A 57671-nucleotide genomic window follows, 5' to 3' on the forward strand; every position below is an offset into this window, starting at 1 on the left:
TCAACAATATAACGCTCTATGTTGCGACGGATAGTTGCTCCTTTTGGTAACCATAATGGTAATCCTTGACCAACCTTTTGTGATACCGTAAATAAGTCGAGTTCTTTTCCTAATTTACGATGATCACGTTCTTTTCGCTCTTCTAAAATACGTAAGTGTTCTTCAAGCTCTTTTGGCTTTTCAAATGCAGTTCCATAGATACGTTGCAATTGTTTGTTGTTACTATCTCCACGCCAATAAGCTCCAGAGATGCTTAGTAATTTAAATGCCTTGATTTTACTCGTAGATGGGACATGAATTCCGCGACATAGGTCAAAAAATTCACCCTGCTCGTAAATGGTTACTTGCTCACCTTCAGGAATCGCATCAATTAATTCTAGCTTTAGGTCATCACCGATAGCTTGGAATCGAACTTGGGCTTCATTACGTGATACCTCTACGCGCTTAATTTCTAAATTTTCATCGATGATACGCTTCATTTCTTTTTCAATCTTCGGAAGATCTTCTGGAGTTAAGGTATGTTCCATATCAATATCATAGTAGAATCCTTCTTCGATGACAGGACCTACACCTAACTTCACATCTTTATAAAGTCGTTTCACAGCTTGTGCCAGCAAATGCGCAGCTGAATGACGCATCACTTCGATGCCTTCTTCATCTTTGTACGTAATGATTTCAAGCTTCCCGCCAGATTCTAGTCCACGGCGTAAGTCTACAAGCTCACCATCCAGTTTAATTGCTAATGCTTGTTTCTTTAACCCTGATGAAATGGATGCTGCGATTTTTTCCCCTGTTGTGCCTTGCGGAAAGCTCTTTTCAGCTCCATCGGGAAATGTAATGATAATTTCTGCCAATTGAAACACTCCTTTTCCTCGTTTAAACCTATAAATTTGAATGATACGAATAATTTAGCTGCCAAAACAGCCACGTCCACTCTAGCACCCAGCAACTAAAGGAACTTCCGCTTTTTGGATACAAATTAAAAAACACCCATCCCTCTGCACTTAATGCAAAGGGACGAGTGTTGGATACATCGTGGTTCCACCCTAATTCCCGTAATTTAATTACGGCTTCATTCATTCTTTAACGCAGAAGCTACGCTGTCAATTACTTTTAGGTTCACTGACAGAGTTCAAAGGTGGTAATTATTTGTTTGTATAGAGGAAGCTTCCAGCCTTTGACTTCCTTCTCTTCATAGCTATACGAATGCAAATAATCATGTCCTTCTCAATACTTTTCATTCATTCCAATTGTATAATGTGTATTATAGCTTTACATTCGAGGAAAATCAAGTACTAGATAAATCATTTATTCAAATAATAAGGAAAAGGAAAATTGCTAATTGGTTCGAAATCCACTTTTTCTTGGAAAACATTAATTACCGTTAATGTTTTCGGTTCTGCAGGATCATCGCCATAAATTTTTAGCTTTTCAGGTGCCATTGCAATTAGTGGCGCAAGATTAAATTCATTGTCATGCAAGCCAACAATATAGAGTGGCTCCTGTTTCATTAAAACCCGTAGCTCTATGTTTGTCATCTGCTTCCCATTTTGTTTAAAAAAGGCAAAGTCACTTCCTTGTAATATATGAATAACTGGTAAACCTGGTTCTTTCTTCTCCACATATGCCCGAAGCATGTCCACAAACGCTTGATGGTCTTCTTCTCGCCTGAATTCATCAATTGCTAAGCCAACAAAATAAATAAGTTTATCCTTAAATGGTTTCAAACGGAAATTCACGATGGAATCAAAGTGAATAACAAAACTCTCTTTTAAACTTTCAGTAAATAAAGACTTTAAAAATGCATGATGATTTTTGTTCTCTCGAAGCCGCTTACTTTCTTCATCCTCACCAGTTATAATCCAATAGGTCAGATCATGAATTCGCTCAATCTCTTCATTGTTCGTATAATAGTAGTGCTCCTGAATAATTCGATTTACCATTGTACGTAACCGGTGAGTCATAAACACATTTGCCATTGTATCTGTAATGGCATCCATCAATTCCTTTGTAGCTACATGCTCCTTAAACTGCAGATGATTCCCCCACTTATCATCTGTTTTCCAATTCAACTCAATTTGTTTATGACTGCGAAATAAATGTTCACAAAAGCTAATTACTTCTTTGTCTGATTCAAAATATACCTCCAGCAATCAATATCACCCTCATCCACGACCAAACTGTTACATTATATGGACAAACAATTGAAAAAATGAATAAAGTGCGAAATTTAAAACAGGAATATTTTAAATCATACAGATTACTGGCTTGATAACAGGTCTTATTTTAACTTGGAGTGTTAGTTGCTAGAGATATTCTCTTGAAAAACAAAAAGCCCGAGGGTTTATTTCCTCAGACTTTATAAGCGCCGATTTGGCCCATCCATTTTCACAGGTTTACTCACCTGTCTAATACGTTCTATAATTCTGCCTGCTTTTACCGATTCTACTCCACTTTTGGTTGTGGCTAACTGTAATTCCAATTGTTCGAGGTCATAATTCGACGTAAAGAATACAGGTAGTCGCTCCATCATACGGTATTGAAGAACCGAACCGAGAATTTCATCACGGAACCAAGCCGATTGCAGCTCTGCACCTATATCATCGAGCATCAGCACATCTGCTTTCTTAAAATAATCAATTTTCTCGTTTGTCGAGTCATCTTTAAAAGAAGCTTTTATTTCTCGAACAAATTCTGGCATATAGATAAGTGTTGACGATAAACCAAGCTTTTTCAATTCATTGGCGAGTGCACCTAATAAATATGTTTTTCCTACACCAAACTGACCGTGAAAATATAGACCTTTGCTTGGAAGCTTTGTTTTTGCTTGATCTAGAAAGTCAAGCAACTCTGCAATAGCCTCAATTCTACTCTCATCATTGATAATATCTACCATTGAAGCTTGAAGTATTTCTTTAGGAACATGCAAACTTTGAATCAATTTTTGCTGTTCCCGTTCCTTCTCATACATAACCCTGCTATGACACTTTTCATAAGATAGTCTAATTTCATCTTTTTCCACATGTAAAATTGGCGAATAGCCAGGAACCATATTTTTACATGATCCATATGAAGCACATTGGTCACACTGTTTTGATTGTGTTGTATATTCATAAAGTTTAATAAGGCTTTTATTAATCTCTTCTTGTGACAGATTGGGATGAAGGGAGAGAAACTCCTTGATTTCAGGGTCATTCAGTACTTCATTTCTTATTTTGACATAATTATCTTTAAAGCTTTCATTCTTTTGCATCCATGCCTTTAATGTGGATTGTATTGGTTTCAATGCCATCATCCTAACACTACATAAATTTAATTTCCATTGGAGTATTGTCTAAGTCGGGCAGCAATTCGCTTCTGTTCTTCTGTCATCACGACGTTTTGATTTGCTGCTGGTTGTGTTTCTTGCTTATGCTTTCTATCTTTAAACCAATCTGGTATTACTTCCTTCGAAACCGGCTTTTTGTTATAAGCAGTTTTACGTTTTACAGCATTTTGGAAGCTTGCTTGCTCCTTCTTCGCAAAAACCATTGCCTCTTTAGCAGTTTGAATATTCGCTCGCGACCAGTGGCTAGCAATCTTTTCAAGGTATGCTTTTGATAATTTCATGTTCGTCTGTAGCAGTACATAATGAATGAGTACATTCATTACAGGACCAGGCAGACCCTGAGTTGTCATAACATCACGAATAGCTTTCATATCCTGTTCAGAGGCATGATTTCCATTCGATAAATCTTCTAAAAGCTGTTTTGGTGACATCGTCTCTAATCTTTCAACGAGGATTTCCTCTTTGGTTTTCGGTTTATACGAAATCTGCTTTGTTTCTGAGACGTCAACTTTTTTGGCAAGTCGGATTGGTTTTTGGTGATTTTTTGCCTTAAACAAATCATGACAAGCTGTTTTAAATTCTTCTGTATCCAATCGATTTTCATCGTTTAGCGCCCAAAGTAAAGACTTGTCTATTTCATGCGTATCTAATTCGTATAAAACCATCATTTGCGAAATCAAACGACGATTTTCCGTGGTTAATACTTTTGCATGAGGAACCATTCGTTGTTTCAGCATTTGTTCAATCCAAGTAAAATCAGTTGTTTCCGTATCTTCCTTAGGTTCTGCTCCCCTATTATCATCCACTTCTAATATTTCTGCAGATGGCGTAAAGGTTTGAAATACTTCACTAAAGGCAGCTGTAATATTTACACCATATCCTGGTGTTGTTTGCCTTCCATAATAGTTTTTCAACAGCTCGAATTTTTGATCACCTAAATGATGATACAGTAGCTGAGAAAGCATCGCATCTTTAAAAAAATTACTTGGCGCAAATGGGCTCTGTAATTCATATGTATATAAATCACTTGACTCCCAATTTTGCTTATAGGTTTTCAGCAAACCTATCCCCTCTAGTTTCAATCGAGCTTGAAAGATTTCATCTAAAGGAAGGTCCAAGTAATTCATTAACGTATGATGTGTCTGTGGAGCTTGTTCCTGATTTAAATCGATGTCATGCAAAAGGGTTTGGTACAGTGCTATCGCCTTTATACCAAGCAATGGCTGATACAGATGGGTCAATGATTTGGCATAGTCTACCGGCAACGTTTCTTTTTGTGATACGATATAGCCGTCCACCGGCAAGATTTGTCCAATAAAATTCATGTTTCACACACCTCTATACTTACAAATAAGTAACTTACAAATAACTGTTCAAAAAGGAGGATGAAAAGGACCGAGAAGTTCGAGGCGGCGACGCTTTGAGTACCGGGCTTCCACAGGATGTCGTGACTTCGACGTTCGACACAGGACCTGTCGTACTTAGTCGAAGATCTACTGATCTCGATGTGTCATTTTCACCGGACTTTTTGAGCAACCTTCCAAGGACTATTTGTTTTTATCCGTATTAATAATATCCTTTAATTCATCTAAAAAGACGGTAATGTCCTTAAATTGCCTATATACCGAAGCAAACCGAACATAGGAAACTTCATCAACCTTAGCTAATCTCTCCATTACTAGTTCACCAATTTCATGACTGGATACTTCGGACATGCCTGAATTACGCATCTCTCTTTCTACATCTAAAGCCAAGGCCTCCATTGTTTCTAATGGCACTGGTCGTTTCTCACATGCTCTAATAAGACCTCGTGTTAGCTTTTCACGGGAAAATTCCTGTCTTGCTCCATCTTTTTTGACGACAATTAGTGGAAGTTCTTCGACCCGTTCAAATGTAGTAAAGCGAAAACCACATTTCTCACATTCTCTGCGTCTTCTAATGGATCTTCCCTCTTCGATTGGTCGGGAATCTAAAACCTTTGTATTCTTATTTTGGCAATTCGAACATCGCATTTTCGTTCAACCCCATTCGTCCGTTCATTCACGCTCTTCGATACTTATCGTCGATTAAGGGCAATTCCGTATTCACCTTTTCATATAGCTGTGCAATTACTTTCGTACTATATCCTAAATCAAATGGCATAATCGATTCAGTCGTAACTGAAAAATCAATTGCTGTATGAAATGGTCTTACCATAATCACAGTTGCCACAATAAATACCTTTTTTCCCTTCGTGCGGTTTACACTTATTTCCCCGTGTTCCTGAGAAATTGCATTTACTTCATATGTTCCATGATTACCGAAATAGTTCTCTAATATCGCAAGTGCTTTTTCCTTCGTTGTCTTATAATAATGCGTTCGTAAAGCTGGATCAAAATGAGCCTCAGCTGTTTCCGCATGATTACTAAAATACTTTTTCAACGTATTGCCAATCGACATTTTTCGCACCCCAACCTGTAAGTTTTCTATTTGAACGTGTTTGTAGTACATTCTATTTTAACATGTTTTATATAATTCCACTAGTTGAACTCAAAAAGCGTATGGAAAGAAAGTCATTAACGATATTTTTTTAAGCTATGAAAATAAAAGATTGTATATAAATCGATTTTCTCATAAATAACATCTAGTAAAATTTTATTTTACACGATGAAACTTTACAATCAAGTCCTAGCTTATGATTTCAGCCTAAAAAAAACCGCTTCAACTTGAGAAGCGGGTGTTAACATTTTTTATGAAATTTTAACTTCTCGTTGATATATATAGCTTCCAACATATTTTGTTAAGTCAAGTACCCTTTTCGAATATCCCCACTCATTATCATACCAAGCAATTATTTTTATTTTATTCTCACCCATAACGATTGTTGATAATCCATCAACAATTGCTGAGTAATCGGTAGTTGTATAGTCTATCGATACAAGCGGGTCCTCAGAATAGTGAACAATCCCTTTTAATTCGTTTTCTGCAGCTTCTTTAAAAGCTTGATTTACTTCCTCTGCCGTAACAGCAGTATGCACATCGACAACCAAATCAACAAGTGATACATTCGGTGTTGGTACACGTAAAGCCATACCATGTAATCTGCCCTTTAAATGTGGTAACACCTCGCCTAATGCTTTTGCTGCCCCTGTAGTTGTTGGAATTATCGATTGTGTGCATGCACGTGCACGGCGCAGATCCTTATGTGGGTTATCCAAGTTGTTCTGATCTCCTGTAAAAGCATGTACAGTCGTCATTAATCCATTATCGATTGAAAACTTGTCGTCTAACACTTTCACAATTGGTGCAAGACAGTTTGTTGTACAAGAGGCATTGGAAATAATGTCATCTTCGTCAGGCATATATGCTGCCTCATTTACACCAATTACAATCGTTTTATCCACCTGTTTTCCTGGCGCTGTTATGACAACCTTTCTTGCTCCTGCTTTCAAGTGCAATCCAGCACTTTCCTTTGTTTTGAACTTTCCTGTTGCTTCAATGACGACGTCAATATCCAAAGCTTTCCATGGAAGCTTTTCTGGTTCTCGAGAATTTACAAGCGTTACTTTTTTTCCGTTTACTTCAATCCCGTCATGAAGCGCTTCGACTTCCCCATCAAAAATTCCGTGAATACTGTCATACTTAGTAAGATGTGCGAGTGTCTCAGGAGGATAGCTTGCATTGATAGCGACTACATCCAATTGATTATCTGCAATTGCTTGACGAAATACCATACGCCCGATTCTACCAAATCCTGTTATGGCCACACGAGTTTTGTTCATAAGAAACTTATTCCTCCCATATATGTTATACTTTTAATCTATTTTATATTAAATAGTATATCACATTATAACGCAATTGTGTCGCACAATTTCCCTGTTTTTTAAATATATTTCTGCATTTATGCTATTGTCTTGAACACTAAAACCCGGAAAATGGCTGTCCATTTCCCGGGCTTCTCTGTTAACGTATGTTCCACAAACTTAAAAGGTTTTTCAACTGCTCACGAGATTGTGCTATCGTTCCATTGTTATCAATGACAGCATCGGCTAACTTAGCCTTCTCTTTTATTGAAAGCTGGGAATTAATTCGCTCTCTCGCCTCTTCCTCTGTGAGCTCGTTACGTTTCATTAATCTTTCCAATTGAACAGCTTCATCCACAGCTACAACAATCGTACGATCAACAACTTTCGAATAGTCCCCTTCAAATAATAAAGGTACATCAAGCACGACACATTGTTCTCCCGCTTTAATATGAGCATCTTTCCGCTCGAAGATTCTTTCACGGATTGCTGGATGAATAATGCTATTAAGGAGCTTACGCTTTGCTTCATCTTTAAAAATAAGCGAGCCTAGTGCTTTTCGGTCGAGCGTCTGATTGGGAAGCAAAATTGATTCTCCAAAGACTTTTACAACCCGCTCATATGCTTCTTCACCGGGATTTACGACCTCTCTTGCAATTTTATCCGCATCGACTACTGGTATCTCGAAGTCTTTAAACATTTGTGAGACAGTGCTCTTTCCTGTTGCAATACTTCCTGTTAGACCAATAACCATTGCCACTTTTTTTCACCTCTTACAGCTTCTGACATGACGTACATATATGGGTTCCTCGCCCACCAATTTTCATTTTCGTAATCGTGTTACTGCAATTTTTACAAGCTTTATTTTCCTGTCCATAGACGTATAATTCTTGCTGGAACATTCCCATATCGCCCTGACCATTTACATAGGAACGTATAGTTGTGCCGCCTGCTCGAACAGCTTCTTCAAGTGTATTGATTGCTTGCTCGCGAATTGCTTTTACTTCTTTCTTCGATAGCTTGCTTGCCCTTTTTAATGGGTGGACACCGGCTCTGAATAAGGTTTCATCCACATATATATTACCAAGCCCGGTGACAATGGTCTGATCTAATAATGTTGATTTAATATAGCGATCTGTTTTTTTTAACTTTTGATAGAAATAATCCAATGAAAATGCTTCATCGAACGGTTCTGGTCCGAGCTGATTCAACGGTTTATTCAAAAACTCTTTTCCTCTAGGATAGACATGCATCGTACCAAATTTCCGTACGTCATTGTACCGGAGTTCTTCTCCATTCGTAAAACGGAAAGTAACATGGGTATGTTTTTTTATTGGTTCACTTGAATCGTATACACTATATTTCCCTTCCATACGTAGATGGGAAACAAGTACAACATCATCAAAGTAAAACATTAAGAACTTTCCTTTTCTTGAAAGCTCACGAATCGTTTGTCCTTGCAGCAAGGTTTTAAAATGCTCGGTATCATTTGGTTCTTTAATAATGTTTGGCCATTGTATATCTATCGTGTCAATCGTTTTATCTAATACAAATCGTTTTAGTGTATTTTTTATTGTTTCTACTTCTGGTAATTCTGGCATCTCGCTGTTTCTCCTTATTTTGCATCGAACCAGTTTGCTCCATATTCATAGTCCACTTTTAATGGAACATTTAATGAAACAGTCTGTTCCATCATTTCTGGTACGATTTCTTTCAATTTTTCTATTTCTTCCTTCGGTGCTTCTAAAATTAATTCATCATGCACCTGTAATAGTATTTTTGCTTGCAGCTTTTCTTCCTTTAATTTACCATCTAAATCGATCATTGCTTTTTTAATAATATCTGCTGCACTTCCTTGAATCGGTGTATTCATAGCTGTACGTTCTGCAAAACTTCTTAGATTAAAGTTGCGGCTCGTAATTTCAGGCAGATATCTTCTTCTTTTCATTAAGGTTGTCACATAGCCCTTATGCTTTGCTTCTTGGACGATTTCTTCCATATATTGCTTCACGCCCAGATAACTTTCAAAATAACGATCAATAAACTGCTTCGCTTCCTTTCTCGAGATTCCAAGGTTTTGCGATAGTCCATAATCGCTAATTCCATATACGATACCGAAGTTAACTGCTTTTGCTTGTCTTCGCATATTCGATGTCACTTCATCCATCTCTACATGAAACACATCCATTGCTGTCTGTGTATGAATATCGACATCCTCTTGGAAAGCTTTCACTAGCTTTTCATCATTTGCAATATGTGCAAGTACTCTTAGTTCTATTTGCGAATAATCAGCAGCAAACATAATCCAGCCTTCCTTTGAAGGAACAAAAGCCTGTCTTATTTTCCGCCCTTCCTCTAGTCGAATCGGGATATTTTGTAAATTCGGATCAACGGAGCTAAGTCTTCCTGTTTGTGTTAATGCTTGGTTATAACGTGTATGAATTTTATTCGTATCTTTTCTAACTACTTTTAATAGTCCTTCAATGTAGGTTGATTGAAGCTTTCCGAGCTGGCGATATAGAAGCAGTTTTGGAATAATTTCGTGCTCGTTTTGCAGCTGTTCTAATACATCGGCAGCAGTAGAATAGCCAGTTTTCGTTTTCTTAATCACTGGAAGCTGTAATTTTTCAAACAAAATAGGTCCAAGCTGCTTTGGAGAGTTCAAATTAAAATTCTCACCAGCAAGCTCATGTATTTCATTCTCTAATGTTTGCAGTCTTTCCTTTAAATCGACGCCCATTTCCTCTAAGCGACTAATATCCACCTGGACACCAACATGTTCCATTTCTGCAAGAATAATGGCAAGCGGCATTTCCAATTCTTTTAACAGCTCGTATTGCTCGTTTTCTTTCAATTCCTTAATCATTTCATCCTTTATCACATGCATCGTCATCGTTTTTCTGACAACATGTTCGGAAAGTACAGGCACTTCAGGTACTTTTAGCTTCGCGCCTTTTCCGTATACTTCCTCATCAAATAAAACATCTGTTTTTCCCATTCGATTACCGATTGCTGGAATATCATGATTATTTTCGGCTGGGTTGAGCAAATAAGAGGCAAGCAGCATGTCATATGTTATTCCCTGAATATGAATATTATTTCTCAGTAAAGCAACCATTGTTTTCTTTGCATCAAAAACAATTTTCTTTTTAGTACTGTCCTCTGCCCATTGCTTGAACAAATCGGATGCCAATGCAACCTCTGTCCGAATAAAATAAGCGCCATGTTCATTCACCATTCCAAATCCAATAATTTCTGCCTGATGGTAATTGTCATGAAGCATTTCCACTACAAATGACGTTTCATTGGCTAAGATAGACTCCGTTATTTCATCGGCAACAGTATACGTAATCTCATTCATTTCTGATTGCAGTTCCTCACCAGCTTCTACCTCATCATCAGAAACCCGATTTAACAATGACTGAAATCCAAGCTCTTTAAACACAGTACGAACAGCAGACTGGTCAAAGCCATCATAGGAAATATCATGAACTCCTATTTCAATCGGCGAATTGCGATTAATTGTGACAAGCTCTTTACTCATATATGCATCCTCTTGATGATTTGTAAGGTTTTCTTTTAATTTCTTACCACTTACATCATTCAAATGTTCATAAACTGCTTCTAATGTACCGTATTGCTTGATTAGCTTCGTTGCGGTCTTTTGCCCAACGCCCGGTACTCCTGGAATATTGTCAGAGCTGTCACCCATAAGCGACTTCAGATCAATAATCTGCTCTGGCGTAACCTCCATTTTTTCTAGCATATAGCTTGGAGTGTACTTCTCTATATCGCTAATCCCTTTTTTCGTTACATATACGGAAACATGATCCGAAACAAGCTGCAGCATATCCTTATCCCCAGAAATAACCGTTACTTCAAACCCTTCCTCATTTCCTTGATTTGATAACGTACCAATAATATCATCCGCTTCATATTGCTCGAGCTGATAATGCTTAATTTGAAATGCGTCGAGTAATTCCTTTAAGACTGGAAACTGCTCCGATAACTCTGGTGGCGTTTTCTGACGACCGCCTTTATATTCTTTGTACGTAGTATGGCGGAATGTCGTTTTCCCTGCGTCAAAGGCTACAAGTAAGTGTGTCGGCTTTTCTTCTTCTAAAATGCGCAACAGCATTGTTGTAAATCCATAAACTGCATTCGTATAAACACCCTTATCATTGTTTAAAAGAGGCAATGCGAAAAATGCCCGATAAATAATACTGTTGCCATCAATTAATACTAATTTTTTTGTCATGATAACCTCCAAATAAAGTGAATCTTCATTTAGTGGGGAGGTTCCTTCCTCTCCCGTCTTCACTTTTTTTAATTTCCACACGCTTATAAATGGGATTTTACATTGCGTTATTGTGTGATATATAACTCTCTGTTTTCATTTTATCATTGTAAATAAAGAAAGGAAAAAATTAAGTCGTTAGTCATAAATAAGTTAGTACTGATCATCTGTATTACTGTGATTCCTTGCTCTACGAAAAAACACCCTCAATGACATGAGGATGTTTATTTCGGTAAATACACATGAATTATTGTTCCTTGATTTACTTCACTTTCAACTTCTATCTTACCATCATGCACTTCAACAATATGTTTTACAATCGCTAACCCTAAGCCAGTTCCCCCTGTATTTCTGCTACGTGCCTTATCAATACGATAAAACCTTTCAAAAATCCGTGGGATTGATTTTTCGTCAATACCAATTCCAGTATCAGCGATTTTAATATGAATAAAATCAGCTGTTGAATCTAGACTAAGCTCAACCTTTCCATTTTCTGGTGTATAGTGAATAGCATTATCTAATAAATTAACAATAACTTGTTTAATTCGTTCCTTATCAGCCTTCATTTCAGTTTCTTCATCAACATTTATCAAAAGCTGCAATTTTTTTTCCATGGCTTTATGCTTTAATGCTGGAATTACTTCTTCAATTAGATCTTTTGCCTTAAAAGTATGAAGAACGAGTCGAAATCCATCTTTCTCTAACCTTGATAAGGATAATAAGTCTTCAATTAACAACTGAAGACGATGACTTTCATGGTAAATAATACCAAGAAATTCTTTCGTCGTTTCATCCTTATTTTCACCACTATCCAACAATGTTTCGGTAAAACCTTTGATGGAGGTAATTGGAGTACGCAGCTCATGTGATACATTCGCAACGAAATCTTTTCTAGTCTTCTCCATTTTCTTTAATTCCGTAATATCGTGCAGTACTAAAACAGCACCTTTTAATAGATTGCGTTCATTAAACATTGGTGCTCCAACAATTTCGAAATAGCTTTTATCTACTCCATGTGTTTGTGTGAAAGTTTCTTTGATATTTCGTTCATATAAAAACGTTTTTTGAACTGTTTCATGAATCGTTTCATTTTCAAGTACCTCATAATAAAGATGTCCCCGATATTCCTTTTCAGTTTTGCCAAACATCGTAATGAATTTTCGGTTTACCACATGGATAAATCCTTTTTCATCAATCAGTACAAGCCCACTTTGTATACTATCAATTAAAGTCGATAATTGTTCCGACTGCATCTGTTCTTGCATCGATATCGCGCTCATATTCCTTGCTAAAGTATTGATCTTGTAGCTCAGTTCTTCTATCGCTTCATTGGATGAATTATGAAATCTAGCATTAAAATTGCCTTTAATAAATTCGTCAATCGTGTATGTGGCTTTTTGCACTGGCTTGACGTAATTCGTATATAAAAGGAACACAATAATCTGTATGATGATAAATCCAAAGAAAAGAACTGCGATTATAATAATCGGCTCATCTGCTGCTTGAAATAGGATAACACCCATCGTAATATAAGTTAACAGAACTGCAAACATATAAGGCCGGATAGGTACCGAAAATAATACTTTCATCAAGTAGGATCCTCCAATTTATATCCAAGCCCTCTTACGGTTTTTATATATACAGGTTTTTTTGTATTAGGTTCTATTTTATCCCTTAGGTGGCTAATATGTACATCGACTATTCTTGTATCACCAACGAAATCATAGTCCCAAACACTGCTTAACAGCTGGTCTCTGGAGATAACTTTTCCTTTGTTTTTAGCAAGATGGAACAATAACTCAAACTCTTTTCTTGTAAAGGTAATAACATTTGAGTTCATTTCTGCTTCATAGCGTTCCGGATAAATTGTCAACTCACCAATTTTCAGTGAACTAAAATTTGGTTTATCATTTCTCGTACTTCTTCTTAAAATAGCTTTAATCCGTGCGACAACTTCTTTTGGGCTAAATGGCTTTGTTAAGTAATCGTCGGCTCCTAATTCCAGGCCTAGAACTTTATCAAATTCTTCATCCTTTGCTGTTAGCATTAAAATTGGTGTTTCGATTTTATTCATTCTTAGATGCTTACATACTGCCATTCCATCCATTTCCGGAAGCATTAAATCCAATACGATTAGGTCGTATTCATTTGTTTCACATTTAATAACTGCTTCCTTTCCATCATAGGCAACATCCGTCTGAAAACCAGCATTTTTTATATTATAATCCAGTAGCGTTACTATTGGTTTTTCGTCATCTACAATTAATACCTTCTGACTCATTTGAACATCCCCCATTTTGTTAGTAAACTTAGTATCGCCTGACTTTTGGACGATAGCTTAGTTGCATTTATGCGAGAAAAGAGAGTTGTATATTTTCTTTTCTGCCAACCATAATATTTACATTCTTATTTATCTTATCATTATTAATAGAAAACACATAACGAATAAAGGTTTGTAAACAAAATTTTACAATAGTTTCCGTATAATTAGCTTATTTTATGTGTTTTATTTTTAGCAGGGGGATTTAGCCGGAATATTGCGTGTTGTATTGGACAATAAACACGGTAACTAGTTCGCAGATCAAAACGCAAAAAAAGCTCTGGCTACTTGATGGTAACCAAAGCTTTTTTCTAAGTATCGTTTTAATTTAGTACACCTAGTACGTTTTTAACGGAATCTGCTGATTTATCTAGTGCTGCTTTTTCTTCTGCAGTTAGATCCAACTCGATAATTTCTTCAATACCTTTCCCACCTAGAATTGTTGGTACGCCAAGGTAAATATCGTCATAGCCGTATTCTCCTTCTAGATAAGCAATTGCCGGAAGAACTCTACGTTGATCCTTTAAGATTGCTTCAGCCATAACTGTTAGAGAAGCAGCCGGTGCGTAGTATGCACTACCATTTCCTAATAGATTAACAATTTCACCGCCGCCAGTACGTGTACGTTGCACGATTTCATCCAAGCGTTCCTTTGAAATTAAATTTTCTAATGGGATTCCACCAGCATAGGAATAACGTATTAGTGGAACCATATCATCACCATGTCCACCAAGTACAAAACCAGTTACATCTTTAACAGATAGATTTAATTCTTCTGCAACAAATGTACGGAAACGTGCTGTATCAAGTACACCTGATTGCCCAATGACACGCTCTTTCGGTAAACCAGACTCTTTAAATACAGTGTACGTCATCGCATCAACTGGATTTGTTAATACAACAATGGTCGTATCTGGAGAATATTTCACAATATCCTTTGCAACGGCTTTCATGATTTTCGCATTTGTATTCACGAGATCATCACGACTCATCCCTGGTTTACGCGCAATACCTGCAGTAATAATAACAAGATCCGAGTCTTTTGTATCCTCGTAGTTTGAAGTACCAATGATTTTTGCATCAAAGCCTTGAACAGGCGCTGCCTCTGCCATATCAAGCGCTTTACCTTTTGTAGGATCTTCCATGTTTGGGATGTCTACTAGGACAACATCACCAAGCTCTTTTTGTGCAATCATTAATGCTGTTGTTGCACCTGTAAAACCAGACCCAATAACTGAAATCTTTTTTCTTTGTAACCCCATCGTACATATCCCCTTTATTGTAGATTAACAGATTAGAATCACTTTTCACCCGTTCATAGCGGATTGGCGAACAGGGAATTCATCTCCCTATTCGCCACCAAAATCACGTTCAGCTCCAGCTCCCATCGACTAGCGAGACTTCCTTCACCTCCGTACGATAAAGAAGACTTGCCGACTGGCTGTGCCAGAGGCTTAGTCGCACTTATACCCTTATGGTGAAAGTCAACATCGGCTTCCTACGGTCGCCGTGTTTCCTTTATCTCCTCCGGCAAAGTCCAGTCCGTACGTCGCTAACCGGGCGCTTCCGCTTTTGTGCATTACTTAGCCATATTCTTGATTAATTCTTTACCAAATTCGGAGCATTTAACTTCTGTTGCGCCATCCATCAGACGCGCGAAGTCATATGTTACTACTTTAGAAGCAATTGTTTTATCCATAGAATTTGTAATTAAATCAGCTGCTTCTCTCCATCCAAGATGTTCAAGCATCAAGACTGCTGAAAGGATAACAGATGAAGGATTCACTTTATCTAGTCCTGCATATTTCGGAGCAGTACCGTGTGTAGCTTCGAAAATCGCATGTCCCGTATCATAGTTAATGTTCGCTCCTGGCGCAATACCGATTCCGCCAACCTGTGCTGCAAGTGCATCAGAAATGTAATCGCCATTTAAGTTCATTGTTGCAACAACATCAAACTCTTTCGGACGAGTTAGAATCTGTTGAAGGAAAATATCTGCAATTGCATCTTTAACAAGGATCTTGCCTTCAGCGATTGCATCATCTTGTGCTTTATTTGCAGCATCTTTGCCTTCTGCTTCAACTAAGCGATCGTATTCAGCCCACGTAAATACTTTATCACCGAACTCTTCTTCAGCTACTTCATAGCCCCAGTTTTTAAATGCACCTTCTGTAAATTTCATGATGTTACCTTTATGTACTAAAGTAACACTTTTACGTCCTTCTGTTAACGCATATTCAATTGCTGAACGAACAAGACGCTTCGTGCCTTCTTCAGAAACTGGCTTAATACCAATTCCAGATGTTTCAGGAAAACGAACTTTATTGACGCCCATTTCGGACTTTAAAAATTCAATTACTTTTTTAACTTCGTCAGTTCCTTTTTGCCACTCGATTCCAGCATAAATGTCTTCCGTATTCTCACGGAAAATAACCATATCTACATCTTCTGGACGTTTAACTGGTGATGGAACACCTTCAAAGTAACGTACCGGACGAAGACAAGTAAATAAATCCAGCTCTTGACGAAGTGCAACATTCAATGAACGAATTCCTCCACCAATTGGAGTTGTTAATGGCCCTTTAATCGCAATTTTATATTCATTAATTTTATCTAGTGTATCCTGCGGCAGCCATTCGCCAGTTTTATCGAAGGCTTTCTGGCCAGCGTACACTTCTAGCCATTCAATTGTTTTCTCACCATCATATGCTTTTTCAACTGCAGCTTCAATAACTTCGCTTGCTGCTGCCCAGATATCTGGACCAGTTCCATCTCCTTCGATGAAAGGAATGATTGGAGTGTTTGGTACATTCATTTTCCCATTTTCTACGATAATTTTTTCTCCTTGTGCCATAAAAAAACCTCCTAAATATATTCAATAAGAATAGCCGGAATACCCAGCTATATTCTTAATCTAATTATTAGCCACGCTTGTTTAATTCGACATAATCCTGTAAGTCAGGACCAATATATTCCGCGCGTGGGCGAATCAGACGATTATTATCGTACTGTTCTAAAATGTGTGCCAACCAGCCTGATGTACGGCTTACAGCAAAAATCGGCGTGAATAAGTCATGGTCAATTCCTAAGCTATGATAAACTGATGCACTATAGAAATCTACGTTCGCTGGGAGACCTTTATTTTCTTTTATATAATCTTCAATTTTAACAGACATATTGTACCATTTCTCTTGCTTGGTCAATGTCGTTAATTGCTTAGACATTTCTTTTAAATGTTTTGCACGCGGATCACCGTTACGATATACACGATGCCCCATACCCATAATTTTTTCTTTGTTTGCTAATTTTTTCTCAACATATGGAATGGCATTTTCTTCTTCGCCAATTTCACTCAGCATTTTCATTACATTTTCATTTGCTCCGCCGTGCAATGGACCTTTTAAAGCGCCAATTGCAGCAGTAATACCTGAATAGATATCGGATAAAGTTGCTACACATACTCTCGCTGTAAAAGTAGAAGCATTCAGCTCATGATCTGCATGCAGGACGAGTGCCTTGTTAATAGCTTCTATTTCAATCGCATCTGCTTCTTTTCCATTAAGCATATACAGGAAATTCTCTGCATAGCCAAGGTCAGCTTTCGGCTTTACCGGTTCTTGACCATTACGGATTCTCGAAAACGCAGCTACAATTGTAGCAATTTTGGCTTGAATGCGAATAGCTTTACGTTTATTGGCTTCTGGTTCCATAATATCTGATTCATCATCATACAATCCAAGTAGAGAAACAGCAGTACGCAATGCTGCCATCGGATGAACAGTTGATAAATCATAGGAGCGTAAATGATCAATAACCTCTTCTGGAATCTCCATATTTTTAGCTAGTTCCTGTTTTACGTTTTCCAACTCTGCTTTTGTCGGCAGCTTCAGATTCCATAGTAAATAAATGACCTCTTCAAAACTTGCATGCTCAGCTAAATCATCAATACGATAGCCTACATAAGATAGCTGATCATCTATAATGGAACTAATGGACGATTGAGTTGCGACAATACCTTCTAACCCCTTTGTAGATGTTGTCATAGTAAACCCTCTCCTTTTTTTAAAGTAATTGTAGCATTTGGTTGAAATGTACAATGTTAACGACAATAATAACCATCCTTATAATCTAGTTATTGTGATACTAAATGGTAATAGCAGATTATATTCACCCCAGTACATATATCTACTATTTGAATAAAGTAATTCTATTATTGTCCAGCCCAAAATCTATTATAAAGTATTATGACTAGAAAGTGAATTGAAACCGTTTAACATTTAAATTTTTTGACTTCAATCATCCGATATTTATCGGGATTTAGTCGGTAATTAAATATTTTACTTGAATTTCGAAAATGCATGTCTATTTCAACAGCATTTTTCATATGTAAATATAGTACAGGCTTTCAACTATTTGCAATTTCTAGTCGTTAAATTGGGGGAGCTTTCCAATGCAAAAATTTATTCTACTGCAACTAATCCGATTTTTGATTGTACTTGGCGCTCTATTTACAGTCTACCTTATTTTCATGCATACTTTCAAATTTATCTATCCAATACTTATTACATGTATCCTGTCCTTGTTAATATACCCATTAGTCGTTTTTATTGAAACAAAGCTAAAGTTTCCAAGGCCACTCGCTATAACCGTCGTTATGCTCGGTTTATTGTTGTTTTTTGTTGGGATTGTGTTATTAGTTATAACAGAGGTATATCAAGGTACTGCCTATTTAGCCGTAAAGATTCCGAGCTATATACAGACATTCGTTTCATTTTTTGAAGCCTTTTTCAATACCAACATTCTTCCACTCTATGAAAAAATAATTTCTTTCTTTCATTCCCTTGATAATGAACAGCAAACGACAATACAAGACTATATAAGCTCCATCACAGGCTTTATAACATCAACCGGTTCAGACATGCTCCAAAATAGTTTAGCTAAAATTCCTGAAATTCTTGCGGTTGTTCCTGGTTCATTAACAACACTGACATTTATTCTATTAGCAACTTTTATGATGACCAATGACTTAGAAAACATTAAACGGATTGCTTCGCGTATACTTCCTGGTACAGTCAGACGGTCTACTTACGATTTTTTTCATCATGTTAAACTTGCCATTACCGGCTATTTACGTGCACAGCTATTGCTTATCTTTATTTCAGCTTGTATTATCCTTACTGGGCTCATGATTTTACGTGTAGAACATGCATTAACGATTGCGCTTATAGCTGCCGCTGTTGACTTAATTCCTTATCTTGGGACAGGCATCATCTTCATTCCTTGGATCATCTATTTATATGCTGTATCTGACTATTCCCTCACAATTGGGATAACCGTACTCTATATGGTCGTTATTATTTCAAGGCAAATTCTTGAACCTAAAATTCTTTCATCGAGTATTGGTGTTCACCCACTTATTGTACTGACAACGATGTTTTTTGGAATGCAGCTGTGGGGGATTGCAGGACTCTTTGTGGCACCAATAGTGACGGTTTTAGGAAATGCGATCTACCAAGCTGGGATTTTTCAAGCTCTATGGAATTTTATTAGAGGATAATTCATCTACCATTTTCGGTAGATGATTGTTCCACCTTTTGCCAATTTTAACAATAATGCACGAATCGAATTTTTAAATAGCTTTCTTGAGAAGGGAAGCACTAAAATGAGTCCGACTGTGTCCGTAATGAATCCTGGGGCAAATAAAAATACCGACCCAATCAATATACAAATGCCATCCATTAGTTCTTCAGTTGGTGCCTGGCCCTTGCTCATTCTTACTTGGGCTCGCTTCCACGTCTCCATTCCATGGTGTTTAGCAAGTAGGATTCCTAAAGCTCCAGTCAGAATAATGATACTTATAACCCACCATGGACCGACCATGCCACCTACCCAGATAAAAACACCGATTTCCATCGCTGGAATGAATAGAAGTAATAGGAATAGCCAACGCATAAAGAACACTCCCTTCTAAGCTTATTTTATCATGAATTTATAAAATCTTCTTTTCTAAACGATTTGCAGATGAACAGCTTTTAGAAAAATAGAAGCCGGCATTATGCCAGCTTCTATTTCAAGAATGGAGTTATCCGAAAACATCTAACTGTTTACAGTACGGATGCATGTCCTTTATAAATATCGCCCTTTGCACCATCTACTGTAATGTCAGAACCTTCTTCAAGTGCTGTAAAGACGTCTTTTACGCCAACGATTACTGGAATGCCTAAGCTCAAGCCAACAACTGCAGCGTGTGACGTTAAGCCGCCTTCTTCCGTAATAATTGCAGCAGCTTTTTCAATTGCCGGCATCATTTCACGTTCTGTGCCATACGTAACTAGAATATCTCCTTCTTCTACTTTTGTTAGAGCTTCTTCATTTGACTTAGCAAATACAACTCTACCATACGCTGTACGTTTCCCGATACCTTGTCCTCTGGCAATTACATCGCCAATAACATGAACTTTTAACAAGTTCGTTGTACCACTCTCACCTACCGGAACGCCAGCCGTTATAATCACTCTTCCACCACGTTTACACATGTTCGTGCTTAACGCTTTATCAATTGCAACATCTAGCATTTCATCTGTTGTGTTTGTTTGTTTACCAATCACCGGGTGTACACCCCAAACTAGAGAAAGCTGACGCGTAACGTGTGCAGCAAATGTCACAGCTAGAATAGAAGCCTTTGGACGATATTTGGAAATCATTCTTGCTGTATGTCCACTTTCAGTTGGTGTAATGATCGTATCAACGTCCAAATTCATCGCTGTATGTGTCACCGATTGACTAATTGCTTCTGTGATGGTCATATCTACATTTTTCGAGCGTTCATTTAAAATAGATTTATGTTCCAATGCTGACTCTGCCTTCAATGCAATATTACTCATCGTCTGTACGGATTCAACCGGATATGCTCCAGCAGCCGTTTCTCCAGAAAGCATGATTGCATCTGTGCCGTCAAAAATCGCATTCGCAACGTCAGATGCTTCTGCCCTTGTTGGACGAGGATTACGTTGCATCGAATCAAGCATTTGTGTAGCAGTAATAACTGGCTTACCTGCATTGTTGCATTTTTTAATAAGCTCTTTTTGTACAAGTGGAACGTCTTCTGCTGGGATTTCTACACCAAGGTCTCCACGTGCAACCATTAGCCCTTCACTGACCTCTAGAATACTGTCGATATTGTCGACACCTTCTTGATTCTCAATTTTAGGTATGATTTGAATGTGTGACCCATTGTTTTTTTCTAAAACTTCTTTTATTTCAAGGACATCAGATGCACGACGTACAAATGAAGCAGCGATAAAGTCAACGTCTTGCTCAATTCCAAACAGAATATCAGCCGTATCCTTGTCCGTAATCCCAGGTAGGTTCACCGAAACATTTGGTACGTTTACACCTTTTTTATTTTTGATGACACCAGAGTTCAATGCTTTCGTTACAATTTCACCCGCACTCGCATTTACTTCGATAACTTCTAATTCAATTAGTCCGTCATCAAGTAAAATTTTCGAACCCGGATGTACATCATGCACTAAACCGTCGTAAGTAACGGAAAACCTCTCAGCAGTCCCTTCTACTTCGAGCATTGAAATAACGACCGTATTTCCTTGTACAAGATCAGCAAAGCCATCTTTAAAATTCCCTGTTCTTATCTCTGGCCCTTTTGTATCCAATAAAATTGCGACAGTTTTGTTTTTATTTTCGGCAGCTTCTCTTATGTTTTTAATTCGAGCGCCATGCTCTTGGAAATCACCATGAGAAAAATTAAGTCTAGCTACATTCATTCCTGCATCGATTAACCTTTCTAAAGTTTCTATTGACTCAGAAGCAGGTCCAATCGTACAAACGATTTTCGTATTTCTCATTAATTTTCTTCCTCCCTGAACGTTTTACATAGTTTAAATAACCAAACAATGCGATTAACTTTAGCCTTCCTAATTAGATCGATAACTCTTTCGAAAGGTTGTACATTTCTTCATTAATTGTATGGGATTGTGCAAAGATTTCATCAAACGGGTAACTTACCAAATTGTTATTTTGAATTCCTACCATCTTGCCACCCTCGTTGTCCATTAGCAATTCAACTGCTTTAGCACCTAATCTACTTGCTAGAACACGGTCTGTAGCCGTTGGGGACCCACCGCGCTGAATATAACCTAATACGGTAACACGGGTTTCAAGCTGTGTTGTTTCTTGAATTCGCTCTCCAAAATCAAACCCGCTTCCAACGCCTTCTGCCAGAAGAATAATACTGTGCTTCTTACCACGGTCATGACCGCGTTTAAGTCGGTCGACAATTTCTTCAAAGTCTTCTTTCTTCTCTGGAATCAGAATGCTTTCTGCTCCTCCAGCAAGACCGGCCCAAAGTGCTAGGTCACCAGCATCTCTACCCATTACTTCAATGATATACGTACGCTCATGTGATGTTGCGGTATCACGCACTTTATCAACTGCTTCAATTATCGTATTTAGTGATGTATCAAATCCAATTGTAAAGTCTGTACCGGAAATATCGTTATCAATCGTTCCAGGCACACCAATACATGGAAACCCTTTTTCCGTTAACTTTTGGGCACCGCGGAAGCTTCCATCGCCACCGATAACAATCAAACCTTCAATTCCAAACTTTTTTAATTGCTCAATTCCTCGCATTTGACCTTCTTCTGTTTTAAATTCTTCACTTCGAGCCGAGAATAAAATCGTACCGCCGCGTTGAATAATATCTCCCACTGAACCAAGATCCATCTGTTCTATATTACCTTCCATGAGACCTTGAAAACCATTTTTAATCCCATACACCTCTAAATTATGATAAATCGCTTTTCTGACAACCGCACGGATTGCAGCGTTCATCCCAGGGGCATCTCCGCCACTTGTCAACACACCTATTTTCTTCATGTTTAGTTCACCTCATGTCAAACGAAATTTGCTCTATAACTGTACTATACCCTTTAAAGATAAATAAAAACAGCGCAAATAGCAATTAATATCTTGTTTATTAAAGATATTTTATATTTTTACAACCACAATAAGAGACTGATACTATAAAATATCAGTCTCAACTAATACAGTTAAGAAATGGATGTTCAAAAGTCCGCAAAAAGGATGTATCGAATTACTTGCTCCTTTCCAGCTTCTTTTTGAGCAAAAGTTAAAGCACTTCAAATTCACCCATTTGTTTATATTTTTCCCATCTATTCTCGATTAATTCATCATCTGTCAATGTCTGGAGATTTGTAAGGGATTGCTTTAATACCTCATCGATATACGCTGCCTGCTGTTCTAGGTTTCGATGTGCGCCACCTTTTGGCTCTGGAATAACATGGTCAACAATGCCTAATTTTTTCAAGTCATAAGATGTTATTTTCATTGTTTCCGCAGCACGCTGAGCAAGGCCTGCATCCTTCCATAAAAGCGCAGCAGCTCCCTCAGGTGAAATAACGGAATATGTTGAGTTCTCAAGCATCAGTATACGATCACCAACACCAAGTCCCAGTGCACCACCACTTCCACCTTCACCGATAACGATACAAACGATTGGTACCGTTAAACCAGCCATTTCCATTAAGTTTTTTGCAATTGCTTCACTTTGTCCACGTTCCTCAGCAGCTTTACCTGGATAAGCACCTTTCGTATCAATAAAGCAAACGATTGGACGATTAAACTTTTCTGCTTGCTTCATATGGCGTAATGCTTTTCGATACCCTTCTGGGTGTGGCATTCCAAAGTTTCTGCGAATATTTTCTTTTGTATCTTTTCCGCGCTGATGACCAATTACGGTTACTGGGATTTCATTATAATATGCAATACCAGCTACAATCGCCTCGTCATCTCCAAAAAATCGATCGCCATGAAATTCTATAAAGTCGGTGAACAGCTTATCAATGTAGTCCATTGTTGTGGGACGCATCGGATGACGAGCCATTTGCACACGATCCCATGGCTTCAGGTTGCCATAAATATCATTCTCTAAAATAGCCAGCCGCTTTTCCAGCGTTTCAATTTCCGCTGTTAAATCAATTTCACTATTCGCTGTGAAATTTTTCAATTCGTTTATTTTTTCTCTTAAATTCACGATTGGCTTTTCAAACTCGAGTATTTGATTCACTTTTATTCCACTTCCCTTCTGTGCATTGCAACCAGCTTGGAAAGCAATTCTTTCATCTCATGACGGTGGATCACTTTATCCAATTGACCATGCTTTAATTGGAATTCTGCAGTTTGGAAATCATCCGGCAGCTTTTCGCGGATGGTCTGTTCAATGATTCTTCTTCCAGCAAAGCCAATTAACGCACCTGGCTCAGCAAAATTATAATCTCCAATGGAAGCAAAACTAGCAGAAACCCCACCAGTTGTCGGATGGGTCATAACAGAAATCATTAATCCGCCAGCATCGCTGAATCGTTTAATTGCAATCGACGTTTTCGCCATTTGCATTAAACTAAGCATGCCTTCTTGCATCCGAGCACCACCAGAAGCTGTGAAAATAATAAAGGGAATCGATTCTTCTTTCGCATTTTCAATAGCACGTGCGATTTTCTCACCCATCGCAGATCCCAAACTTCCCATGCGGAAGCTAGAATCCATCACAGCAAAGGCAACAGGATGATTTACTATCATTCCTTTACCAGTGACTACTCCTTCATTTAACGTCGTTTTCTCACGGTCCTTTGCAATCTTCTCTTTATAACCCGGAAAATCGAGTGGGTTTCCTGAAGTTAGACCCTTGTCCCATTCCCTGAAAGTTCCTTCATCAAATAAACTATCAATCCGCTCCCAAGCAGTCATTGGGTGATGATAGCCGCAATTTGGACAAACATTTAAAGACTTCTTCATTTCTTTTCGATAATATATTTTATTACAACCATGGCATTTTTGCATAAGTCCCTCTGGAACATCGATTTTTGATTGTTCACTTGGAATGGTTGCATATTTTCTTCTCTTGCCAAAAAAATCTTTAAGCAAGGTTATTCCCCCTTCACAACTTACATCAACATAATAGTAGAGTTTGTCCAAAAAGTCTGGTAAAAATGACACATCTGAGAACAGCAGATCTTCGACTTACTTTCGGCTAACATAATCACCATATCCTGTAGAAGCTCGTTGACGATAGAGCCACCTCTACTAAGAACGTACAAGTCCTGTGGACAACGCAGAAGTCAGCACATCCTGTGCAAGCCAGGTACGGGGAGCTTCGCCGCCTTGAAATTCGACGTACAGGACGTGCTAGTGTCGGCGTTGCAATAAAGCACTTTGATGGGAAGAGCAATCGCAGCCACTGGACGTTGCGAATTTAGCTGACCTCGATCCATTTCATCATTTTTTTGAACACGCATATACATACCTATTTAAATCATTTTATTCATCATAACGGCTAGTAGTTAAAAAGAGTGTCAAAAACAGTCGAGGGAAAAAATTCCTCTCAACTGTTCACCTTCACTTGGCCCCGAAAATAATGGATCAATGGATTCATAATCTCTTTCACTGTAGTGTTTAAGTAAAGTATTATAGAAAGATTCCTCAAAATGGTATACACAAACAGCATGTGAAAACTCATCCATTAGCGACCATATTTTCATTAACAATAGATTTTCCGTTTTCTCAAATAAATATTTAAAAAAGGCACGATGTTTTGTAAGTGGATTACTACTATTTACATCAAGTATTGCTTTTAATTCCTGTATATCAGATACACTGATTCGGGCAAAAGCTAACTTTGCTGCTTCCTTTTCCAAAATTTTCTTCGTAAAAGTTAAATCATCTTTCATATTATCTTGCCTTAAAATAAAGGATGATAATAACTCTACAGTTTGAAAGGAGCGATATTCCCTTAAGTAGGTGCCTTCGCCATGTCTCGTTTCTACAAGACCAATAAGCTCTAACGCCCGTAATGCCTCCCTAACAGATGACCTGCCAGCATTAAGTCTTTCAGAAAGCTCTCGTTCAGATGGAAGCTTGTCCCCCGGATTTAGATTATTTCTCTCAATATATCGTTGTAATTCCTTGATTACTTCCTGATATACCTTTTGTTTAATTGAAAAGGACAAAAATAACACTCCACTCCTAGAAAACCGTCTATTTCTTAACTCCGGTTAAACTTCGCGTTTTTTCAGCTACTTCATTCGGATCTATCTTGATTCGAGCTACACCTGAGTCCATTGCAGCCTTTGCAACATCTGCTGCCACTAATGGGGCAACACGCGCATCAAATGGTGACGGAATCACGTAATCCTCTGTGATTTCATTTTCTTCAATTAGGGATGCTATTGCATTTGCAGCAGCAACCTTCATTCGTTCATTTATTCTTGTTGCCCGCACATCTAATGCACCTCGGAAAATACCAGGAAACGCAAGCACATTATTCACCTGGTTTGGAAAATCCGATCTTCCTGTACCAACCACGCGTGCACCGGCCGCTTTTGCATCCTCGGGCAGAATCTCTGGATCGGGATTAGCCATCGCAAAAATAATGGCATCTCTATTCATTGTAGAAACCATTTCCTTTGTAAGCGCACCGCCAACAGATACACCAATAAAGACATCAGCACCCACTAGAACTTCCTCCAATGATCCCTCTACTTTATTGATATTCGTAAATTTAGCAACTCTATCTTTCACACTATTCATACCATAGGTTCTACCTTCAAAAATAGCTCCTTTTGAGTCACACATAATCATATCCCTTACACCGAAGCTCTCTAATAAGCGAATTATTGCAATGCCAGCTGCACCTGCACCATTTGCCACTACTTTAATTTCAGAGAAATCCTTTTCAACAAGCTTCAATGCATTGATTAAACCTGCAACTGTAACAATAGCTGTTCCATGCTGGTCATCATGGAAAATCGGGATATTTGTTTCGTCTTTTAAGCGTTCTTCAATAATAAAGCAATTTGGTGCTGCAATATCTTCTAAGTTTACTCCACCAAATGTTGGTTCTAACAATTTAACAGTTTGGACAATTTGATCTACATCATGTGTTGCGAGACAAATCGGAAATGCATCTACACCTGCAAATCCTTTAAATAACACAGCTTTCCCTTCCATTACTGGCATTGCAGCTTCAGGTCCAATATTACCAAGGCCTAACACGGCTGAGCCATCACTTACTACGGCGACCATATTCCCTTTCATTGTGTAATCGTAGACTCGATCGTTACTTTCATAAATTTCTTTACAAGGCTCTGCTACACCAGGGGAATACGCTAGACTCAAATCTGCCGCATTATTAACAGGAACCTTTGATTGGATCTCCAATTTCCCTTGCTTTACCCTATGCATATGTAACGCTTCATCTCTCAAGCTTGCCATTTTAGATTACTCTCTCCTTTTTGATGTAGAAATTGTATTATATCCTCTGTATGTCTTGTTGTATAATATCCCAAACAAACATAACCAGCTAAAATAAAGTAGAATAATTGCCTTTAATAAGCTTGCTGGCTTTTGTTTGATTCAATAGTGGTCAGACCACCAATAACTCCTCTATTATAACAGATGCATCTCACCTGTAAAGTGATAATCATGCGTTACGGTGAGACCCTAAACAAGCTAAGCACTGAAACGATGCTTTAAGTGCTTCCTATAATTAGCATCCATTTCAATGCCATAAATACTTACAATCTCAAACTACTTCACACTTCTCGATTTTGCAAAACAACATTTTCATTCCCAAAATACCGTTTTAGCATATTTAAACAACTTTTGTCGGGATAGAGGCAATAAGATTCTGCTAGCTGATAAGATTGTTTTTTTTGTTCATCATAAAGAATAATCGATGCGCCACCAGGATAACATTCCGCTACCTTCTCGATAAGTTGCAGTGCTTGTTGATTCGTCATGTTCACCACTTTAATAAATAGACGCTGTTTATAATCTGACTGTAATGTTTCTTGATGAAATGGCTTGACGGAATTGATTACCATTTGTAGCTTATTATTTCTAGATTCTACTTTCCCTTCCAGACAAACGAGCATTTCTTCTTGCAGCCAGGAGCTTATCTCTCGGAATACATCAGGAAAAATAACGGCTTCCATTTCCGCCTGCTCATCATCAATCGTCAGAAATGCCATTTTATCCCCTCGTTTTGTTCGAATAACTCGTATCGCTTGAATAATTACCGTTACGTCTAAATTTCGCTTTCCAAGCATTTTAGCTGCTTGTCTAAGCGTGACATGACCATTAGCTCGCAGCTGCTTCCTGAATTCCTTTATCGGGTGACTCGAAACATACATGCCAAGCAGCTCTTTTTCATCTGCTAATTTCTTAACTTGACTAAAGTCATCGATCTCAACATATTTGGCATCTAGCTCGATTTGATCCTCAAAAAGACTAGACCCACCAAAAAATTCTTTAAAAAGCTCTCCCTGCTCCATCGCTTGTTCTATTGAAGCAAGTAAACTTGCACGATTGGAATACGTTTCATCAAATGCCCCAGCAATAATAAGATTTTCGAGTGTTTTTCGATTAACGAGCTTTGGTGAGGTACGAAGGCAGAAATCGAATATATTTTTAAATGGTCCTGCTTTTCGCGCGCGAATAATTTCGCCAATTGCTTGATTACCTACCGACTTAATCGAGGTAAGTCCCATCCGAACTTTTTTGTTCTCCACACTGTATTTCCCGAAGCTCCGATTAATATTAGGTGGTAATAGTTCAAGTCCAAGCGCTTTTAGTTCTTGCATATAGAGATGCAGTTTATCGTATTGACTTCGAGAAGCACTTAATAATTCCGCAAAGAAGCTTGCTGGATAATTTGCTTTCAAGAAGGCGAGCTGATAAGAAATCTTACTATAGGCAACCGCATGGCTTCTTGGGAATCCATAATTTGAAAATTTAACAATCCAGCTAAATATCTCTTCAGCAACACTTCGCTCGTAACCATTATTTAGACAACCTTGAATAAATGCTTCTTTTTGTGCATCCATAACATCTTGCTTCTTTTTACTTACTGCACGACGCAGCATATCGGCCTCACCAAATGTAAAACCTGCAATTCGATTAGCAATTTGCATGATTTGCTCTTGGTAAACAAGCACACCAAATGTATGGGCAAGAATTGGCTTTAAATCAGGATGTGGGTAGGTTACTTCTTCCTTCCCATGTTTTCGCGCTATATATACCGGAATAAAATCCATTGGACCTGGGCGATACAAGGCGTTGACTGCTACTATATCTTCAAAACTGCTAGGCAAAAGTTCAGTTAGTACCTGTTTCATTCCTTGGGATTCAAGCTGAAACACACCATTTGTTTGCCCATTTCGTAATAATTCATAGGTACGGGTATCGTTTTCAGGAATTTCATCAAGTGAAATCGGGTTAGCACCTGTATAAGCTATCGACTGAATAACCTTCTCCAATAAGGTTAAATTCCGAAGCCCAAGGAAATCCATTTTTAATAAGCCAATTGCTTCTAAATCATTCATTGGAAATTGGGTAAGATGTGTATCGGTTGCACCTATTGTTAGTGGAACATGTTCCTTTAACGGTTTCTCACTAATAACCACGCCTGCTGCATGGGTCGAGATATGACGTGGCAGTCCTTCAAGCTTCACAGCTACAGCAAATAACAGCTTTAATTTAGGAGATGTTTTGACATAACGATACAATTCTTCCGATTCCTTTACGAGCTCTGGGATTCTTTTTGTTGACTGCAGCGGAATTTCTCTTAGCATAAAGCTAGCATCCTGCCCATCCACATCCATTGTTTTTATTAATTCTCGAATTAATGAACGGGCAGCAAAGGTACCGAATGTAATGATTTGCGCAACATGTTCCCTGCCATATTTTTCTTGGACATACGTGATAACCTCATCACGCCTCGCATCTGAAAAATCGACATCAATATCTGGCATTGTTTGTCTTTCAGGGTTTAAAAATCGTTCAAACAATAGACCGTATTCCATTGGATCGACGTCTGTAATACCTAGTATATAGGCAACAATCGAACCAGCTGATGAGCCCCTACCAGGTCCCACAACAATCTGATTTGCTTTTGCATATCCAATAAAGTCCGCTACAATCAGAAAATAATCGCTAAATTCCATGGATTGAATCACATGGAGCTCATAGGAAAGTCGCTTTTTTATAGGATCGGTTAAAGTTTGGTACCTTTCTTTTACTTTTGCCCAGCATAATTTCTCTAGATAATCAGCTGCACTTATTTCTTCAGGTACAGGAAATGATGGCAGCAGACGCTGTTCAAAATCGATCGTAACATTACACTTTCCTGCGATTGCCGCTGTTTCAGCAAGCACCTCCGGCCAAAAGAAACCAAATAAACTTTCCATTTCCGTTTCGGAACGAAGATGTCTATTTTTAATGGTGGAATCCGCAATCTTCATTCCCCACTGTTTTCCCGTTTTCATCGCTTGGAGACAATCAAAAGCCATGGCATCCTTTTCATCAAGATAAATGACATCATTAATCGCCGTAACCGGAATACGGGATACTTTATGAAATTCTTTTACCAGTGTAAATATCGACTCGTCTCTCTCCTGCAAACCAAGGTAGAAGTCACCTTGGGCAAATAATGCTTGCCACTTTTTGAAATAACCGGCAATACCTGCATGTGTTTGGTGTTGAAAAAGCTGCGTTATTTTATCATGTTGAACTGGTACAATACAAATCAATTGACCAGCTGCCTGCTGTATTGCCCCTAAGTCGATGCCATTTATAGAATCCTGCTGAATAGTTGTACTAAGTTTGATTAACTGGTGATAACCAGCATTATTTTTCGCTAATAAGATACATGGAATAACTTCTTCCTCATTGTCCAGTAGTCGTACAGACATTCCAATAATTGGCTTAATTCCATAGCTCTTACATGCACGATAGAATGGAATAATTCCATACAGCACTTCTTCATCCGTTAATGCAAGCGCATTAAAATTTAATTTATGTGCCCGCTCGACCAATTTAGGAATCGTTATTGTACTATTCATCAAACTATAGCCGCTTTTAACCTGTAAATGTGTGTATGACATACTATCCCGCCTTTTCTTTCTAACTATTATTATAACAACCATTTTCGAACATGCATACGCTTTTGCATTCTTTTCTTAGCATAACTCGTCCGAGACAATCATAAAATGTATAGACCATGCCTCAAAGGAGTGCATAAATAATGGAAGAACGGTTTTTTGCTGCATTTATTTCGTGCTTTTTTATTGCTCTCGGTGTAATTATTGGAGGATCTTTCATCGGCAGTATCGGGGATTTCGCAACGGGCGATGCCCCACTTACATCAATGGGACGAATTGCTGACCGCTTGCGAATTTGGGCTATTGTTGCGGCAATTGGAGGTACCTTTGATGCGATTGCAAACTTTGAAAAGGGATTAACAGATGGATCTACAATCGATTTCGTTAAGCAAGTTTTACTTATTCTGTCTGCTATGGGTGGTGTAAAAACTGGCATCATCATTATTGATTGGTTTTTACAAAAGGGGAGCCCGTAATGCATATTCCACCATATCATAAAAAGCCTTCCTGGCAACTTTTTTTCGCAGGTGCATTCATTGGGGGTATTATTGCATACTTCATCCTGATTTATATGTACGGCACGATGTACGAGGAATTATTAGCGGAAAATCTCGAACTGTCATCGCAAGTAAATGACTTGAAAGAACAGAATGCAGCATTGCTGCAAGACAAGGAAGATTTAAGTGAGAAATCCGAAGAGCCATTAACCATTAACTCTATTTCCGTTACGATTGTTGATGGCGAGAGACTGAAGCTGGACCGACTCATTGAACATCAGCTGGAGGAGATGGTTAAGGAACAAATTAGCCATATAATTGGACAAGAAATTTCGATTATAGATAAGAGCGATCAATTGCTTCAATCTACAATAGAGAATAAAGGATTTACCATTGATGATTTCACCTACTATTTCGAGGTGAAGAAATTAACGATTTCAATGGACTTAAAAATAGAGATAATCCCGCAATTGTCAAATTAATTTGTATTTTTCGTGACACATCGAACAATCGTATGGATTTCCTTTGTCGATAATCGTAGAATAGTAATGAAAGCAGTTACACTCCATATATTGAAGGGAGTCGATGTCCGTGTTGCCTATCAACCTAAGAAGAATACGTGATGAAAAAATGAATCAATTAAGAAAAGGGCAAAATGCATACGCAGAATCAGAAGAACTTGTCCGTTTAATGAAACGAGCAATTGAAAAAGAGAAAATGCCTGTCCAGTGCGATGAAACTGACTCTGGTTATTGGTTTATCCCATTAACAACGAGTAAAACGAATTAAAGCTGGAGACTGTCTTGATGGCAGTCTCCAGCATAATCTCTAGCTTATCGCATAAATGCAAGACAAGCTGATTCCAGTTCATTTGTCAGGTTATCTGCTTCTTCCCATGAATAGATCGTTGCCCCTGAAGCCAATGGATGTCCCCCGCCATTGTAATTTGCGGCAATTTCGTTAATTACTGGACCTTTCGAACGTAATCTGACGCGAATCTGATCTTCCTCCTCAATGAAAAACACCCATGCTTTTATACCTTTCATGTTACTTAATATATTTACAAGCTGCCCAGATTCATCAGGAGAAACACGGAACTTCTCTAATATTTCCTTTGTTAGCCTGATTGTACAAAGCCCTGATGGTAAAAGCTCAAACTCTTGCAAAATGTACCCCTGCAAACGAGAAATGTTATCTTCCACACTATACAATTCAGCATATAATGCTGGTCTGTCAAAGTCATAGGTTACCAATTCAGCTGCAAACTGAAATGTCTTTTTCGTTGTACTTGGAAACATAAACCTTCCCGTATCGCCAACAATTCCAGCATATAATAAACGTGCAGCAGCATCATTTAAGCTAAATCCTTCTTCCTTCCCCTGATCATACAACTCAAAAATCATCTCGCTCACAGAACTTGCAGCTGTATCAACAACACTCGCGTCACCATATTCATCTACATTGGGATGATGATCTATTTTAAGAAGCTGCTTTCCAAACGTATACCGCTGGTCATCAATTCGCGGCCTATTAGCCGTATCACATACGATGACAAGCGCGTTTTCATATACATCATCGGAGACATTGTCCATCTTAGCCAAGAACGTTAATGTAGGCTCATCTTCCCCTACCGCATAAACGTGCTTGTTCGGAAAGGAGTGCTTGATGATTTCCTTTAAACCAACCTGCGACCCAAGTGCATCTGGATCCGGTCTAACGTGCCGATGAATAATAATCGTATCGTTTTCCTTAATCGCTTCAATAATCTGTGTCCATTTCATATTTTTGCTCCTACTCCTTTAATCTTGTTTGGTTTCTCTAGATTTATTTATAAAAACAAGTTACAATTATATGAGAATTTTACTTACATAAACTTTAAATTAATTTAGGAGAGATTCCATGTTTATTTTCCCTGCCATCATTGTTGTCGCAGCTGTTCTCTTTATCTATTATAAAGTTGCCATTCTTAAAAGCAAAGATGAACTTATTCAACGCTATTTTAACGCAAAAGCACGTATATGTCTTGGTACATTTGTTTTCGTGTTTGGAATTAACCAATATATTTTCTATAAAACACAGCTGTCTTTATTTATAGGGATTGTTTTCCTTATTCTCGGAGGGCTTCAATTTTACAGAGGTCTTATGGAGGCAAAACATTATCGCAGTGAATGGCGTCGCCTAAACCCGAGTGAATAACTGAATCGTGCAAGAATGAAAGAAATCGGCTGTTTCGGCCGATTTCTTTTTTTATTAACGATTAATTAGCTGAGCCATAATTAATCCTTTTCCTACTAAATTACGCTCATTAAATACTTCTACATCCATTTTTGCATAAAGTCGTCCAACATCAAGTAGTTGCGGTTTAATAATTAGTTTACTGTCGATTTGAACGGGCTTGCTGAAATAGACGGTTATATTTTCAATGGTAACATCTGCTTTTTTCACTTTTTTCAGCAAACGACTGCTTGCCTCTGTAATCAATGTTGTGAACACGCCATTTGATAGCGTCCCTAATTGATTCGTCATTTGCGGAATAACCATCGATTCGAAAACATTCTCATCATCTTCACTTGTTTCTAAATTTCTGGAAACTATATCATCTATGGTTTCACCAACCTGTGGCTGTCGTTGAATTTGCTGCATGGCTTTTAATACATCCTGTCGTGATACAACACCCTGCAACTGATAGGACTGATCCACAACAGGAATAAGCTCAATGCCTTCCCAAACCATCGTATGTGCTACAGAGGCGAGCGAAGTCTTGCTTAGAACTACTTGTGGTTTTTTACTCATCACGCGATCAATTACAATGCTTCTGTCCTTCCCAACAATATCCTTTGAAGAGACCATCCCAATAACTTGCAGTTTATCATCTACAACTGGAAAACGTGTATGTGAGGATAAACTATTCAGCTTGTACCACGCTTCAATCGTATCCTTTGAACGTAAATAATGGGATTCTTCAAAAGGTGTAGCAATATCACCAACAAAAATAATTTCTTTCTTTATCAATTGGTCATAGATCGCTCGGTTAATCATAGCAGCAACGGTAAACGTATCATAGCTCGTTGAAATGATTGGCATTTCTTTATCATCTGCTAGTTTCTTAATATAATCTTCTGTATCAAATCCACCTGTTATTAGTACAGCCGCACCAGCATTCAATGCCAGTTCATGAGCCTTAATTCGGTTTCCGACAATCAATAAGGAATCCGCTTGAGTATAGCGCATCATAGCTTCTAACTGCATGGCACCGATTACAAATTTACTCAATGTTTTATATAATCCGTCGTGGCCACCCAATACTTGTCCATCAATGATATTAACGACCTCAGCAAACGTAAGGCGATCAAAGTTCTCTTTCTTCTTACGTTCAATTCGAATCGTACCTACACGCTCAATTGTACTGACAATCCCTTGATTCTCCGCTTCTTTAATCGCACGATATGCCGTTCCATCACTTACATTCAAATCTTTCGCTATTTGCCGCACCGAAATTTTACTGCCAACCGACAACGAAATAATATGTTGAATAATCTGCTCATGTTTAGTTGTCATTTTATTTCACCAGCTTTCAACTGTACTATATCACTTATTATTATTTATTATACAGTTGAAAGTGCAGAAACTCAATAATTATCCCGTCTCAGCTCGTTATATTGTTCCTGTTCCATAACTGGAGGGCTTGTCATTTGTAAAAGCGTTGCTAAATTTGCTCCAATTACTAACACTAGAAATAGCAACCAACCTCCCCAGAAAATTAGCTCTGTATTCGTAGAAGCTGATGGAATTACTGGCCAAGCAATGTATAGGAAAAAAGCTGCTAATAGTAGTCTTAGTATAGCGTAGTGTCGCATGGGATATCCTCCTTTTGGTTTTGTATTAGTTTATGTGAGGAAGGATGGATTAAGAACTTAAGATAGACTAGTGGATTATGTTATTATTTATTCTGGTTTTTCCCATGAAACAGCTTGATAAATTATGGGGCAAATTCATTTCCAGATAATAATGGTCTCGTGTCGCCATGATATTTGCTCCCAAATTTCCAGCAAAATTTGCTATGATGTCAACAGCTCCACCAAATACTTTATAGTGAGTCAGTACAAAACATGGAGTTACTTCAATTCTATTATATATTCAAACGTAATTAATAATCCTTATACAGTGAAGATGAATTGTGTTGATATTTCTAACTTTCCTCCCCCGCATGTGGAATGAACCGAAATAAATCTCCAAATATGATATTATCCGATTGCTCCAGTTCTTCACGTGCTGTTTTCAGATAGGAAGAGCAGTTTTTATTGCTTACCTTCTTTTTAGAATCTCTCTCATAACAAACATTATTTGTAAATGCATAACTTTCTGCGATCATATCCCCATTCCTGAAAACAACTGGCATGTCTGCAGCTCTTGTGAATAAATCCCGGCTGAAGGATAACCGGTCTTCAGTAGGAACACCTAGCAGATGAAGGAGTGTTGCCCGAATATCAATTTCACCGCCATTTGCCTCAATTGTTTCCCCCTGTTGTCCCGGTACATGAATGACAACTGGTATCTGCTGCAGTTCCAAATGATTAAGCGGTGTATTATCCTGCCCAAGCAATTCATGGACACCAGCTTCATATTTTTTCGAAATACCATAATGATCGCCAAAAATCACAAAAATTGTATTTTCATACAATCCTTCTTCTTTAACCATTTCAAAAAAACGTTCCAATGCCCTGTCCTGGTATCTGACTGTAGCAACATACCGATTTACAACATCAACTCCTGTTTCAGCTAGCTCAATCAACTGATCCTCCTCTTCTAACAGAAAAGGGAAATGATTTGTTAATGTAATGAATTTTGCCAAATACGGCTCAGGCAATGAGATGAGGTCTTCCATCGATTGTTCAAAAAAAGCAATATCCTTAATCCCATAATTTATCGAGTTTTCCTCAGTTACGTCATAGTTTTCTTTGGCAAAAAAATGCTCATAGCCAAAATTATCATACATTTGTTTGCGATTCCAAAAGCCGGCATCATTTCCATGAAAGGTATATGCTTTATAACCGGAATACTCCTGCAGAATATTAGGCAGTGATTCAAATTCATTTTTAGGGCGGCGCACAAAAACAGACCCACTTGGAAGCGGATATAATCCAGTATCGATCATAAACTCTGCATCAGATGTCTTCCCTTGTGCTGTCTGGTCATAAATATTGGAAAAATAAAAGCTATCCTGAATAAGATCGTTCAAAAATGGTGTAATTTCTTCCCCATTTACTTTTTCATTTACAACAAAATTCTGTGTGGATTCCATACTGATCATGATTACATTTTTTCCTTCTGCAATTCCAAATAATTCAGTTTGCTTTCTTTCCTCCTTCTTGAGATAACTGCTCACCGTATTCGCATCAACTTCATCTGAAAAAGCCTTTTCAATCGGTGCCATTGCTCCAAAGATCATATTGACTACCTGATAATTATACAATCCAAGCGATTGAACAAGACCTTCCCTATCATACGCCGTTTTGAATAAATATTGATTTTGCATCATGCCAATAATAACGGTAAGAACTATTATTCCAATGCTGGCAAGTCCGTATTTTCTTTTGTTTGGCATGTTAATTTGTTTTTTTCTTTTCGAAAATAATACAAACGCAACCACGAAAATGTCAATAAACAATAAAATATCGAACGGAGAAAACAGTTCCAACGTACTTGCCCCAAGTCCGCCAACATTATTTAATTGCAACAAAACAGAAACCGTTACAAAATCAATGTAAAAACGATAATAAAGTAAATTTGCATACAAAAGTCCTGTGATCAGAATATAAATAACCATTAAACCTAACGGGTGAACCTTTTTGCTGAATAGAAAACTGAATCCGATGAACAGCATGAGCGTTCCTATAGGACTGACGAACAAAAGGATGATATCCAGCCAGGATATGAACGACAGACTAAATCCAAACACCATGACAAGGACAGTTTTTAGCCATAAAAAAATAATTGCTGATGCTATTATATGATTAGATAATAATATTTTTATTTTGCGCATTGCGGTTGCCCTTTTTCTTTTAAAAAATAATCAAATTGCTGCTTAATAATTTCAATAGCTTTCCAAACTTTTGCGGGTTCTTGTTTTCCCATTAAAGCTATCTGGAACCAATTTCTTTTTACTAGATAACTGCTTTCATAGCTTACGTGTACACCAAGTGTTTTTAACTGATCGCCAAAATCCTTTGATGCCATATTCTCTGGCAAGCTTACTGTTATAATTCCAGGTGAATATTCCCTCCCTCGAAGTACTGTCATACCTGAAGCTTTGAAAACACGGCAAATCTCCATAGCCAATTCCTCGCTTACTGGCTCGAGATTACGTAATGCTGCCTGTAACGCAGCCAGTCCATTGGATGAATGCGTGAAAGGTACACTTGCTGAAGCCTGATAAGTGCCAATATCCAAAATAGCCGGGATCTGTTTATTCGGAAAGATTTCCTCCTGGTGAAAAAGAATAGCAAGTCCGGGATAAGATCCCAGTCCCTTTCCGCTAACAGTACTTGCCATATACACCCCACCGAAGTCAACCGGTAGAACACCGACCGTACTGCATGCATCAAGACAGAGTTTCACACGATTTTTTTTACAGATTTCCTGCAAGTCTTTGAGGGGATATACATATCCAGTAGACGTATCACAATGAACTGTCCAAAGCCACTGAATATCGGGACTTTGCTCTAATACATTTTCAATTTCATCCAGTTCAATAGCAGTCCCCCATTTCTTTGTTATTTGTTCAAAAGAAAGTCCCCATCTGACTCCATGATCAATTAACCTTTCCCCGAATTCACCATTGGCCAATATCAGCCCCCTTGAGCGGGTGTTGGACAAATGTGCTGCAATCATTTCATTTGCTAGTGTTCCTGTACCCACCGCTATTTCCACGTGCTTAGCATTAGTGAGCTGACAAAGGCCTTGTTGCACGTCATTCATAACCTTTTTAAAACTAGCAGAACGATGAGAAATTGCTGGTTTACCCCATGCTTTTTTCACATTTTCAGAAATCTCTACAGGGCCAGGAAGAAAATTATGATAGAAGTTCTTCTCTTCTCTATGAATAAGTCTTTCGAAAAGCCTGGATGCTAATTCAAAGTTCTTTTTTGTTAAATACATGGGCTGATAGGGAGCTTTCTCTGTACCGACAAGTGGTCCAAATGCCTCAAATCCGATATGCCTGTACAGCTTTGTTTGCCTTGTTGTTCCGGAGATTAAAGCCATGTTATACCCTTTTTCCAGACAATAGGAGACAAGCTTTTCACATAATCCATAAAAAGTACGTCCACCTCGATAAGCCGGTTTTATTGAAAGCAGTCTAATCTCACAGGGTATCGCTTTTTCAGGCAAATAGGTTTCAAGATGATCAAGCTTTTGATCGAGTGAAAAAGGTCGGTTTCCTCTGATAGCAATCATCCCGATGACCTCATTATTCTTTTTTGCAATGATATATGTATTCTCGTCATTAAAACGGTCGACTAATTTCTTTTGATTATTTGCATTGTGCTGTGGAATTTCCTCCACAAACGTTTCATAATTCAGTTGATGAATTTGCTCTATTTCATCAGCAAGTTCTGCAATTTTATATAAAGTAGGTGTTGATTGACTCATCTTGGTTCCCCTTTTCTGTGTAGAAGTAAAACGATGATCAGCATCAATAAAAATATTCCAAACAGTATATATTCTGAAATGATTAACAATGTGATTGGAATAATGGCAAGGGCAGCTAGACCGGCTATTGTAAAGCTTCTTTTTAGACACAAGCCTATTAATAAGATCACTCCGGTTGCAACCAGTGTCAAAGGTGTAAGCACGAGAGCTGCCGCCAAATAGACAACGACGCCTTTACCACCACGAAATTGTAGCTGCACTGGCCAGATATGTCCAACTAAAACAGCTAAAGCTGCACATCCCAATAAGAAACTGCTGACAGTAAACACATAACCGGCTATGAGTAATGGGATAATTGTTTTTAAAGCATCTATAATTACCGTATAAATAAAAGCACTCCGCCCCAATACCCTTCCTGCATTTCTAGCTCCGGCATTTGTGCTACCAAGTTTTCTAATATCCTGATTAACAGCTAGCTTCCCCACATAGTATGCACCATTCACACAACCGAATAAATAAGACAGGAATATCAATATAAAAGTAAACAGAGGTTTCACCCCTTACTTTTCGTAATTCATACTATTTGCTATTTTATCATTTCCTCGAATCATGTGAAAGGGTGTAATTGTCAATAAAACAGGGAATTCCCATTGTTAATTGGATGTTCGCCCGGTAATAATATAAATAGCATCAATTACTTCTTCTACAAGACTAACCGCAAAACAATCTCTATTTAATGATTTAGTAATTTACCATGCGGTACTGCAATTTCAACTAGAAGGATGCTTTAAGTTAAGCATTTTAGAAAGAAGGTAGATGTCTTCATAAGCATTACCATGACAATATATTCCATAGAAAGATTTGTTAATTTTTCGTTAATTAAATTAATAAGCTAACATACCAAGCAACCATCGCATCTCCAAAGAAATAAGAAATTAATGCTGCAATGACAATAAATGGACCAAATGGGATTGGCTGTTTACGTTTGACAATTTTCAACACCATGAGGACAATTCCTACAAACGCTCCAATCAAACAAGCGAGGAAGAAAGCTAATATTACTTTTTCAAAGCCTAACACAAGTCCTAAAACACCAAAAAGTTTCATATCTCCTGCTCCCATCCCACCTCTTGATAGGAGAATAATAATAAAAATCAATCCGAACCCAGTAACGGCACCTGTAACGGAAGACCACCAAGGATCTAACGGCTGAATAATGCGTACGATAATAAAGAATGGTAAGAAAAACAGTAATATCTTATTTGGGATAAGCATGTAGCTTATGTCAGAGATGAAAATAATCATAAGCATAGATACAAAGGAAACTCCCATAAATAACTCCACTTCTAAGCCAAATCTAATATAACTTAGCGCAAACAATAATCCAGTTAGCAGCTCACCGGTCGGATAAATAAAGGAGATATTGTGTTTACAGCCTCGGCATTTTCCACCTTGCACCATATAAGAAAGAACGGGAATGAGCTCCCACCAAGCTAACTGTTTCTTGCAATTAGGACAATACGAGCGATCACCCTTTTTATAAAAAGATTCTTTATTCGGTAATCGGAGTCCAACAACATTATAAAAAGATCCTAGCGTAGTGCCTAGAATGAAGAAAAAAATAATCAATAGAATTTCCATGAATATAACTCCCTATTATCAGTAATATAGAACTAGTATAATTGTATTATAAAACGCATCACAACTCTTTTTTGCAGATTTATGAGTCCATTAATCACTTAGTATAATATGATATAATTAGAGTATGAGAAGGAGATTTCAAGTAATATCGAATAAAAAAAGCGCTCTGAAACAGGAGGTAATGAATGTGACAACAACTAGTAAAATTGATAAATATATTTTAAATAATAGAGAAGAATTCCAGTCTTTACTATTATCAGAGGCAAGTAATGTAGCTACGAAAATTAATTCTATTTTAGAAGAAGGAAATATCGATTTATTAAAAAATGCAGAAAAGATTGCCCTCTTCGTTGCGGGAAACAAAAGAGAGGAGCTCATCGATTTTGCCGAAGTGGAAGGAATATCTTGGGCTAAACATTCATTAACCCTGGCACTTAAATTAGAATGGATTCATGCACTTAGACGTACTTTATGGCATTTGCTCCGTGAAAATAATCCTTTAAACAGCAATTCTAAATCTCTTACCGATTTTTACGAACTCGAACAGAATATTAATGATGGAATTGATGAATTCTTAAATAATTTTTTTATTAGCTATTCTAAATATAAAGATGAATTAATTATGACACAGCGAAATTTAGTTGAGCATCTATCCGTTCCGATTATACCAGTTAGTGCTTCGATAGCAATATTGCCGATGATTGGTAGCTTTGATTCCTATCGCATGGATATTATTAAAGAAAAGATATTAAATGAAATATCAAGACTACGGGCATCAGTATTAATTATGGATCTCTCTGGAATACCTGAGATGGATGAATATACGATTTCTAATTTTCAAAAGGTATTAAACGGGGTAACGTTGATGGGCACTAAATCAATTCTCACAGGCTTAAGTCCACAACTTGCCAATAAGATGATCCAGTTAGGATGGGGCATCGAGAAGGACATTGAAATAAAAGGAACGTTACAACATGCTTTGAATGATTATTTGGTAGTCAATTCGAAGTGAACTGCGGTTTGTTTATGCTTCAATCGCAGCACTTGCTATTGTCAAACATTTTATGAGGTATTGATCTCGGTTTATTTGGTCTTATTAGTACTCCAAATAAACCGAAATCATATAAACACATGTATCCCTCGATGAAACTCATATTTTTATAATTCGATTACATCACCAATATTAAGTGCGCGTCCTTCACCAGTTTTCACTTGTTCAGCCCACGCTTTCGCATCTTGATCAATAACTGGGAAAGTATTGTAATGAACTGGAACGGAAATCTTGGCATTAATCCAGTCCGCTGCAACAAGTGCGTCTTCTGGTCCCATTGTGAAATTATCCCCAATTGGTATAAATGCAAGATCAATGGAATGCATTTCGCCATACATTTTTAGATCCGTAAATAACGCAGTATCCCCAACATGATAAATTGTTTTCCCATCAATAGTCAGCAATATTCCAGCTGGCATTCCACCGTAAATGACGGTTCCATCCTCTTCCGTATAAGATGAGCCATGGAAAGCTTGTGTGAATTTTACCTTGCCGAAGTCAAATTCACGCGCTCCCCCGATATGCATTGGGTGTGTAACCAACCCTTTCGTACCTAGATAAACAGCAAGCTCGTTTGGAGCAACGACCAATGCGTCATTTCTTTTAGCAATTTCAAACGTATCACCCACATGGTCATTATGACCGTGTGTCAGCAAAATCACATCAGCTTTTGCCGTGTTCGCATCAAGGTCACATGCTTCATTCCCTGAAATAAATGGATCAATTAAGATGGTATGACTATCTGTAACCACTTGTACTACAGAATGTCCATGATACGATACCTTCACAAATATCTCTCCTTTTTTATTCATTTACTCTAATTATTCGACAAGAGTATCTCTTTTTCCTTTACCCTTTTGATACATTTCTTACACCATTAGAAAAGAGCAGAATAATCTGCTCCCCTACTATATATTATTTCCCTAATTTTGCTTTCAAGGCTGCAAGCTCGTCGTCCACGTCATTGTTTGCTAACTCCTTGAATTCATCATCTAACGTACGGGCAGATTGAGCTAAATCCTCTGATGTTTCAGCTTCTGCCTCATACTGCATTACTTTCTCTTCCATTCGCTCAAACCCACGCTTTGATTCATCGTTTCCAATTGAGGACATGGTACGATTCATTTTTGTTCTGGTTTTCGCTGATTCTGCACGTGCTTTTAATGTATCCTTTTTCAATTTCATTTCTTGATATTCTTTTTTCATTTCGGTTAATTTTTCTTTTAATGCATCAACATCTTTACTTGTACGTTCCCATGACTCATTTAATGTTTTGAATGTTGCTTCATGGCCTTTTTTATCCTCCAAAGCACGACGGGCTAAGTCATCATTATCTGCTTCAATTGCTTGTTCTGCTTGTTGCGTGCGTTTTTCAATCATTGCTTCAGCGTCATTCGCTTTACGTTTTAGCATTTTTTCGCTTGCTATTTGTTTGGCAACCGCAGCTTCCACTTCTTGAATATCTGCTGCCATTTCACGCATAAATTGATCAAGCATTTTCACTGGATCCTCAGCCTTATCAAGCATAGCATTTAATTCTGAGCTTACGACTGTCTTGATTCGATTAAAAAATTTAAACATGAGTCTTCCTCCTTTTAAATTTATACTTGTTATAACAATCTTATCATTTTTTTCGAGAAGTTTGCATTCACTAGGTTCATAATAGAGTGCATTTGTACATTGACTCTCTTACTACCAACGCCTTGTCACTTCTCTTCCCTTTGTAATACGAGTAAAACGATGAAAAGTTTCAGTATCATATAGAATTAATTTATAATCTTCCTTTATTTGAACACAGATGAACACATTGCTATACTAAGAGTAGTCTATTTTTCGAGGTGAAACAAAAATGAATGAACGATTAAGTAATTTATTAGCAGAGTTAAAAAGTGAAGGAATCGATAGTGCCCTGATAACTTCAAAAGCAAATTTCTATTATCTAAGCAATTATTATACCGATCCACATGAGCGTTTGATTGGTGTATATGTTAATGCGGAGCTTGATCCTGTGCTGATCGTGCCTAAGATGGAGGAGGAAGACGCTAAAGCTGCTGGCTGGGCTAGTGTTGTGATCAGCTATTACGACCACGAAGATCCATGGAAACTATTTTCCAATTACTTAAATAAAAACAATAAGATTCCAAAATCAATGGCAATCGAGCATGATCACATCACATTGGAACGGTCACAGGCAATAAGCCAAATTTTACCGAACACCACAATTGTAGATGCAAAAGAAATCATGGCTAACTTACGTGTGATCAAAAATAAAAAGGAATATACCTTATTAAAACAAGCGGCGGCTCTTGCTGACTTCGGGATTGAAACTGGTGTAAAGGCAATTACTGAAGGCATAACTGAACTTGAACTTGTTGCTAAAATAGAGTATGAGCTCAAAAAACAAGGTGTGCGAGAAATGTCGTTTACAACGATGGCACTTACTGGAGCAAAAACGGCCTCTCCACATGGTACACCTGCATCCGCGAAGGTTGCACCAGGAGACCTTGTACTATTTGATCTCGGTGTTATTTTTGAAGGTTATTGCTCCGATATTACAAGAACGGTAGCCTATAAATCCGTTCGCGATGAGCAACGAAAAATATATGAAACCGTGCTTGCTGCAGAACTGGATGCCATTACTGCTTCTAAATTGAATACGTCAGTCGGAAAAATCGATCAAGCTGCACGGGAGACAATTACGAAGGCTGGCTACGGTGATTACTTTACACATCGAATTGGCCATGGTCTAGGAATTGAAACACATGAATATCCATCCATGCACAGCAATAATGAGCTATCCTTAAAATCTGGTATGTGCTACACAATTGAACCAGGAATTTACGTTCCCAATTCTGGTGGTGTACGAATTGAAGATATGATTTTCATGACAGAAAAAGGACCGGATATCTTAACCGCTTATCCAAAAGAGCTGCAAATTATTGAATAAGTAAAACGTAGTCGGGACAGTTGAAGCTATTGGGCTGTAGAATAGCGTCATCATTTTGTTTTTGGCGCTGTTTTGAAGTGGAATGGTGTCATAGTTCTGGATTTGGTGCTATTGAGAAGTAGAGCGGTTCCATGTTCTGCGTTTGGAGCATAAATGGCGAATACAGGATGATGGTGCCACGAGGTGAGACACCATCAACTCTGCGTTCGGCCGCTTGACTTAAGAGCCTAGTGCTCTTATTTTTTTTGCAGCAATACACGAGCATCTTCGTATGCTAAGTTATGTGCTTCTGCAACTGCTTCATACGCTACAAAACCATCTATAGTATTAATCCCTTTTAAAAGTGCTTCATTTTCTAGACTTGCACGCTTAACCCCTTTATTTGCTAATTGCAATGCATATGGTACGGTAACATTCGTTAACCCAATCGTCGATGTTCGCGGTACAGCTCCTGGCATATTGGCAACGGTATAGTGTAGTACACCATGCTTTGTAAATGTTGGATTATCATGTGTAGTAATTCGATCACTTGTTTCAAAATTACCACCTTGATCAATCGCAACGTCGACAATAACAGAGCCGGCTTCCATCTCACTTACGGTTTCTTCTGTTACAAGCTTCGGTGCTCTTGCGCCTGGAATTAAAACCGAACCTATTACAAGATCTGACTTTTTCACAGCTTCTTGTACATTCAATGAATTGGAAATCAACGTATTGATTGAGGAACCGAAGATATCATCAAGCTGCCGTAAACGATCTGGGTTCAAATCAATAATTGTAACCTCAGCACCCAATCCAATCGCAATTTTCGCCGCGTTTGTTCCAACAACGCCCCCACCAATTATGGTAACCTTACCGCGACTAACACCAGGGATTCCGGATAAAATGATTCCTTTGCCACCTTTAGACTTTTCCAAGAACTGTGCACCAATTTGCGTTGCCATTCTTCCAGCCACCTCACTCATTGGAGTTAATAGTGGCAGTGTTCGGTTCGGCAGCTGAACCGTTTCATAAGCAACCCCCACAACTTTTTTAGCAATTAACGCTTTCGTTACCTCAGGCTCATTTGCTAAATGAAGGTAGGTAAATAAAATTTGTCCTTCAATGAAATATTCAAATTCCTCTTGGAGCGGTTCCTTTACTTTCATCACCATTTCTTGAGACCAAGCTTCCTTGGCAGTGTTCACAATGACTGCACCAGCTGCAACATACTCTTCGTCTGTAAAGCCTGACCCCATCCCAGCTGACGTTTCAACATAGACTTCATGTCCAGCATTTTTTAAAGTGAGAACTCCGGATGGCGCCATAGCTACCCTATTTTCATTGTTCATCAATTCTTTTGGTATTCCAATTTTCATGATTACGCCCCCTTATGCTTTTATATGTAGTCAAAATTATCCAAACAAATCACTAATCTAATTGTATCAAATGCATGTATAAAAAGCACCGATTAATAGGGAGAATCGATAATTCACCGTTCTCCCCTATCAGTGCGAGTTCAAAAAGAACGATGATGAACCAGACTTTTTAAACATCTTCAGTTGTTAGCCTTTATTACTTCTTTTGATTATTAAATGTGTAGATCCCTTTATTATTATGCAGTTGGTCTTCAATAACACCACTTTGATAACTTTCATTTAATTGGTTCTGAACAGCGGCAACTCCTTCGTTATCTTCAAAAAGCTTTTCATGTTTCTCTGCCTTTTTCGACATCGCATTTCACCTCCATAGGTATAGTATGTTCTAAAATCTGTAACAACCGCATAACTTTTATTACCAAATTACTATTACCACGCTTACATTCAGCTAAATCTGGGTATATACTAAGTATAGAAGGGAGAGATAAATTATGGAATATAATAATATAATTGTTGCCGTTGATGGATCAGAAGCTGCTGAAAAGGCGTTTCAGAAATCATTAGATATCGCAAAACGTAACAATGCTCGTCTTATCCTTGCACATGTAGTTGATTCCCGTAGTTTTGCAACAGCAGAGGCATATGATCGTACATTATCAGAGCGAGCAGAGGAATATGCAAAGGAATTACTCGACGCATATGTTGCGAATGCAAATGCTGCTGGACTAACTGACTTAATTAGGTGTGTAGAATACGGTTCTCCTAAAGTAAAAATTGCGAAAGATATCGCTGAAAATTTTAATGCTGATTTAATTATTTGTGGTGCGACTGGTATGAATGCAGTTGAGCGCTTTCTAATTGGAAGTGTATCTGAAAGCATTACGAGATATGCATCCTGTGATGTTTTAGTAGTAAGATAATAACGCGCGGGAAGGGAAGAGTCTCGCTAGTTGTTGGATTGGACGTAAACAAAGCGCTTTGGGGTAACCCAAGGCGCTTTATTTTTCCATATCTATGTTTATTTATTTTCATAGTAATTGTGTTCAAGTTCCGACAGATTTATACTCAATTTCATCGAGAGTAAAAAGGACCTGTCATAAATAGTTTGACAAAGCCCTCAATGGTTTATTTGCTTAAACGTACGGTATCTCTCGCAATCATTATTTCTTCATTGGTTGGAATAATAATAACCTTTACTGGTGAATGTGGGTAATTGATAAATTGCTCTTTCCCACGAACATCGTTGAGTTTAGGATCCCAATAGATTCCCATGAACTCTAATCCAGTTAGGATTTGCTCACGAATGGTTGTACTATTTTCTCCTACACCGGCAGTAAAGATAATTGCGTCTACCCCGTTCATTTTTGCAGCATAAGAACCGATATATTTATGAATACGGTCTGCGAAAACCTTCAATGCTAGCTCTGCACGTGGATCCGTATCTGACTTTTCTTCGATATCGCGTAAGTCACTGGAGAATCCAGACAATGCAAGCATTCCGCTTTTTTTGTTTAACACATTAATAACTTCATCGGCCGTCTTACCAGTCTTATCCATAATATACGGAATAAGAGCAGGGTCAATGTTACCAGAGCGGGTACCCATTGTTACACCAGCAAGTGGAGTGAAGCCCATGGAGGTATCCAATGACTTACCATCTTTGATCGCTGTAATACTTGCTCCATTTCCAATATGGCAGGAAATCAAACGTAAATTATCAAGTGGAACATCCATTAATTCAGCTGCACGTTCCGAAACATACTTATGTGAGGTGCCATGGAAACCATATTTGCGAATACCAAAATCCTCATAATATTCACGTGGCAAACTATATAAATAAGAAGATTTCGGCATTGTTTGATGAAAAGCCGTATCAAATACAGCAACCATTGGTATGTTCGGTAAAATTTCTTTAAATGCATGAATTCCTGTTAAATTCGCAGGATTATGCAATGGTGCAAGCTCAGATGTTTCTTCAATTTTTGCAATAACTTCATCTGTAATCAATACAGAATCACTGAAAAATTCCCCACCATGTACAACTCGATGTCCAACAGCATTAATCTCATCAAATGATTGAATCACACCAGTAGAAATCAGAGAATCCAATAGCATCTTAACAGCAACACCATGATCTGGAATATCGATTACTGTTTTATTCTTATTTCCATCTACTTCAATTGTAAAAATTGAATCACTCATTCCAATTCGTTCAACTAATCCGATCGCCGTAACCACTTCTTCTGGCATTTTTATCAATTGAAATTTTAATGAAGAACTACCTGCATTAATTGCTAATACATTACTCATTGCTGTCAACTCCTAAAATTAATGTTGATAAAGTGAAATCATTTGACGGGATCCCTCTCCCCACACTTAGAGGTTGGGGCTTTTACAGTCCATTTATGCTTGGTAATTTTCAAACCATCTGTTCATTTGGCCTAGGATGTCTGCTGTTGCATTTGCATTCTTGAAAGATGGCATTTGTACAAGTAGCGGCTGTTTTGGCGCACTTGTTGCTGCAGATTTTCTCTGCAACAAGAGAATGCTCTTTGCATTCTTTTCTGATTTAAATGCTGATTCAGGTAAGCGAATAACCCCGATTATATGAGCATGTTCTTGAAGATATGCATGCAGCTTATCTGATTGGTCACTGTCAAAAAGAAATTCAGGGATGACTAGAATCAGATAACCCGCCTCTTTTGTATAACGCAAACTTTGCTCGATAAACAAGTGATGTGCGTAAGAATGACCAGTATCTGCTTTTAACTGGTACTCATTCGCTACAATATCGTCTGGATAGTATCCAATTGGCAAATCGGCAACAATTAAGTCGACTGGATCAATCAGGAATGGTCTTAAGCTGTCCTGATGAAAAAACTCAATTTCCTTTTTCTGTAGGTTCGCATTAATAACAGATAACTGAATTAAGGTTGGATCAACTTCACTAGCATAAGCTTTTACATTTTGCTTGAGCTGACCAAGAACAGTTGTCAGTAAATTAGCCGTTCCACTAGCCGGATCAAAAATACGCAGCTCTTCTTTATCTTTTGTGAGCTTGCCGGCAAGATACCCTACAATTAACCCGACTGACTCTGGTGTCATCACATGTTGCTCTTGCGTTGCGTCTTTCATTCCTTTTAAGATTACGAGTTGAACTGCCTTACGGATATCTTCAACTTCAAAAGAATGAAAATCTATGTTTGCTAAAGCGCTATGTAATTTTCGATTTAAAATATCGTCCATGTCTTCAGGTGCACCTTCATAAAATAAGTATTCCATCGCAACTGTTAGGCTATCGAGATACGGTTCATTCAGGTGCTGCTGAATGATTGTCGTTGTTTCATCCAACCAGCCGAATAATGTTTCGACACTTGATTTTTCCATGAACTATCCCCCATTCTATTCTTTCACAACTTTTCCAGTGTAACAAATTATACAACAACATGTAAACTAAATTGTAATCAGTCTTAAAAAACCTCAAAATTTAAAATAACATAGGGGCTGACCCCCATTGCTTTTATGTAAAAAATCTCACTGTTACTTTTTATCTTTCTAAAAAAAGACTATTTGGTGAACTGTTGAGCAAGCCTTTACCAGGAAAATCTCTCCTCGTAAAACGGGAGAGATTTTCCTTTCTTTATTCTGCTTCACCAGCAGCTTTCAATGCTGCTTCGTAGTCAGGGTGTGTAGATACTTCCTCAACGTATTCTACATGTCTGACATCATCATTGGAATCAACGACAAAGATTGCTCTTGCAAGCAGTCGCAATTCCTTCATTAATACACCGTAATTTTGGCCAAAATCTGCATCGCGATGATCTGATAGTGTGTCAACTTTCTTAATTCCGTTAGCAGCACACCAGCGACTTTGAGCAAATGGCAGATCCATGCTAATCGTTAAGACAACAACATTATCTAACTTATCTGCATCTTCATTAAAGCGTCTTGTCTGCTCGGAGCAAACGCCAGTATCAATAGAAGGAACAACACTGATTAATTTTACTTTTCCACTATAATCCTTTAACGTAACCTCTTTTAAATCATTGGATAACACTTTAAAATCAGGAGCTTTATCTCCTACTTTAACCTCAGTACCAACTAACGTAACAGGCTCCTGCTTAAAAGTAACATTTACCATCGTTTGTATTCCTCCCTTTATTTAAACCTACCATTATTATGAAGATAACCACTTTGCCTGTCCAATAATTCGAGCTGAAAAACTGTTAAATTTATGTGAACGAGGCATTCATCATACAATTACCCAAAATAGTTTGAGATAAAACCTATTCTAGATATCAAATTGAAGCGGGCCATCCCCATGTCGCTCATCTTTTTGTTTTGCTTTTTCCTCTTTATTATTATCTTTTTTTGAACTAGCAGATTCTTTCATGAACTGTTGCACCTTATCAACTACTTGAGGAGCAAAGTCTATCATCTTTTCGTACAGTTGAATATGCTGATCCATATGAACCATTTTAATGCCTTTCTCGTTAACAATTAAGAAGGCGACTGGAGTAATTGAAACTCCTCCCCCACTTCCACCTCCAAACGGCAGCGTAGCCTCTGCGTCACCATTAGATTGATTCGGGCTAAATTCGCTACCTCCAGCAGCAAAACCGAAACCTACTTTCGATACAGGGATTATCAAACTCCCATCCAACGACTTAACTGGGTCTCCGATAATCGTATTTACTTCCACCATTTTCTGTAGATTCTCCATTGCTGTTGTCATTAAACCTTGTATTGGATGCTCTTCCATTATTCATTTCCTCCTTTATCAGCTTGTAAAGCTTCCTTCATCAATTGAAGATACTTCTTCCGCTTTGTAAAAACGTACATAGCTTTCCCTAAACGCATCGATAACATACAATCTAGATTTGTATATAAAAATCGATGTTGAAAATTAGGTTCAACATGAATAATTGGCTTACATTTCAATTGTAATTTGTTTATTAAATAGAGACTCACAGTATTTTTAATTGTCCATATCCCCCCAATCATGATGCCGGTAAGAGCTGCATCTCCGGTACCCCCAACTGTACTCCATGTAAAATGACGCAAGCAAATTGGCTTTAGAACAGTATTTAAAAGCTGGTCAACCTTTTGAAGTTTTTGATGATACGATTTTATTCTTCCTGAAAAGAAATTCAAATCAGTTTCACTGCTTGTATTCGATTTTTCATTGATGTTGGAGAGATCGTAGTATTTTTTATACAATCTGATTCGCAAAATAAATACAGAAACAGTAACATGCTGTTTCGTCTGGTCATAAATGTACTGCATGGAAATGTAAACATGAGATAGGAATATTAGCCATAAAAACAGAATAATTACCAGTAAAATGATAAGCAGCATATCGTGCCAACTTTCTTACACAATCTTTTGTCACTAGTCTGTAGCATTTACAATATTTTTAAACGTTTTAATGCCTGATTATTAGGATATTAAAAAAAGGAGTGCTATGATAAAGAAAATGGTAGCAATTGGAGGGTTTAGTAATGGACAATCGCAGAAACATGTTTTTTTATTATAATAGAGACGGAGAAACAGATGATAAAGTTGAAACCTTACAAAATTTAGCTATTGAAAACGGATTCACTATCGTTGATAACCACAAGGATGCCAATCTTATCGTGAGCGTTGGCGGTGATGGTGCGTTCCTGCAAGCTGTGAGAAAAACAGGCTTCAGACAGGACTGTCTCTATACTGGAATCACGCGTGAAGGGCAATCTGGGTTATATTGTGATTTCAACATTGATAACTTTGATCAGATGCTCCATTCCCTTCAACATGATGAATTAGAGGTACGACGATTTCCGATTATTAAAGCACAGATTAATGATGGCAATTCCTTTTATTGTCTTAACGAGGTAACCATTCGTTCGACAATTGTAAAAACAATCGTAATGGATGTAGAAATTGATGGAAACCATTTTGAAACATTCCGTGGTGATGGTCTAGTTGTCGCTACACCTACTGGCAGCACCGGCTACACGAAATCTGCCAACGGTGCCGTTATTGACCCATTAACAGCATGCTTTCAAATTTCTGAAGTTGCGTCATTGAATAATAATCAGTATCGTACACTTGGTTCCTCATTCATTTTAAATAAGAATCGTCATTTAAGACTTAATGTACTTCAAACAGGAAATGATTATCCAATTATTAGTCTCGATAATGAAGCACATCCAATTCGTCAAATCGATAATATTCAGGTTACGATGGACGATTGCGTCATCAAAACCGTAAAATTGAAAAATAACTCTTATTGGGATCGCGTAAAACGAACATTTTTATAAAAGCTTAAAAAAATCCTTCTCGTTATCTCCCGAGAAGGATTTTTGGATACGCTACATACGACTGTAAACAATGTCCCCATCAATAACTGTCATCGCAATTTGAATCGCATGAATCTGATCTTCTTTTACTTGAAAAATATCCTCTTCTAAAATAGTGAAATCTGCTTTGTAATTATCTTTAATAAATCCTCTTGATGATTCCCTTCCGATAGCATATGAACTGCCGGTTGTATATAGATGTACTGCCTCAAAGACTGATAATTGTTCAGCGCCGTTGTATATATTCCCATCAAATGTAGACTGACGCCGTACTGCTGCTTCTATACCAAGCAAGGGATCTACCTGCTCTACAGGTGCATCTGAACCACCTGCACACCTTATGTGATTATCGAGTAAAGTTTTCCAAGCATAGGCAAGTGGAAGACGTTGATACCCAATTCGTTCAATAACCCATGGAAAATCGGAGGCAACAAATGTCGGCTGGATATCAACCACTACCGGAAGACATTTAAGCCTTTGCAATGTGGATTCATTTAAAATTTGCCCATGAATAATCCGATCTCGCTTTTCCCCTTGTATTGGATATTTTTCAATAACAGCTATTACCTCTTCTAGTGCCTGATCACCGATCGCATGGATTGCAACTGGTAGGTCACGGGATCTTGCTTTTGCAACAAGTCCTTCCAGATCTGCCTTCGTATGCATTGGTACACCCCTATTTTCTGGATCATCACAGTAGCTTTGGCTGAGCCATGCTGTTCTTCCCCCGAGAGCCCCATCAGAGAAAATCTTAATGGCTCCGAGTTCAACATACTCAGTTCCGCTCCTAAAACCTAGATTTGCTGCAAATAATTCATCCATCACTTCATGATGAACTAGCAAATGCGCCTTAAATTTATTAGAAGTGTGTATTGCACGATAATATGCGTCCAAAGTTTTTTTGAAACCTCCATAATAAAAAAGGTCTTCCGTATGGCCACCAACCAATCCTTTTGATACGAGATCATTTACCGCTATTTTAATTACATTTTCTAAATAGCTCCCCGTTACTTCCGGCATCATTCCTTTTATGATGTCTTGTGCGGCATCATGAAAGTATCCTGTAGCCTCCCCTTGTTCGTCTCGTACTATTATTCCGCTATCTGGATCTGGGGTTGTATTATCAACACCAGCTAGCTCCATCGCCTTGGAATTAGCAAGCAATGCATGTCTGCAAACACGAGTAAGCATCATTGGGTTATCTGGGCAGATTGCATCGAGTTCTGATTTATGAATGATTACTGGATCATCCCATTGATTTTCATTCCACCCTTCTCCTATTAGCCATTCTCCCTCGGCCAGCTGCGCTACTCTTCCCTTTAATGCAGCTTTGACATCACTTGCTGACTTCATTTGTGATAAATCCAGGCGTAATAGCTTTTCACCATGACCAATGATATGCAGGTGACTATCAACAAATCCAGGAAGCATCGTTTTACCTTGAAGATTTATTTCATGCTCAATTTGTTTATCAAATTGCTTGTGTATCGACTCATATGTACCAACTGCCTTAATTGCATCTTTTTCAGTATAGACTGCATCAACAGCTTCTCCTTCATTTTCCAACGTATAAATCTGTCCACCAAACCATAACACTCCCATGTTTTTCCCCCTAGATCTGTAAAGTATTCGATTATTTAAAACTCTACGCATTGGTAGTGGAAAATGCAAGCAACATTTTTTGCTTGCAAGTTTAGAAATGCCTAAAAATGTTAGCCTCGAATAATACTAAAGAGCTACTCTTGAATTCAAGAGTAGCTCCAGCCAATTTTATTTAATTATTGTTATTGCATACCACCAAACTGTTGTTCAGCCATTGAAACTAGACGTTTCGTAATTTCTCCACCAACAGAACCGTTAGCACGAGAAGTTGTGTCTGGACCAAGTTGTACACCAAATTCTTGAGCAATTTCATACTTCATTTGATCTAGTGCTTGTTGAACACCAGGAACTACTAATTGGTTTGAATTGTTTGTCGCCATGTTAGTTCACCTCCTTGGTACTTATAGAATGTGTCACCTGGAGGGAAAACATGCAGAAATAAAATTGGTATTTCCTGTTAGTTCTGTCTAATATTTGTTAAAAGCGGTTGTTCAAAATCCCGGTGAAAATGACACATCGAGGAGAACACACACTAAAACAAATCACTAAAGGACTCTTCGATATCCTTTTTGTCGTAAACCGTTATGGTCTCGATATTTTCGATTGCTTCTTCAATCGATGCTGCGAAATCATGCTTTGATTCATAATGATTGATCTTTACCCGCTTCGGTTTTGTTTTTGGAGACTTTGGTACAAAAATCGTACAACAATCCTCATATGGCAGTATTGAGGTTTCGTATGTTCCAATCTCCTGTGAAATCGAAATAACTTCCAGCTTATCCATCGCAACTAACGGACGTATGATTGGATAATTCGTTACTTCGTTTATTGCGTGCATACTCTCCATCGTCTGACTTGCTACCTGGCCGAGGTTTTCTCCTGTTGTCAGTGATAGAATTGACTCCTGTTCGCATACGCGTTCACTAATACGGAACATCATCCGTCTCATGATGGTCATCGCATACTCGTCAGGCATCTCACGGAAAATCTCTTGCTGCAGTTTCGTAAACGGTACGATATGAATTTTAATCGCTTTTCCATATTTCGTCAGCTGTTTTGCCAGATCCAATACCTTTTGCTTCGCACGTTCACTCGTAAAAGGTGGAGAGTGAAAATGAATTGCTTCTAGTTGTACACCACGCTTCATCGCTAGATAGCCTGCAACCGGACTATCAATTCCACCCGAAAGAAGCAAAAGTGATTTTCCTGATGTTCCAACAGGTAGCCCTCCTAGACCAGGAATTACACTGGAAGTAATATACGTTGCTTCTAATCGAACTTCCACCTTTATTTCCAAATCAGGCTGGTGAACATCAACAAGAATATCTTCTGTGTTTTTTAATAAATGTCCACCAAGAATTTGATTAAGCTCCTGTGAGCGTACAGGGAAATCTTTATTAATACGTTTAACAGACACTTTGAATTTTTTTACATCTGTATTCTCTTTCAACGCGTACAATGCTGCTTCTTTAATTTTTTCTAAATCATTGTCCACCATAATGGCCAAGCTTAAGCTGTGGATGCCAAATATCTTTTGAAGCTTGTCCATAATTGGTTTCGGATCTTCTCCATGTAAAAGAACGAACATTCTTCCTTGAGTTCGTTTAACTTTTACATTTGGAAAGTCTTTTAGCTTCGCTTGAATATTTTCCTGCAAGCGAATAATAAACTGCTTAATGTTTTTACCTTTTAATGACATTTCACCATAGCGAATTAATATATGATCATATTGCATAGATAATCTACTCCATTGCTTCTTTAAATTGTTTGATTGCTTTACTTAATGCTTGAATGAACAACTTCATTTCTTCCATCGTATTATCATAGGATAGGCTTACGCGTAATGCAGTTGTTGTTCGTTCACGCCCATAACCGCAAGCAGCTAATACTTTACTCTCATCCTTCAGTTTAGATGAACAAGCGGATTTCGTCGAGATATAAATCTCTTGTTCCCCAAGCATATGAATAATTACTTCTGGTTTAATACCCGGTACAGACATATTAACAATATGAGCTGCAGCAAGTTCCGGAGTGTTTACTTCTACTCCATCCATCTCATTTAATTCGTCGTACAAGTAGTTTTTCATGTTTAATAAATGATGGTGTTCATTTTTTTCACGTTCTTTTATTATACGTAATGCTTTTACAAACGAAACAGAACCAGCGAGGTTTTCCGTTCCTGATCTTATGGAGTACTCTTGATTTCCCCCATGAAGGAGCGGGAACAGTTTGGTGCGATTGTTTATATAGAGCATACCAGTACCTTTCAAACCATGAATCTTATGACCAGAAAAGGTACATATATCAATTCCACTATTTTTTAACTTGAGCGGGACCTTGCCAATACTTTGAACAGCGTCCACATGGAAGAATAGCTTCGGGTATTTCTTTGCAATTTCACCTATTTTTTCTATAGGTTGGATTGAGCCTGTTTCATTATTGACATGCATAATACTTATTAAAATCGTATCGTTACGAATTGCTTTTTCCAATTCTGTTACAGATACAACTCCGTTTTCATCTACTGGTAAATAGGTAACTTCAAACCCTAATGTTTCCAAGCTTTGACATGTCTCATATATCGAAGGATGTTCAATAGAAGATGTGATAATATGCTTTCCTCTCCCTTGATGCTCGAGGGCAATCCCTTTTACCGCTGTGTTATTCCCTTCGGTTCCACCAGAAGTAAATACAACCTCATCCACACCGATTCCAATTATGTCTGCTGCTTGTTTTTTCGCAGTCAAAAGGAGCTTCTCCGCAGTTCCACCTAATTGATGTATCGACGAAGGATTAGCAAAGTACGTGCTGGATACTTGCTGAAAGCTTTCCAGCACGGATGGATGTGGTTTTGTTGTTGCGCTGTTGTCTAAATAAATCATTTCATTAAACTCCTCATTTATAGATAGTACAAAAACAAAAAGGGAAGGCTGACCTAAGAAACTGAATAACGTTTCTTAAAGACAGCCCTCATTCGCTTATGCGGAATACCTTTGTTATTAGCTATTAACAGCCGTTTGGTTTGCTTCGATTCGCTTCAAAGCACCTGGCTCTACTTCTTCAATAGCTTTTGCTGCATTTTCAAGTGATAATTCATATTCACACGCACGGAAAAGACGCTCCGCTTCTTTCAGTTTAGCAGCAAGTTCTGAATTCTTGCTTCGGTATCTGTTTGCATACTGAATAACCTGTTCTGTTAAATATGCCTGATCTAACATAATTTCTACTTGTTCTGCAGATTGCTCCAGGGAACTTTGCGCTTCTGTTAATGCTTGCTGTACAGCCGCCATGTCCAATGGCTGCTTCTCTAACGCTTCAATAACTTTACCGTTTTTAGCAACAGCCGTCTCTATACTTGACCAAATAAAGTTTGGTACACCGGGAATATTGCTTTTCTTTAACCGGCGATTCAGGTACGTAATTTGATTTCGCATCTCAGCAAGCTTTTCTCTAGCTTCCATCTCATCTTTGCGTAAATTATGGATGCTTTTCTTAAACTCTTTATGCTTCTCTTCTAGTTCTGTTATTTTCTTAAAGCCATCCTCTACCTGCTCACGTAACTCTGTATGCGTCTTTCCTTCTTCTTCCATGTTATCAGATAGCTTTTGTAATTGTTCACTTAACTTGGCAATTGTCTTACCAACTGATAAAAATCGTTCTAAATCATTATTTTCAACATAATAAGCTTTTTTTATTTCTTCCACTTCGATTTTCGTCGCGTCGAAAGTTGCTCCAAGCTCTTCGAGGGAATTTTCATATTCAGGAATATGTGCTTCGAGATAATTTTTCGCATGTGCTTCATTCTCCAAAAGCTCATACATTTCTTTAATTCTCTCTTCACTTTCCGAGATGAGTCCATCTGCTTCAGACATGTCACC

Annotated in this window: 53 protein-coding genes and 1 other annotated feature (2 of these 54 cut by a window edge); of the genes, 9 read left to right on the forward strand and 44 right to left on the reverse strand. The window is 38.0% G+C overall.

Annotation, left to right across the window (positions count from 1 at the left end):
- The 15 genes from thrS to citZ form a co-directional block, all read right to left on the reverse strand.
- A protein-coding gene (gene thrS, locus NST46_RS17880; RefSeq protein ID WP_341137536.1) for a threonine--tRNA ligase crosses the window boundary here: on the reverse strand, positions 1-854 show its 5' end (the start). The gene continues 1090 nt to the left of window position 1, outside the view; only the first 854 of its 1944 coding nucleotides appear in the window; its start codon is at positions 852-854; the stop codon falls past the left edge of the window.
- Between the two features lie 156 nt (positions 855-1010).
- Positions 1011-1240, reverse strand: a binding site (T-box leader).
- A 64-nt stretch (positions 1241-1304) separates the two neighbouring features.
- Positions 1305-2153, reverse strand: coding sequence for a putative sporulation protein YtxC (gene ytxC / locus NST46_RS17885; protein WP_095307292.1), 849 nt, complete (start codon positions 2151-2153; stop codon positions 1305-1307).
- A gap of 206 nt (positions 2154-2359) precedes the next feature.
- Positions 2360-3286 (reverse strand): primosomal protein DnaI, encoded by a 927-nt coding sequence (dnaI, locus tag NST46_RS17890; protein ID WP_303447404.1) that lies wholly within the window; start codon positions 3284-3286, stop codon positions 2360-2362.
- 26 nt (positions 3287-3312) lie between these two features.
- Positions 3313-4653 (reverse strand): replication initiation and membrane attachment family protein, encoded by a 1341-nt coding sequence (locus tag NST46_RS17895; RefSeq protein ID WP_341137537.1) that lies wholly within the window; start codon positions 4651-4653, stop codon positions 3313-3315.
- Positions 4654-4875: 222 nt separating this feature from the next.
- Positions 4876-5340 carry a transcriptional regulator NrdR gene (nrdR, locus tag NST46_RS17900; RefSeq protein WP_303447406.1) on the reverse strand — a complete coding sequence of 155 codons (465 nt, stop codon included), beginning with the start codon at positions 5338-5340 and terminating at the stop codon, positions 4876-4878.
- A 28-nt stretch (positions 5341-5368) separates the two neighbouring features.
- Entirely contained in the window at positions 5369-5767 is a 399-nt protein-coding gene (locus tag NST46_RS17905; protein WP_095307303.1) for a cytosolic protein, read from the reverse strand.
- A gap of 290 nt (positions 5768-6057) precedes the next feature.
- Positions 6058-7089, reverse strand: a complete 1032-nt coding sequence (locus NST46_RS17910; protein ID WP_341137538.1) for a glyceraldehyde-3-phosphate dehydrogenase — start codon at positions 7087-7089, stop codon at positions 6058-6060.
- A 181-nt stretch (positions 7090-7270) separates the two neighbouring features.
- A complete protein-coding gene (coaE, locus tag NST46_RS17915) occupies positions 7271-7870 on the reverse strand; it encodes a dephospho-CoA kinase (protein ID WP_095307306.1) in 600 nt (199 codons plus the stop codon).
- Positions 7871-7883: 13 nt separating this feature from the next.
- Entirely contained in the window at positions 7884-8711 is an 828-nt protein-coding gene (mutM, locus tag NST46_RS17920; protein ID WP_095307307.1) for a DNA-formamidopyrimidine glycosylase, read from the reverse strand.
- A 14-nt stretch (positions 8712-8725) separates the two neighbouring features.
- A complete protein-coding gene (polA, locus tag NST46_RS17925) occupies positions 8726-11368 on the reverse strand; it encodes a DNA polymerase I (protein WP_341137539.1) in 2643 nt (880 codons plus the stop codon).
- Positions 11369-11631: 263 nt separating this feature from the next.
- Positions 11632-12996, reverse strand: coding sequence for a two-component system histidine kinase PnpS (pnpS, locus tag NST46_RS17930; protein WP_095307310.1), 1365 nt, complete (start codon positions 12994-12996; stop codon positions 11632-11634).
- Positions 12996-13688, reverse strand: coding sequence for a response regulator transcription factor (locus NST46_RS17935; RefSeq protein WP_095307311.1), 693 nt, complete (start codon positions 13686-13688; stop codon positions 12996-12998). Before NST46_RS17935 ends, pnpS begins: the two co-directional genes overlap by 1 nt.
- 362 nt (positions 13689-14050) lie before the next feature.
- Entirely contained in the window at positions 14051-14989 is a 939-nt protein-coding gene (mdh, locus tag NST46_RS17940) for a malate dehydrogenase (RefSeq protein WP_095307312.1), read from the reverse strand.
- A 317-nt stretch (positions 14990-15306) separates the two neighbouring features.
- On the reverse strand, positions 15307-16581 hold the full coding sequence (gene icd, locus NST46_RS17945) for an NADP-dependent isocitrate dehydrogenase (RefSeq protein ID WP_095307313.1): 1275 nt from the start codon (positions 16579-16581) through the stop codon (positions 15307-15309).
- 67 nt (positions 16582-16648) lie between these two features.
- Positions 16649-17770 (reverse strand): citrate synthase, encoded by a 1122-nt coding sequence (citZ, locus tag NST46_RS17950; protein ID WP_095307314.1) that lies wholly within the window; start codon positions 17768-17770, stop codon positions 16649-16651.
- 407 nt (positions 17771-18177) lie between these two features.
- Between citZ and ytvI the strand changes: the two genes are divergently transcribed.
- Positions 18178-19284 carry a sporulation integral membrane protein YtvI gene (gene ytvI / locus NST46_RS17955; RefSeq protein WP_095307316.1) on the forward strand — a complete coding sequence of 369 codons (1107 nt, stop codon included), beginning with the start codon at positions 18178-18180 and terminating at the stop codon, positions 19282-19284.
- 5 nt (positions 19285-19289) lie between these two features.
- Here ytvI and NST46_RS17960 read toward each other — a convergent pair whose 3' ends face one another.
- The 8 genes from NST46_RS17960 to dnaE form a co-directional block, all read right to left on the reverse strand.
- Positions 19290-19679, reverse strand: coding sequence for an FxsA family protein (locus NST46_RS17960; RefSeq protein ID WP_095307317.1), 390 nt, complete (start codon positions 19677-19679; stop codon positions 19290-19292).
- Between the two features lie 152 nt (positions 19680-19831).
- Entirely contained in the window at positions 19832-21592 is a 1761-nt protein-coding gene (gene pyk / locus NST46_RS17965; protein ID WP_095307318.1) for a pyruvate kinase, read from the reverse strand.
- 73 nt (positions 21593-21665) lie between these two features.
- Complete coding sequence (gene pfkA / locus NST46_RS17970; RefSeq protein ID WP_095307319.1) at positions 21666-22625, reverse strand: 6-phosphofructokinase; 960 nt, start codon at positions 22623-22625, stop codon at positions 21666-21668.
- A 253-nt stretch (positions 22626-22878) separates the two neighbouring features.
- A complete protein-coding gene (gene accA, locus NST46_RS17975) occupies positions 22879-23835 on the reverse strand; it encodes an acetyl-CoA carboxylase carboxyl transferase subunit alpha (protein WP_095307321.1) in 957 nt (318 codons plus the stop codon).
- Positions 23836-23837: 2 nt separating this feature from the next.
- The gene (accD, locus tag NST46_RS17980) at positions 23838-24692 is read right to left on the reverse strand and encodes an acetyl-CoA carboxylase, carboxyltransferase subunit beta (RefSeq protein ID WP_095307322.1); all 855 of its coding nucleotides are present in this window, start codon (positions 24690-24692) and stop codon (positions 23838-23840) included.
- Positions 24693-25120: 428 nt separating this feature from the next.
- Positions 25121-25774: a FadR/GntR family transcriptional regulator gene (locus tag NST46_RS17985; protein WP_095307323.1), complete on the reverse strand. Its 654-nt coding sequence runs from the start codon at positions 25772-25774 to the stop codon at positions 25121-25123.
- Between the two features lie 28 nt (positions 25775-25802).
- The gene (locus NST46_RS17990) at positions 25803-27038 is read right to left on the reverse strand and encodes an NAD(P)-dependent malic enzyme (protein ID WP_095307324.1); all 1236 of its coding nucleotides are present in this window, start codon (positions 27036-27038) and stop codon (positions 25803-25805) included.
- A gap of 320 nt (positions 27039-27358) precedes the next feature.
- On the reverse strand, positions 27359-30751 hold the full coding sequence (gene dnaE, locus NST46_RS17995; protein ID WP_341137540.1) for a DNA polymerase III subunit alpha: 3393 nt from the start codon (positions 30749-30751) through the stop codon (positions 27359-27361).
- Positions 30752-30849: 98 nt separating this feature from the next.
- On the opposite strand from dnaE, the gene NST46_RS18000 reads away from it, so the two are divergent.
- The 3 genes from NST46_RS18000 to NST46_RS18010 all read left to right on the forward strand — a co-directional run bounded on the left by NST46_RS18000 (position 30850) and on the right by NST46_RS18010 (position 31992).
- Entirely contained in the window at positions 30850-31182 is a 333-nt protein-coding gene (locus tag NST46_RS18000) for a YtrH family sporulation protein (RefSeq protein ID WP_095307327.1), read from the forward strand.
- Positions 31182-31685: a sporulation membrane protein YtrI gene (ytrI, locus tag NST46_RS18005; protein WP_341137541.1), complete on the forward strand. Its 504-nt coding sequence runs from the start codon at positions 31182-31184 to the stop codon at positions 31683-31685. The genes NST46_RS18000 and ytrI overlap by 1 nt, the downstream gene beginning before the upstream one ends.
- A 103-nt stretch (positions 31686-31788) precedes the next feature.
- Positions 31789-31992, forward strand: coding sequence for a hypothetical protein (locus tag NST46_RS18010; RefSeq protein WP_336623541.1), 204 nt, complete (start codon positions 31789-31791; stop codon positions 31990-31992).
- 44 nt (positions 31993-32036) lie between these two features.
- On the opposite strand, the gene NST46_RS18015 is transcribed toward NST46_RS18010, so the two are convergent.
- Positions 32037-32984, reverse strand: coding sequence for a DHH family phosphoesterase (locus tag NST46_RS18015; RefSeq protein ID WP_095307330.1), 948 nt, complete (start codon positions 32982-32984; stop codon positions 32037-32039).
- A 118-nt stretch (positions 32985-33102) separates the two neighbouring features.
- Between NST46_RS18015 and NST46_RS18020 the strand changes: the two genes are divergently transcribed.
- Entirely contained in the window at positions 33103-33399 is a 297-nt protein-coding gene (locus NST46_RS18020) for a YtpI family protein (RefSeq protein ID WP_095307332.1), read from the forward strand.
- Between the two features lie 54 nt (positions 33400-33453).
- On the opposite strand, the gene NST46_RS18025 is transcribed toward NST46_RS18020, so the two are convergent.
- The 6 genes from NST46_RS18025 to NST46_RS18050 form a co-directional block, all read right to left on the reverse strand.
- Entirely contained in the window at positions 33454-34761 is a 1308-nt protein-coding gene (locus NST46_RS18025) for a DRTGG domain-containing protein (protein ID WP_095307333.1), read from the reverse strand.
- Between the two features lie 71 nt (positions 34762-34832).
- Positions 34833-35060, reverse strand: a complete 228-nt coding sequence (locus NST46_RS18030; protein ID WP_095307334.1) for a hypothetical protein — start codon at positions 35058-35060, stop codon at positions 34833-34835.
- Positions 35061-35392: 332 nt separating this feature from the next.
- The gene (locus NST46_RS18035) at positions 35393-37246 is read right to left on the reverse strand and encodes an LTA synthase family protein (RefSeq protein WP_341137542.1); all 1854 of its coding nucleotides are present in this window, start codon (positions 37244-37246) and stop codon (positions 35393-35395) included.
- The gene (locus tag NST46_RS18040) at positions 37234-38853 is read right to left on the reverse strand and encodes an aminotransferase class V-fold PLP-dependent enzyme (protein ID WP_340001838.1); all 1620 of its coding nucleotides are present in this window, start codon (positions 38851-38853) and stop codon (positions 37234-37236) included. Before NST46_RS18040 ends, NST46_RS18035 begins: the two co-directional genes overlap by 13 nt.
- Entirely contained in the window at positions 38850-39410 is a 561-nt protein-coding gene (locus tag NST46_RS18045) for a glycerol-3-phosphate acyltransferase (RefSeq protein WP_341137543.1), read from the reverse strand. The genes NST46_RS18040 and NST46_RS18045 overlap by 4 nt, the downstream gene beginning before the upstream one ends.
- A gap of 322 nt (positions 39411-39732) precedes the next feature.
- The gene (locus NST46_RS18050; RefSeq protein WP_095307338.1) at positions 39733-40494 is read right to left on the reverse strand and encodes a prepilin peptidase; all 762 of its coding nucleotides are present in this window, start codon (positions 40492-40494) and stop codon (positions 39733-39735) included.
- A gap of 181 nt (positions 40495-40675) precedes the next feature.
- Between NST46_RS18050 and NST46_RS18055 the strand changes: the two genes are divergently transcribed.
- A complete protein-coding gene (locus NST46_RS18055; protein WP_095307339.1) occupies positions 40676-41506 on the forward strand; it encodes an STAS domain-containing protein in 831 nt (276 codons plus the stop codon).
- Between the two features lie 146 nt (positions 41507-41652).
- On the opposite strand, the gene NST46_RS18060 is transcribed toward NST46_RS18055, so the two are convergent.
- Entirely contained in the window at positions 41653-42333 is a 681-nt protein-coding gene (locus NST46_RS18060; protein WP_095307340.1) for a metal-dependent hydrolase, read from the reverse strand.
- A gap of 127 nt (positions 42334-42460) precedes the next feature.
- Entirely contained in the window at positions 42461-43126 is a 666-nt protein-coding gene (locus NST46_RS18065) for a PspA/IM30 family protein (protein ID WP_095307341.1), read from the reverse strand.
- A 268-nt stretch (positions 43127-43394) separates the two neighbouring features.
- Here NST46_RS18065 and NST46_RS18070 point away from each other — a divergent pair, with 268 nt between their 5' ends.
- Positions 43395-44492: a M24 family metallopeptidase gene (locus NST46_RS18070; protein ID WP_341137544.1), complete on the forward strand. Its 1098-nt coding sequence runs from the start codon at positions 43395-43397 to the stop codon at positions 44490-44492.
- A gap of 236 nt (positions 44493-44728) precedes the next feature.
- Here the strand turns inward: NST46_RS18070 and ald are convergent, their stop codons facing one another.
- Both ald and NST46_RS18080 read right to left on the reverse strand, forming a co-directional pair.
- Positions 44729-45850: an alanine dehydrogenase gene (ald, locus tag NST46_RS18075; protein ID WP_095307343.1), complete on the reverse strand. Its 1122-nt coding sequence runs from the start codon at positions 45848-45850 to the stop codon at positions 44729-44731.
- A 196-nt stretch (positions 45851-46046) separates the two neighbouring features.
- On the reverse strand, positions 46047-46205 hold the full coding sequence (locus NST46_RS18080; protein WP_341137545.1) for a hypothetical protein: 159 nt from the start codon (positions 46203-46205) through the stop codon (positions 46047-46049).
- A 136-nt stretch (positions 46206-46341) separates the two neighbouring features.
- Here NST46_RS18080 and NST46_RS18085 point away from each other — a divergent pair, with 136 nt between their 5' ends.
- Positions 46342-46770, forward strand: a complete 429-nt coding sequence (locus tag NST46_RS18085) for a universal stress protein (protein WP_095307345.1) — start codon at positions 46342-46344, stop codon at positions 46768-46770.
- A 205-nt stretch (positions 46771-46975) separates the two neighbouring features.
- On the opposite strand, the gene NST46_RS18090 is transcribed toward NST46_RS18085, so the two are convergent.
- The 5 genes from NST46_RS18090 to NST46_RS18110 all read right to left on the reverse strand — a co-directional run bounded on the left by NST46_RS18090 (position 46976) and on the right by NST46_RS18110 (position 51136).
- On the reverse strand, positions 46976-48160 hold the full coding sequence (locus tag NST46_RS18090; protein ID WP_118889045.1) for an acetate kinase: 1185 nt from the start codon (positions 48158-48160) through the stop codon (positions 46976-46978).
- 93 nt (positions 48161-48253) lie between these two features.
- Complete coding sequence (locus NST46_RS18095; protein WP_341137546.1) at positions 48254-49237, reverse strand: class I SAM-dependent methyltransferase; 984 nt, start codon at positions 49235-49237, stop codon at positions 48254-48256.
- Between the two features lie 253 nt (positions 49238-49490).
- On the reverse strand, positions 49491-49991 hold the full coding sequence (gene tpx, locus NST46_RS18100; protein WP_341137547.1) for a thiol peroxidase: 501 nt from the start codon (positions 49989-49991) through the stop codon (positions 49491-49493).
- Between the two features lie 150 nt (positions 49992-50141).
- Positions 50142-50612, reverse strand: a complete 471-nt coding sequence (gene ytfJ / locus NST46_RS18105; RefSeq protein ID WP_095307349.1) for a GerW family sporulation protein — start codon at positions 50610-50612, stop codon at positions 50142-50144.
- Positions 50612-51136 (reverse strand): DUF2953 domain-containing protein, encoded by a 525-nt coding sequence (locus NST46_RS18110; protein ID WP_251660017.1) that lies wholly within the window; start codon positions 51134-51136, stop codon positions 50612-50614. Before NST46_RS18110 ends, ytfJ begins: the two co-directional genes overlap by 1 nt.
- Before the next feature lie 215 nt (positions 51137-51351).
- On the opposite strand from NST46_RS18110, the gene NST46_RS18115 reads away from it, so the two are divergent.
- On the forward strand, positions 51352-52152 hold the full coding sequence (locus NST46_RS18115) for an NAD kinase (RefSeq protein WP_340001833.1): 801 nt from the start codon (positions 51352-51354) through the stop codon (positions 52150-52152).
- A gap of 51 nt (positions 52153-52203) precedes the next feature.
- Here NST46_RS18115 and NST46_RS18120 read toward each other — a convergent pair whose 3' ends face one another.
- The 5 genes from NST46_RS18120 to ezrA all read right to left on the reverse strand — a co-directional run.
- The gene (locus NST46_RS18120; protein ID WP_341137548.1) at positions 52204-53793 is read right to left on the reverse strand and encodes an amidohydrolase; all 1590 of its coding nucleotides are present in this window, start codon (positions 53791-53793) and stop codon (positions 52204-52206) included.
- A 182-nt stretch (positions 53794-53975) separates the two neighbouring features.
- Positions 53976-54173 (reverse strand): alpha/beta-type small acid-soluble spore protein, encoded by a 198-nt coding sequence (locus NST46_RS18125; protein ID WP_095307354.1) that lies wholly within the window; start codon positions 54171-54173, stop codon positions 53976-53978.
- A 152-nt stretch (positions 54174-54325) separates the two neighbouring features.
- Positions 54326-55528 carry a tRNA uracil 4-sulfurtransferase ThiI gene (gene thiI, locus NST46_RS18130; protein WP_095307355.1) on the reverse strand — a complete coding sequence of 401 codons (1203 nt, stop codon included), beginning with the start codon at positions 55526-55528 and terminating at the stop codon, positions 54326-54328.
- A 7-nt stretch (positions 55529-55535) separates the two neighbouring features.
- Complete coding sequence (locus tag NST46_RS18135; protein ID WP_341137549.1) at positions 55536-56675, reverse strand: cysteine desulfurase family protein; 1140 nt, start codon at positions 56673-56675, stop codon at positions 55536-55538.
- Between the two features lie 117 nt (positions 56676-56792).
- A protein-coding gene (gene ezrA, locus NST46_RS18140) for a septation ring formation regulator EzrA (protein WP_341137550.1) crosses the window boundary here: on the reverse strand, positions 56793-57671 show its 3' portion. 816 nt of this gene lie beyond the right edge of the window; 879 of the gene's 1695 nt are visible here — the last part of the coding sequence; its start codon lies off the right edge, out of view; its stop codon occupies positions 56793-56795.

The sequence above is a fragment of the Oceanobacillus sp. FSL W7-1309 genome (assembly GCF_038002145.1).
Taxonomy (GTDB): Bacteria; Bacillota; Bacilli; order Bacillales; family Amphibacillaceae; genus Oceanobacillus; species Oceanobacillus profundus.

What these genes read in the sequence shown, in the direction of transcription:
- mutM (WP_095307307.1), bottom strand. Translation starts at nt 8,711, where the DNA reads ATGCCAGAATTACCAGAAGTAGAAACAATAAAAAATACACTAAAACGA.
- ytvI (WP_095307316.1), top strand. Translation starts at nt 18,178, where the DNA reads ATGCAAAAATTTATTCTACTGCAACTAATCCGATTTTTGATTGTACTT.
- nrdR (WP_303447406.1), bottom strand. Translation starts at nt 5,340, where the DNA reads ATGCGATGTTCGAATTGCCAAAATAAGAATACAAAGGTTTTAGATTCC.
- NST46_RS18000 (WP_095307327.1), top strand. Translation starts at nt 30,850, where the DNA reads ATGGAAGAACGGTTTTTTGCTGCATTTATTTCGTGCTTTTTTATTGCT.
- NST46_RS18110 (WP_251660017.1), bottom strand. Translation starts at nt 51,136, where the DNA reads ATGCAGTACATTTATGACCAGACGAAACAGCATGTTACTGTTTCTGTA.
- pnpS (WP_095307310.1), bottom strand. Translation starts at nt 12,996, where the DNA reads ATGAAAGTATTATTTTCGGTACCTATCCGGCCTTATATGTTTGCAGTT.
- pyk (WP_095307318.1), bottom strand. Translation starts at nt 21,592, where the DNA reads ATGAGAAATACGAAAATCGTTTGTACGATTGGACCTGCTTCTGAGTCA.
- NST46_RS18125 (WP_095307354.1), bottom strand. Translation starts at nt 54,173, where the DNA reads ATGGCGACAAACAATTCAAACCAATTAGTAGTTCCTGGTGTTCAACAA.
- NST46_RS18020 (WP_095307332.1), top strand. Translation starts at nt 33,103, where the DNA reads ATGTTTATTTTCCCTGCCATCATTGTTGTCGCAGCTGTTCTCTTTATC.
- ytrI (WP_341137541.1), top strand. Translation starts at nt 31,182, where the DNA reads ATGCATATTCCACCATATCATAAAAAGCCTTCCTGGCAACTTTTTTTC.
- mdh (WP_095307312.1), bottom strand. Translation starts at nt 14,989, where the DNA reads ATGGGGTTACAAAGAAAAAAGATTTCAGTTATTGGGTCTGGTTTTACA.
- NST46_RS18120 (WP_341137548.1), bottom strand. Translation starts at nt 53,793, where the DNA reads ATGGGAGTGTTATGGTTTGGTGGACAGATTTATACGTTGGAAAATGAA.
- NST46_RS18040 (WP_340001838.1), bottom strand. Translation starts at nt 38,853, where the DNA reads ATGAGTCAATCAACACCTACTTTATATAAAATTGCAGAACTTGCTGAT.
- NST46_RS17910 (WP_341137538.1), bottom strand. Translation starts at nt 7,089, where the DNA reads ATGAACAAAACTCGTGTGGCCATAACAGGATTTGGTAGAATCGGGCGT.
- NST46_RS18135 (WP_341137549.1), bottom strand. Translation starts at nt 56,675, where the DNA reads ATGATTTATTTAGACAACAGCGCAACAACAAAACCACATCCATCCGTG.
- icd (WP_095307313.1), bottom strand. Translation starts at nt 16,581, where the DNA reads ATGGCACAAGGAGAAAAAATTATCGTAGAAAATGGGAAAATGAATGTA.
- NST46_RS18050 (WP_095307338.1), bottom strand. Translation starts at nt 40,494, where the DNA reads ATGGAAATTCTATTGATTATTTTTTTCTTCATTCTAGGCACTACGCTA.
- NST46_RS18035 (WP_341137542.1), bottom strand. Translation starts at nt 37,246, where the DNA reads ATGCGCAAAATAAAAATATTATTATCTAATCATATAATAGCATCAGCA.
- NST46_RS18070 (WP_341137544.1), top strand. Translation starts at nt 43,395, where the DNA reads ATGAATGAACGATTAAGTAATTTATTAGCAGAGTTAAAAAGTGAAGGA.
- NST46_RS17935 (WP_095307311.1), bottom strand. Translation starts at nt 13,688, where the DNA reads ATGAGTCAGAAGGTATTAATTGTAGATGACGAAAAACCAATAGTAACG.
- tpx (WP_341137547.1), bottom strand. Translation starts at nt 49,991, where the DNA reads ATGGTAAATGTTACTTTTAAGCAGGAGCCTGTTACGTTAGTTGGTACT.
- pfkA (WP_095307319.1), bottom strand. Translation starts at nt 22,625, where the DNA reads ATGAAGAAAATAGGTGTGTTGACAAGTGGCGGAGATGCCCCTGGGATG.
- citZ (WP_095307314.1), bottom strand. Translation starts at nt 17,770, where the DNA reads ATGACAACATCTACAAAGGGGTTAGAAGGTATTGTCGCAACTCAATCG.
- NST46_RS17905 (WP_095307303.1), bottom strand. Translation starts at nt 5,767, where the DNA reads ATGTCGATTGGCAATACGTTGAAAAAGTATTTTAGTAATCATGCGGAA.
- NST46_RS18015 (WP_095307330.1), bottom strand. Translation starts at nt 32,984, where the DNA reads ATGAAATGGACACAGATTATTGAAGCGATTAAGGAAAACGATACGATT.
- NST46_RS18025 (WP_095307333.1), bottom strand. Translation starts at nt 34,761, where the DNA reads ATGACAACTAAACATGAGCAGATTATTCAACATATTATTTCGTTGTCG.
- NST46_RS18030 (WP_095307334.1), bottom strand. Translation starts at nt 35,060, where the DNA reads ATGCGACACTACGCTATACTAAGACTACTATTAGCAGCTTTTTTCCTA.
- polA (WP_341137539.1), bottom strand. Translation starts at nt 11,368, where the DNA reads ATGACAAAAAAATTAGTATTAATTGATGGCAACAGTATTATTTATCGG.
- NST46_RS18115 (WP_340001833.1), top strand. Translation starts at nt 51,352, where the DNA reads ATGGACAATCGCAGAAACATGTTTTTTTATTATAATAGAGACGGAGAA.
- NST46_RS17895 (WP_341137537.1), bottom strand. Translation starts at nt 4,653, where the DNA reads ATGAATTTTATTGGACAAATCTTGCCGGTGGACGGCTATATCGTATCA.
- NST46_RS17960 (WP_095307317.1), bottom strand. Translation starts at nt 19,679, where the DNA reads ATGCGTTGGCTATTCCTATTACTTCTATTCATTCCAGCGATGGAAATC.
- NST46_RS18095 (WP_341137546.1), bottom strand. Translation starts at nt 49,237, where the DNA reads ATGGAAAAATCAAGTGTCGAAACATTATTCGGCTGGTTGGATGAAACA.
- dnaE (WP_341137540.1), bottom strand. Translation starts at nt 30,751, where the DNA reads ATGGTTGTTATAATAATAGTTAGAAAGAAAAGGCGGGATAGTATGTCA.
- thiI (WP_095307355.1), bottom strand. Translation starts at nt 55,528, where the DNA reads ATGCAATATGATCATATATTAATTCGCTATGGTGAAATGTCATTAAAA.
- NST46_RS18055 (WP_095307339.1), top strand. Translation starts at nt 40,676, where the DNA reads ATGAATGTGACAACAACTAGTAAAATTGATAAATATATTTTAAATAAT.
- ald (WP_095307343.1), bottom strand. Translation starts at nt 45,850, where the DNA reads ATGAAAATTGGAATACCAAAAGAATTGATGAACAATGAAAATAGGGTA.
- NST46_RS18065 (WP_095307341.1), bottom strand. Translation starts at nt 43,126, where the DNA reads ATGTTTAAATTTTTTAATCGAATCAAGACAGTCGTAAGCTCAGAATTA.
- NST46_RS17990 (WP_095307324.1), bottom strand. Translation starts at nt 27,038, where the DNA reads ATGGCAAGCTTGAGAGATGAAGCGTTACATATGCATAGGGTAAAGCAA.
- NST46_RS18080 (WP_341137545.1), bottom strand. Translation starts at nt 46,205, where the DNA reads ATGTCGAAAAAGGCAGAGAAACATGAAAAGCTTTTTGAAGATAACGAA.
- ytfJ (WP_095307349.1), bottom strand. Translation starts at nt 50,612, where the DNA reads ATGGAAGAGCATCCAATACAAGGTTTAATGACAACAGCAATGGAGAAT.
- NST46_RS18085 (WP_095307345.1), top strand. Translation starts at nt 46,342, where the DNA reads ATGGAATATAATAATATAATTGTTGCCGTTGATGGATCAGAAGCTGCT.
- NST46_RS18010 (WP_336623541.1), top strand. Translation starts at nt 31,789, where the DNA reads ATGTCCGTGTTGCCTATCAACCTAAGAAGAATACGTGATGAAAAAATG.
- NST46_RS18090 (WP_118889045.1), bottom strand. Translation starts at nt 48,160, where the DNA reads ATGAGTAATGTATTAGCAATTAATGCAGGTAGTTCTTCATTAAAATTT.